This is a genomic window from uncultured Methanobrevibacter sp. (assembly GCF_937898925.1).
Lineage (GTDB): Archaea > Methanobacteriota > Methanobacteria > Methanobacteriales > Methanobacteriaceae > Methanobrevibacter.
Map to the genome: position 1 here is coordinate 1 of NZ_CALDKF010000105.1, position 57,671 is coordinate 57,671.

Genomic DNA, 57,671 nt, shown 5'->3' on the forward strand with positions numbered 1-57,671 from the left:
CATCGTCAGCTTGATGAGCACACGGATATTTTCGACAGCATCGCCGACAGCAGCGGAAATCACTATTCCGCTGTGATGTATGAGGATGAGAAGAACTCGTTCAGCATCCGCATTTATTCGCAAAGCATTTTTCTTGTTGAGTGCCACTTTGGATTCCCAGTTGGTCACGCATGCAATATCCCTTGTCACGGCAACTCATGATGCCTGCAGGTGCGCCGTTGTATCCCGTTGTCAGGATACGCTTGTCCTTGACGATGACTGCGCCAACCTGCCTTCTCAGACATGTGGACCGTTTCGCAGTTAATTCCGCCATCTGCATGAAATATTCATTTTAAATCCTTTATTCCGTATTTTTAGGAAAGAGCATTTACTATAGTGTCAATATTATATTTCATCATTTTTATCACCTGTTAAACTTAATATAGAGGTATTTTTTTATAATTTAAACAGGTTCGACATTATAAGAAAAAATTTTTTTGCCCCAAAAATATATGCGGAGATGACCTCGTTCTTTTTGAATAGAAACAAAAGGAGGAGAAGCCATATTTTTTCTCCCTTAGAATTTTTTTCAAACATAAAAAAAAGGACAGCTTTCTTCAAAATAAGAAAAATCCCAACCACTATCAAAAGAACTAATAACGCCAAATAAACAGTTCCCACCAAAAAAATCGCAAAACTTCTTATAATATTACCAATAATTCCTGTTCCCAAAATACCTATAATTCCCAATAATATTATAATAACACCAACTATTTCATTATTATATTCAAACTTATTTTTATTTTTATCCTTCTTTTGTTTCTTTTTAGCCATCAAATATCACCTTACTATCTTAAATATCTAACTAAATTATATAATATCTCAAACCAATAGTCAACAAAAACAAGTTACTCCCCAATTAACAAGAGAGGATATCAATAGTACATTATAGTCTTGTATCACCAGCAATGATATACACTTTCTAATAAAGCTACACTCAAAAAATGAACCATCAAATTGATAACCCTCAAAAACTTCATCACCTATTAAAATTACTTCATAATAATTCTCTTTCAAATAATGTATAACAAAAATACAAACAAAATTTTCATCAAATTCAGTTATTAATACACTATGCTACCCCACTTAAAAACATCGCGCAACTATAACTCACCCATTATCTGCATTTTTTCATATCAGATAAATTTATTTTTCTTTTCATTGTCCCATTTTTTTGGGATTAAATTTTTTACAAAACTTTTTTCATCTTTATATTTTAAATTAGTTTTTAATTTTTCAGTATTCATTAATAATATTCCATATTTTATGTAAAATAAATTTATTTAAAATTTTGTAAAACGTGTGAATATGGTATTTTTTCAAATATTTTTTATAGAAACATTTATATACTATGTTAATCAACATAATATTACTGTATTATTCAGTATGTATTTTTTAAAACTATGATTTGCAAGCATGGGTTGTTTTGCCGTCGTAGCTCAGTAGGTAGAGCGTTCGGCTGTTAACCGATTGGTCACAGGTTCGAGCCCTGTCGACGGCGCTTTTGGGCCCATAGCTTAGCCAGGTAGAGCGCTCGGCTCATAACCGGGATGTCATGGGTTCGAATCCCATTGGGCCCATTGTATAATCTAGTTTTATTGCATTCGTATTTTTTGCTCCGATGGTGTAGTCCGGCCAATCATTTCGGCCTTTCGAGCCGAAGACTCGGGTTCGAATCCCGGTCGGAGCATTTTTTATATTTGAAAGATATTTGGGAATCTCCTTCCCTCTCTTTGTAGCGGGGGTGTCCGAGCGGCCAAAGGAGACAGGCTTAGGACCTGTTGACGCAGGTCTACCAGGGTTCGAATCCCTGCTCCCGCATATTCTTTAATTTTTTAGTTTTTATTCCTATTATGGTATTCATTTGCCGGGGTAGGGTAGGCGGTCATCCTACGGGACTGTGGATCCTGTGACTCGGGTTCAAATCTCGGCCCCGGCCCCATTTTTTAACTTTTTTTATTATTTCAACTCTTTTTAAACTACTTTTTCATTGACCATTTTAACTTTTTTAAGAAGTTTATTGTTCCAATTCATTTTTTTATTACTTTTCAAATGCTCTAACTGCTTTTATTTATATGTAAAGAAATAAACTAAATATAATTAGGTTACATTTAAAGTGGGTTTTAACATGGCTAAAAAAGGTTCAGCTGAAGAAAGAGATTTAGTTCACAAATTATGGGATAGAGGTTTTGCAGCTATGAGGGCTCCAGCATCTGGAGGCGCTACTAAAAAGCCATTGCCTGATGTTATAGCAGGAAACGGCAAGACATACTTAGCTATTGAAGTAAAGACAACTACTAAAGACAAGATTTACATTGATCATCCTCAAATAGATGCTTTGATAGAGTTTTCAGAGACTTTTGGTGCAGATCCTTATCTTGGTGTTAAATTCAAATACACAAAATGGTTCTTCCTATCACCTGATTTAATTGAAAAAACCAGAAATGGAAATTATAAGGTGGAGAAGAACTACTGTTTGGAAAAGGCATATGAGATTGATGAAATCTGTGGCTTTGACAAGCAAGTCAAATTCTAATATTCCTTACATTCTATTATCATTTTTCTATTTTTCTTTTTTCTATTTTTATAATTTCAAAAATTCTTATTTTATTTTTTATTTCATCAATAAGTTTATATATTATTAAAACATACTTTATAATACTGTATTATTATTTATGCCAAGATAGCTTAGAGGCGAAGCGGTTGGCTGCAGACCAATTACACGGGAGTTCAAATCTCTCTCTTGGCTTTAGGTTAACATATTTCATATGTTAATCTATTAAGTATGGGGTTATGGTGTAACCTGGCATCATCTGGGACTCCAGTTGTCTTTGAAGAAATATACGCGTAACTGAACAGTACTTGTTGTGATGATCAATTGGAGTACTGAGGCAAGAGAAATCCTAGGATCGGGGTTCAAATCCCTGTGACCCCATTTTTACTTAATTTTTACTATTTTTATTAGATTTTTCAATTTTCACATTTTTATAGCTTATTTTAGGTAAATTTTCATAATTTTCATTTTTTGCTTATTTTTTAGTCTATTTTAGGTAAGTTTATTTACTATTTCTTAAAGAATATTTAATAGATTTTAAATTAATTTTTTAAGTGATATTATGGAAAAAATCAATAATGTTTATTGTATTGAAGGTGTAATGGCTGATTCCAATTCATATTTGATTGACAATACCGATTCAGATACTGAATATGATTACATTTTAGTGGATGCTGGAACTGGTCAGAGCAATTCAAACCTATTTTCAAAAATCAAAGAGATAGGAATTGAGCCAGAGGATATAGAATTGATTGTAAACACTCATTGTCACTATGACCATGTTGGTGGAAATGACTTTTTCCCAAATGCAAAAATAGCTATTCATAAGATTGATGCAATTGCACTTAGGGATCCTGAAAGTGAATTGACAGTTTCCTCATTATTCGGTTCAATTGTCAGAAGGCATGATGTTGATATTGAACTTGAAGATGGAGATAAAATAGCTAATTTTGAAGTTATAAACACTCCAGGGCATACCAAAGGAGGAATATCATTATATGATGGCGAGATTCTTATCAGTGGCGATACCATTTTTTCAAATGGTGGAGTAGGCCGTATGGATATTGGTGGGGATCCTAATGACATGAAGGCATCATTAATGCGTTTAAAGGAGTTAGATGTTGAATATTTGCTTCCAGGTCATGGCCCTTGGGTGAAAAATGGAAATCAGCATGTTGAAATGTCTTGCATGATGATGGGAATAAGATAATTATTATTTTATTCCATTTTTTTTATTGCAGAATTAATTAGTTTCAATATATACGAATTAATATCTCATTCATAAAAAAAGGGGATTGGGGATTTAAAATCCGAATAATCCTCCAGCACCCATAAATTTCTTTTCAGCTTTTTCAAAAGCATTTCTTTTTACAAGAATGGAAATCTTGTCCCCGTTGCTTAATATGTCATCAGGTTGTGGAATTTCCAATTCGTGATTATCGTTATTTTTAGAGATGATAATGTAATCCTTTGTTGGAGAGAATTCAGAAACTTTCTTTCCAAATACCTTAGGGTTTTGAATAGTCATATCCAAAATCTCTGCATTACCTGCACCAAATGCCATTAAGTCTGCTACATTTGGTCTTGTAATTACTTTTTCGAGGAATCCTGCTGCAGTTCTTTCAGGACTTATAACCTTATCAATTCCCACTTTCTTAAATGCCTCTTCGTGGTCAGGGTTACTTACTCTAGCAATGATTTTTCCATCAGTGTATTCCTTTACAAGAATACAGGACAGTAAGTTTGATTCATCATTACCAGTAGTTGCTACAAAAACATCCGCCTCTTCAATATTCGCTTCTTCCAATGTTTTTGTATCGGTTCCACTACCGCAAATGACCATTGCATCCAATTCCTCTGAAGCTTGATCACATAAGTCATCATTGCTTTCAATAATTGTTACATCATAACCATGAATGATTAAACGGTCTGCAAGGGAAAGCCCTACACGACCTCCGCCCATAATCACAATATACATAACAAACACCTAAAAACTTTTTTTTCAATGAATAAAAATTACAATAATTTTCTTAAAAATCACTAATATTTATAATCATTAATTTTGTGGTAATTTTCAAAAATTTTTATGAAAATTAACATATTGTTTTAATATCTCAATTTATATTTATAAATCTTTCGTAATGTTAGTTTTTATCTATTAAAACAATAATAAAAGGAGTGTTTTTAAGGTAGATTCTAAAGGGTAAGGGATTGTGATTTTTTATTCACTAGAACCATTTTTCCTAATGTTTTTAATTCTTCTTGTTGGGTTTATTAATCCCGCGATTGTTCTAAATACCACTAGAACTGGTATGATTTCCAATCTTCCAATCCACATCAGGAAAATCAAGGTTAATTTTAAAGGGGTTGGCAATCCTCCAAAGACTATGCCTGTACTTAAACCGTTATTGCTTTGTATGGAGATAACGTCAAATAATGCTGTAAATGGGTCATAGCCATAGAGGGTCATAATGATCCATCCGCATACAAGGAATATCAGGAATGTCACGATATAAGCGGATGCCTCTTTAATCTCCCTTTCATTTATTTTCTTTCCACCAATTTTTGTGCTTACAACCCTTCCTTCAGGTGAAACCAGGTTTGTGATGGTTAAGTTCATTCCTTTAATCACAGTAATGACCCTAATAAGCTTTAAACCCCCTCCAGTGGATCCTGAAGAACCACCGATGAGCATTAAAACCATTAAAACAATAAGGGAAGCACTGCCCCATCTTGCAAGTTCATATGGTGGAACTACATTTGCACCGGTAGTTGTAATTGCAGAAACGATGGTGAACAATTCTTCTATGGGGACCCTTTTATTTGTTACTAAAATAAATGCGCTTGCAATGGCAATCAAGCAAATAAGCAATTGGAACTGAACATCCTTCAAAACAGATTTTCCTCTTGTTTTGACAATCTTATAATGGATGGAAAAGCTTGTTGCACCTAAAATCATTAAAGCCATAGTGATTATGTAAACCAAGCTGTTTTGATAGAATCCAACATTTGCATTTTTAATTGACATTCCTCCAGTGGAAATGCTGGTAAATGTAAGGTTTATTGCATCAAATATTGGAAGGCCTGCTAAAATAAAAAGAACTATTCCTGCAGCGGTATAGATTAAATAAATTTCCAAAGCCTTTCTTAAGGTATTTGCAATGTTCGGCTTGATCTTTTCCTCTCTTGCTTCTGATTTGTATAATCTTGATGCTGCAGTACCTGATCTGATTAGAACTCCGATAAATATAATTACGATTCCCAATCCGCCTATCCATTGTTCCAAACTTCTCAAGAATAAGATAGATTTAGGCAAGATTTCAACGTTTACAAAAAAAGTCATTCCACTACCTGTCCATGCAGACATGTTTTCAAAAAGTGCATCAACAAAATGGATATCTAATGAAAGAGCCATGATTGAAGCTCCAATGAGTGAAGCCCATAGCCATGCAAAGGATGATATCAACATTCCATGCTTTAGTCTAAGCTTGTTGTAATTTGAGAATTTTTTAGTGAAAGCGGTTCCCAAAAGGAATGAGATAAAGCAAGGAATTAAAAAAGCGCTAACTTTAATGTACTCTCCGTAGATTAATGCAACTAGTATAGGGGCTAATAAAACAACACCTAATCCTTGCATAATGTATCCTAAATAATGGAGTACAACCAACAAATCAGCTTTAGTGATATATTTCCTTTTCATACAAATATTGATTATACTTTTGTATATTTAAATATTATTATAGTTTAGTTTTTATATATTCAAACTAAACTGGGTTAAGATGGTTATTTTTCTTTATTTTGTTTTTATACTTACAAACTATACCAAGTTAAATATATAATTTTAAATAAAAGATTTATTAAATATTTTATTGTTAAGATTATTTTTATCATTTAATCTACAATTTTTTAAAATAGTTTTTGATAATTAAAGTAACAGTAGTTGATAAAATGAAAAACAAGAAAGTCTTGATATTCTTATTATTTGGTTTGGTGATAATGGCTGTTATGCTGTACTTCATTGGTATAGATGAGGTCATTGAAGCACTTAAACTATCTAATTTATGGCTTGTCTTATTAGCTATTGTTATACAGATCTTTACTTATTTTTTATACACATGGAGATGGAATATCATCAACAAGACAGCTAATATGGATTTGGGAATAAAAAAATCACTCCCTATGGTTTTAGTTAGCTTGGCTGTAAACAACATCACTCCAAGCGGTCGTGGTGGTGGAGAACCTGTAAGGGCTTATCTTTTAGCAAAAGAGGGGCATTTTAAATTTGAAGACACTTTTGCTACTGTTATTGCAGATAGGGCTTTAGACACATTTCCATTTGTCATACTCGCTATCTTAACAATTATAGGAATAATCTTAACTTTTTCATTGGATATTAAATTGATTGCTTTTTTAGTGATTTGTGTCACTCTAATCACTGCAGCAGTTATTCTATTGATTTATGTTTGCATCAATGAGGCTTTTGGAGTAAAGCTCACTTCATGGATCATTAAAATCGTTCGCAGATTATATAAGAAATTCAATGAAGGTACTGAGCAAAGAATTATTGAGGCAGTTAAAGTCTTCCAAGCTAGAATGAATGCATTGCTTAGAGATAGAACCATCTTATATCATGCTCTCCCATTATCCTTTGTCATTTGGATTTTTGAAATATTGAGGGTTTATGTAGTCTTTTTAGCGTTTGGTGCCAATGTCAGTCCAATCATCATTGGTGAAGTCTTTATTTTAGCATCATTTGTAGGTATGATACCACTTCTTCCTGGTGGTCTCGGTGCAGTAGATGGTATAATGATTCTCTTCTATGCAACCGCAGGTATTACCGCTTCCATAAGTGCAGCGGCAACTGTTGTTGAAAGACTGATTTCATTTTGGATGACAACATTTGTAGGATTGATATTCCTTACAATGTTTGGAACAAGTGTTTTAGATAAGGCATTTGCACTTGCCGGGTCTCGAAACGATGATAAGGAAGATACGAAAGCCATCGAAGAATCATTTAAAGAAGAATCAATCGAGGATAGTGATTCTAATGAAGAAAAAGCACCTCTTGAAGTCTTAGAGGATGAAAAGTTAGAGGAAGAAGCGGTTCTTGAAGTTTTGGATGATGAAGAAAAAGAAGTTTTAGAAGAAAAAGTTCAAAACTAAAAATCAATCAAATAATATAATCAATTAAAAAAAATAAGTTTAAGAGCTAAAAAAATAGCTCTTTTTTTAATAATTTTTCTTTTTTAAATAATTTTTTGAACTATTCAATAGTTCTATTTTTTAAAATAAAATCTTTTTTTTAATTTAATTTGGAATCACAGTAACATTTCCAATATAAGTGCATCCTTTATACTTATCATCGCCGGCAAATGTGAAATTGCCATAGTAGTTATCTTTACCTGCATCTTCCAGGTATTGTGCATTTTCTATAAAGAATTCACCGTTTTCATCCGTTTGCGTAGTCACTAATGTTCCCATTTGATATCCTGGCTTGTGATATGTAATTGTTTTATTAGGCACAGACATTCCATAGGCATCAATCAATGCTCCCTTGAATGCCCCTCCTTCTTGAACTTCAGTATTATTGATTATCATAAAAGTGGATACATCATTATTGAACTGGAACCAGAATACGCCAATGCATATTGCAAAAGCAATTAGCAGAATTAAAAAATAATAGCTTTCTCTTTCCATTTAGACACCTTAATTTTAGTTTTAACATTATAATTTAATTATACTCACATTATAATCATTATTATATTGGAAAATATTTTAAATAAAGTTTACTTTTTATCTAAGAATGTTTACAATCAAATAGGAAACTTTATTTTAATGAATTAATATATAATTAATTATTAGTATAAATTAGATAACTTTAATTTTTTTAAATTAATCTCGAGATTTTAATTTATTCTAATTTTCGATATTTAAATATTTAAATGGTGAAAAAATGGAAATTAACGGTGTAGAAATTAAAGATACTTACGCAGAAGGTTTCGGAATTAAAGTAACTAGAATTTTAGTAACTGCAGCAACTCCAAGACTTGCAAAAATCGCAGCAACTGAAGCAACTGGTTACGGAACTTCTGTAATCGGATGTCCTGCTGAAGCAGGTATTGACTGTTTTGTACCAGCTGAATGCACTCCTGACGGAAGACCTGGTTACGCAATCATGATTTGTCAAGGTGGTAAAAAAGCACTCGACCACGAATTAATGGAAAGAATCGGTATGTGTGTATTAACCGCTCCTACTGCAGCTGCATTCAACTTACTTGAATCTGAAGAAACCTTAAAAACCGGTAACAAACTCAAATTCTTCGGTGACGGTTTCGAAAAAGAATGCTGCATTGACGGCAGAAAAGTACACTCCATTCCAATCATGTCTGGTGACTTCTTAGTGGAATCCGAATTCGGTTACAAAGATGGTGTAGCTGGAGGAAACTTCTTCATTTTAGCTAAAGATGTAATGGCTGGAGTAAAAGCAGCACAATTAGCTGTAAAAGCAATTTCCCATGTACCAGGTACTATTACTCCATTCCCTGGTGGTATGGTTGCTTCCGGTTCTAAAGTAGGATCCAACAAATATTCCAAATTCTTAAACGCATCCACTAACGAAAAAATGTGTGTAACCTTAAAAGACCAAGTAGACTCTGACATCAGACCAGATGCAGACGGTGTATTTGAAATCGTTATTGATGGTGTAGATGAAGAATCTGTTAAAGCAGCTATGAAAGCTGGTATTATGGCAGCTTGTACTGTTGATGGTGTACTTGAAATTAGTGCAGGTAACTTCGATGGTAAGTTAGGTGCTTACATCATGAAATTACACGAATTATTCGAATAATTCTGTAATTCATTAAAATTTAATATAATTAGTACATTAGCTTAAGATGGTGTATTAATATTTTGAGATAATTTTATTATCTCGCTCTTTTTCTTTTTTTATTATTATCTATTTATCTATTTTTTAACAAATTTTGAAATTGATTACAATTATTGAGTAGGAGAATGGACTGATGAAGGAATATTTGCTGGAGACAAAAAGCATTGATTATATGAATCCGCATATTCAAGAAAAGGTTCAGGAATTAAAAGATCAATCATGTGATGATGCAGATTATATTAAAAGAGCTTTTATCTTTGTCAGAGATGAAATTCCACACTCTTGGGATATACAAACAGATATAGTTTCAAGGACAGCCAGTGATGCATTAATAAATAAGACCGGGATATGCTGGATGAAATCATGTCTTCTTGCAGCACTTCTTAGAGCAAATGGAATTCCATCAGGAATCAGTTATCAACTCCTTACAATAGCTGAGGATGATAGTTTAGGCCATATTGTTCATGCCTTGAATGCGGTCTATATTGAAGATTCAAATAAGTGGATTAGGCTTGATGCTCGTGGAAATGTCGGAAATGATGGTGATGAGTTTAGTTTAGAAAAAGATCATTTGGCTTTCTCACCTAGAAGCGAATTTGGAGAAATCGATTATAATGACAACAATCCTGATTTGGATGAAAGACTAGTTAATAAACTTGAAGAAACTGAAAATCTAATGGAAATGAAAATAGATTTTGAGTTTTAATTCATTGAGATTATAAAAAAGGAGTTAAGAGTTTACTCTTTAAATTGTTTAGTAAACTCATTTATTTCATCAAAGCTTAAATTAACCCCTAAAACAATTCCCTCATTTTCAAGCTCTTTAATAGCCATATTTAAAAAGAATTGGTCAGGTCCGGATACCCAATGGGAATGAACCTCATTTACAGTGCTGTAGATAGTCTCCAATGATTCTCGGACATTTTTGTCAGAATTTATTCTTTCAACAAAATTATCCTCTTCACTTTTGTCCAAAACGCCAATTGTTCTTGAAACAGGAGTTCTGATTCCATGGAAATGGTATTCGATATTTTCGAGATGGCAATCGTATTTTCTAAGGATTTCCAATTCATTTCCAATAAAATCGACTCCATGCCTTTCAGTTATGTGGACTAAATTAGGTTGTACCGCTGCGAAGTAAATGTCAGTTCCACCACTTGATTCAGGAGAAATAACCTTATTTGCTCCAGCATGTTTTAATCTGTTAATGCTTTCCTTTTTGCTTGCTCTTGAAACTATCTAGGCATCCTTATACAATTCCCTTGTTGTAAGGACGATAAACAGATTATCAACATCACTTCCAGTTGTAACTATCACCCCTAAGGATTTGTCAATATTAAGTTTTTTAAGGGTCTTGTCTTCAGTGGCATTTCCATTAAGCAAAACCACATTTTCATTTTCTTCCATATCCTCTAATTTCTCTTCATTTTTTTCAATAATAATTACTTTCTGGTTTCTTTTCATTAATTCTTCATAAACTGCGACACCCACTCTTCCAAATCCACATAATATATAGTGATTTTGCATGTCTGCTAATTTCCTTTCCATAATTCTTCCACTCCTCATATCTTGAAGGTTTTGTGTAATTGAACTAATGATAAATGTAAAAATATATGCTAGAATCCCTACTCCTGAGAGAGCTAATGTTACAGAAAAGATTTTTTGCAATGGAGTTATAGGAATGATGTCTCCATATCCCACTGTAGCAAGGGTTATTATAGTATAATATATTGAATCGTTTAGGTTCAACCCCATAATATAAATGGATCCTAATATTCCATATAATAGTATAATAACAATAATGAGCACTGCATAAAGTCCTGTCCTGTCTTTTGTAGAATAATTATATATGATTTTTATGCCCTTCATCATTACTCCTCATTTCAGGTTCCGTTTTTAATTTCTTAAGAAAGTTCTAAATTTTTAATTTTCAGCATTGGTTAATATTTTTCAATTATTGTCCTTATATTTAATTATTAGATTGATTATATAATATAATGTTTATGTAATTTTTATATGCTTGTGAATCTATAAAAATTTTATTTAAATTGATTAAGGTGAAACAATGGATCCAATTGACATGATGACAACAGATTATAATTGTGAGTATTTAGGGCTTTCTCGCTTGTGCTTGATGGAGAATGCAGGAAAATCAATATCTGATGAGGTAGCTACCCTTTCAACTTTCAAGTTTTCAAAGCCGGTTAAGATCATAATATTTACAGGTTCTGGCGGAAACGGCGGAGACGGTTTTGTAGCAGCAAGACATTTGTTGAATAGGGGCTTTGAAGTGGAAGTCTACTGCTTGAATGCTCTAGAAGAGATTAAGTCTGATGATGCACTCACAAACCTTGAAATTCTCATGAATATGGAGCCAAGAGTTTCACGATTATCTGTTGATTTCATTAGGGATTCTACTGATTTGGACAATCTTGATTTTGACTCAAACAGTGAATATATTGTTCTTGATTGTCTTCTTGGAACTGGAATTAAAGGTAAACTTAGAACAAAGGTTAGAAAAACCGTTGAACTAATTAATGAAATAAATGGCTTGACAGTGGCTATTGATGTTCCTTCAGGTTTGGATCCATTGACTGGAGAAATATCAGACATTGCTGTTGAAGCGGATTATACTGTAAGCTTCCATAAAATAAAGACTGGAGTCAAATTGGCTGGTGAGGAAAAGACAGGGGGAGTAATCACCTGTGATATTGGAATTCCTATTGAAGCTGAATTATTTGTTGAAGGTGGAGACTTGCTCAGATTAAAGAACCGGTCTAAAGACTCCCACAAAGGCAATAACGGCAAGGTTTTGATTGTTGGAGGAAGCAAGGATTATTATGGCGCACCTGCAATTTCAGCTAAGGCCGCTATTGCAACAGGTGCAGATTTGACTTATATTTGCACTCCTCAAAACGCTGCTCTTGCCATAAAGGCAATATCTGAAGACTTTATTGTAAAAGAGGCAAAAGGTGATTGCCTGTCTTTGGATGATTTAGATGACATTTTGGAACTTGCCTCAAAAGTTGATGCAGTGTTATTAGGTCCAGGTTCAAGTCAAAATGAGGAAACAGGCAAGCTATTCAATGTATTGGCAATGAAGATTGACAAGCCATTGGTATTGGATGCAGATGCATTGAAATTAGTTGATTTAAGTCTTGTTTCCAAAAAGGAGGACTTGATTGTCACACCTCATTTGTCTGAATTCAAGTCATTCTTTAAAAATGTTTCAAAAGAGGATTTGAATAATCTTGAGAAATTTGTCAAATTGGAAGACAATGAGAATCTTGACTTTAGAAAAGTCAACGATAAAATCGATGCCATTCATAAGATTACAAAAAGTATTGATGGTTCCGTTATATTGAAAGGAAAATATGATTTCATATTTAATGGAAAGAGAATGAAAATCAACAGAACTGGAAATCCTGGAATGACTGTTGGTGGAACTGGAGATGCATTGGCAGGAATTGCCTTAAGCTTACTCTCTCAAGGATTAAGCAGTTTTGATGCAGCGCTTCTTGCTCCATATCTTAATGGAAAAGCTGGAGATTTGGCTTATGAAGCTCAAGGATATGGTTTCGGAGCTCAAGACTTGACACAGTATTTGGGAGCAGTGATGAGTGGTTTAATTGAATAATTAAATCAGATATTTATTTTATCTTGTGATTTTTAATAAGGGATTATTCATTTTTATTTTTAATTTTTTATTTTTATATTATTTTTATATTTTAATTAAGTGATTAAATGACTGATTTAGTAAAGGCTATTTTTAGGAATAGGGCGAATAGATTCATCGCGGAAGTGGAAATTGATGGAGAAATGGTCAGGGCTCACTTGCCTAATACAGGCAGATGCAAGGAGCTATTGATTGATGGCGTGACTGTTTATCTTAAGCCAAGCGATAATCCAAACAGAAAGACAAAGTATTCTCTTCATTTGATTGAAAACAATGGTGCACTTGTTGCCATGTATTCTCAACAGGCTAGCAAGATTGTCATCGATGCCATCTTGAATGGTAAAGTCAGGGAATTGTCAGGATATGATATTGTTGAATCTGAAAAGACTATCGGCAATTCAAGAATTGACATCTATTTGGCCAATTTGGATGATGAAAATAATCCGGTTGATGAGGCCTATGTTGAAGTAAAATCAGTTACATTAATTAAGGATGGAATTGCACAGTTTCCCGATGCCCCTACTGAAAGAGGCAGTAAACACTTGGAAGAGCTTATTTCACTTAAAAAAGAAGGAATCAGGGCAGTCGTATTTTTTTTAATCGAGCATCCTAATGGGAACAGCTTTAGGCCTAATTGGGAAAATGATCCTAAGTTCTCTCATACTTTGAATAAGGCATATGATGAAGGGGTGGAAATTATTGTTTATAAGACAAAAAACACTTTAGAGAATATAGAATTGATTGGAAATTCACTAAAATTTAATTTAGATAAATAAGTGATTTTGATAAATTTTATAATGTAAAAATAGTTAATTTTGCTTGGAATTTAAAAATAACAAAAAATAGTTTAAAGAAAAGCGAGAATAATATGCAAAGGTTTAATTTTTAAAAAAAACATATGTAAAGGGGGTGATATGTAATTGAGTACATATTATTCTCGGATTATTATTTATTTTTTCATATTTATATAGTTTTTGCATATTATAACTAATTTTTAATTTTTTCAATTAAGTGCTTGAAAGATTCAAAAAATAGATTATTAACTTGGTTTATTAAATTTTTCTTAAATTTAAAAAAGAAGGATTTTATTTTGTTTTAAATAGAGATTATTGATTAAATGAGTTTAGTCTTAAAAAAAATGTAAAAAAAGAATTTAAATAGATAAATAAATTACCTATTTAATTTTTGATAGTTAGCAGCTTGGAGACCGTGGTACTTGATCATACCTTCGATTTCTCTTTGGTCGGTTTCCTTGTCTTCAAAGGTGATTTGTTCAATGCTGTGTAAGCTGAAAGGTGATTTTCTGCTTAATGGCTGAATGGAACCTTTGAATAATTTCATTACAACTTCACCGCTAACTCTTCTTTGCATATGGTCGAAAGCTTGGTCGAGGTCTTCTCTTAAGGGCTCTTGCCATAATGCTTCGTAAACTAAATCAGCATATAATGTGCTCATGTAATCTGCAAATCTTAATTCATCTACAGTCAATACCAATTGCTCTAAAGCTCTGTGAGCAGCAATCAATAATTTAGCACCTGGAACTTCGTAGGTTTCTCTACTTTTAAGACCAATCATTCTGTTTTCGATGATGTCTACTCTACCTACACCGTTTTCACCAGCAATTTCATTTGCCTTGTTGATTAAGTCTACAAGTCCCATCATTTCTCCGTTGATAGCTACTGGAACACCTTCCTCAAATTCAATGCTTACTTTTGTAGGGGTGTCTTTAGCGTCTTCAGCAGATTTGGTCCATTCATAGATTTCTTCAGGTGGCTCATTTGCAGGGTCTTCAAGCACATCCCCTTCAATAGCTCTTCCCCAAAGGTTTTCATCAATACTGTAGATTTTATCATAGGATAAGTTAAGGCCGTGCTCTTTTGCATAAGCCACTTCTTCAGTTCTTGTTAAGTTCATTTCTCTGATTGGAGCAATGATTTTAAAGTCAGACATTGATCTGATGATAGCTTCAAATCTGAATTGGTCATTTCCTTTACCGGTACATCCGTGTGCAATTGCAGTTGCACCTTCTTTTTCAGCAATTTCAATGATTTTCATTGCAATTAAAGGTCTTGCAAGTGCAGTGCTTAATGGGTATCCTTCATATTCTGCATTTGCCTTGATTCCTCTTGCAATGTATTCATTAGCAAATTCATCTTTTGCATCAATGATATAGTGTTTGCCGGTATTGATTTTGTCTGCAGAATTTTGGGATTTTTGCAATTCTTCTGCAGGTTGACCAACATCAACACATGCAGTCACTACTTCATAATTATATTCTTCTTCCAATAATTTAACACATACAGTGGTGTCTAATCCTCCACTGAATGCAAGAACGACTTTTTCCATATTATCACTTTTTTATTTAGTAAATTAAATTAAATTTATTTTTAAATTTCATAATTGATATGTAATTCATTATAATTTAAGTTTAAATTATACTTTAACTTTTGTTTTTTATAATATATAGTTTTTAAGTTTAAATAAAATAAAAAATAAATAATTTATTGATTTAGAATACTTATTTTTAAAGATAAAATTAATTGTAAATTCTTTTTTAAAAAGGCGATTTGATGAATGATTTAAATAGAAACGATTTGGAATTGGAGATTATTTCTTCTGAAAGCGGAGGATTCATATCCGCTAACAGAAACATATTCAACAACATTGATTTGTCAGACAATTCAAAATTTATTTTAAATCAAGCCATTAAGGGAACTCCTATGCTTAAGATTGGGGATGGGCCTACTAAAGTCATGCTTGTTGCAGGAGTTCATGGAAATGAACTGGCTCCACAGATTGCTGCTTTGAACTTAATAGATCATATTTATGATTTGAATTTAAATGGAAAGCTTAATGGTACTGTTTATGCCATACCATTTGCATCTCCAAAGAGCACTATGGAAAATTCAAGGTATCTTGATGGTATGGATTTGAATAGGTCTGCTCATTTGCCTCATACCGTTACAAATATCATTCTAAAAAAGGCTAAGGATCTTGAAGTTTCTGCTATAGGTGATTTCCATTCATCTGCACCTAATTCCAATCCTGGAAAAGAGGGAATCTTTTGCACAAAAGTCCCTTGCTCCAAAAGCTATTTCATAGCTGAGCATATTTCCGAAAAGGTGGGTTCTGAAAAGATATTATATCCAAGTGCAGGTGTTCCATTTAAAGGGGCTCTTGAAGATGAAGCGAATTTGATTCAGATTCCTGCAATAACCTGTGAGGTTTTATCCGCTATTGGATATTCAAATGAGAAAATCTGCAAAAGGTCTTACTTGCAGATGAAGGCATTTTTAGAATACTTTGGAATAATTGACTATTTTATTTGAATTCTAATTTTCACAGATTCTCTATTTTAATATATCTAATCTAATTTTCACAGATTCTCTATTTTAATATATCTAATCTAATTTTCACATATCTACTTTTTTTTTTCAATGGTAAACTATTTCTATAATTATTACTTCTCAAATGCTCTCATTTAGTTTATATTAGCTTAAAATCAAATATTCAATAAACATACTTGCATGGAGTGTTATAGAGTATGTTAATTAAATAGGATGTGTTAGTATTTCCTCTTATAAAGGCCATACGATATTTGCATTTATTCTTTCTCTATTCATGTTTTATGATCCTTTGGCTATTGCATTAGCGGTAATCTCAGCAAATATTCCCGACTTTGACCATGAGTTCAAAAGAAACCATGTCATCACAATCATAGCTCTTGGAGCATTGGTTTTATGTTTTTTGTATTTTCTGGGATTGCCTTATTATTTGGGCCTTGTGATCATTTTGCTTGGAGGCATATTTCTGGTTTCAAGCCATAGAGGATTTACCCATTCTATTTTAGGTGCATTTCTCATCACTGTTTTCCTATCACTGTTTCTCTTTTTTGGAATGGGATTGTCTTCCTATGATTTGGACTTCAACAATTCAAGAAACCTTATGATTTTATTGATATTGATAATTGCATTGGCATTGCTGTTTCTTAATAAAAGACTGTCTCCTGTATTTCTAGTGGCTATTGCCGTTTTGGTGGTGGCAGTAAATATGGGATTCATTCCTCCATTGAAGATCAATTTGACATTGCTTGCATTTTCAATATTTTTCGGTTTATGCAGTCATATTGTATTGGACTCTTTCACCCCTTCTGGGGTGAAGGCATTCAGCCCATTTAAAGATAAGGAATACCACAAGAAATTAGGTGTTTTATTGTTTTTGATTTTAATGGGAATGTTTATTTCATTGTTTCCTAACAAGCTATTGTTTTACCTTAATTTTTTAGGTGTTTTTCATTGATTTTTTTAAAAAATCCCCCATCAAGTTTCACTTATTTTTTAATATTTTTTTTATACTTAGTATTACTATTTCTGTTTAGCAGTAAATTTTCATGAAAATTATAAAAAGATTTATAATAAATAATCATGATAAATAATAGTATTTATAATATAATAAAAAAATTAATTTTTTTACTATCATTATATATAATTTATATGGTGCTTTTATTGCATATTTTTCTGCGCAGGATTTTGTCATAAAAGTGTCATGAATATTTATGATAATTTATCATGATTTGTTATGATTTGTTAAAAAATTTTAACTAATTTCGACAAATTTTTGACTTATTGTAAATATTATTATAATTTAAAACATTATGGGGTTATTTTAATGTTTTTAAGTAGAATTTATTATGCGATTGCTTATTTAGTGGTTCTTATTTTAGAGATTATCAAATCTACAATAGATATGGCTTTAAGAGTCTTCAAAACTGATGGATTTGAGCCTATTGTGATTGATATTGATACTGAACTTAAAAGACCAATATCCCAAACAATTTTGGCCAACAGCATTACCTTGACTCCGGGAACATTGTCTGTAGACTTGGATAGTGAAAATCAAGTCATAAAGGTTGCAGTTATTGCTCCAAGAGACGTTAAGGACATCATTCCTTTTGAACCTTATATCAAGGGAATGCTAGAATAATTTCTAAAAATCATTTTTATAATTAATTCTAATTTCTAAAATGATAAAATTGATAATAAGCGATTTAATTTTCAACTTATGTTTATTGTGTAAATTTATAATCATAGAATGTGATGATAATGGATATTTTATTGATTTCTGAGTGTTTTTTAATGGTTGCATTGATTGTATTTCTAATTGCAACATTGAGGATTATTACATATAAATCTATCTCTATGGGACTTATAGGTACTTCTTCATTCACTTTAGCACTTACTTTGCTACTTATAACAGTCGGTACAATATTTAATATCGGATTTTTCAAGGATATTGCTCTAGCATTGCTTCTATTAGGCATTGTTGGAACAATAGCTTATGCAGCAGTTATGAGGAGGGCATAAATGATGTTTGGAATTGATCCTGGTATAATCAATATGATTCAATCAATCTTGCTTGTCATTTCTGCACTTTTGATATTGATTGCAGTAGTAGGTGTTTTAAGAATTGATAGAAACTTAGATAATGTAGTCTACGCTAGAATTCATATTTTAGGTATTGTTGATATTGCAGGAATAATTGCATTCCTTGCTTTAGGCCAACCTTTATTTGCCCTTATTTATTTATTCCTAGCGCCATTATTGGCTCATGCATTAGCTAATGCTTATTTCCATAGTGAAGATACTCTTAATAATCCAGTACTCAATCCAAATCTTGAAGAAGCTTCAAAAGAGGAAGATTATGAAGATGAAAGTGATTTGATTAATGAAGTGATTCTTGAAGATAATTTGGATATGAGTGATGATTCAAGTATTGATGAGAATTTAGATGAAAAAAGTGAGGATGATGGCAATGATTGAATATATAGTGATTTTTGTTGCAGTTGTAAGCGCTATTATCGCACTTTTACAAAATGACTTGCTTAAGGCAGCTATTTTAACTGGCATTTCTGGATTCTGTGTAGCGTTCTTATTCCAGATTTTGCTTGCTCCTGATGTAGCTTTAACCCAAGCTATTGTGGAAGGGGCTATTGTGCCGGTATTTATCGCATTGGCTGTTTTAAAAACCAAAGGTGAGGAGGCATAGTTATGATGGATATTCAATTGGCTTCTTTATTCGCTTCTGGTGCATTTATAATTATTGGACTATTTGCAGCAATCTTCATCGATAATCTAATCAAAAAGATTATTGGTATTGCTTTCATTGAGGAAGGTGTAAACCTATTCCTAATCTGCTTAGGATTTAAAGCAGGCGGAGTCGTGCCTATCTTCTTGCCAGGCATGACTGCAGACTGGTTTGCAGCAAATGCAGCATATCCTTTGCCTCAAGCATTAGTTCTTACAAGTATTGTAATTGGTGCAAGTACTTTAGCAGTGATGTTGGCTTTAGCTATGGTTTTATACAGAAAGCATGGAACCTTAAGCGTATCTGAAATGATGGGGGATGAAAAATGAATTACCTGATTCCTTTAATGGTTGTCATTCCAATATTAGCTGCTTTAATCGTTAACATATTTGGTGGAAAGGACAAAACTGTAAAAGCCATTTCAATTGTAGTGGCTATTGCAATTCCTGTAATTGCAATCATTGCAGCTGTCGGCATCCAATACTTCGGAGGTCACGACCCAGCGCTTCTTGCAAGTTCACTTCCATCAAACTTGATGGGCACTCTTGTAGCAAGCTACAATACAGGTATTGTTTATGTCTTTGAAAATATTGAAAGGATATTCATATTCCTAATGGGCATCGTTGCATTCTTGGCAGTATTGACATACTTCGCTGAGAAAAAGGAAGTGTCTGGCCCTTACTTATACCTTATCTTTATGGGTATAGCATCTGTAACTGCATTGATGCTTTCAAATGATATTTTCAATATGTATGTTTTCTTCGAAATTACAGCTTTAACCCAAGTGGGTATCATTATAGCTTCAAGCACTGAAGATAATTATGAAATCGCTTTGAAATACCTTATTTTAGGTGCAATAGGCGGACCAATTCTATTGTTAGGTATTGGATTCATTCTTGGAACAATAGGTTCAGTGAACATCAACGATATTGTCTTTGCAATAAGCAACAACTATGTAAACCCTTATGCTCCAAGTTTAGTTATCGGTTTTGCCTTGATATTGTTTGGATGGCTATATTCAGCAGGATTGCCTCCATTCCACACTATAAAATCAGCTGTTTACTCAAAAGCAAGACCTAACGGGTCTGCAATATTGCAAGGATTTTCAGTTTTGTGCATGCTTGCATTTGGAATTGCAATGTATAAGATATTCGCATATGTCCCTTACTTCAACACAGCAATAATCGTATTTGCTATTCTTGCAATGGCTTTAAGCATTGCAATGTCTGCAATGGAGGTAGACTTTAGAAGAATGATAGCATTCCTGGCAGTAGGGGAACTTGGTTTCATTGCATTAGGTTTCGGTATAGGAACACAATATTCAATTGCAGCGGCATTGTTCCAGGCAGCAAATGAAATTGTCATAACTGCATTGTTATTTATCGGATTCGGTACCGTGTACTACCTTACAAAAACATCCGATACAAGAAAGTTAGGTGGATTGATTGCAGTTGATTCAAAAATGGCAATAATGGTCTTGCTTGGAGGATTCGCTTTAGCAGGTGTTCCGCCATTCAACGGTTTCCAAAGTAAATTGATGCTTGTGCAAGCTGCATTGGATGCAGGATACACTGAACTTGCAATTCTTGCAATCATTGTAAGCGTAGTGATATTCTTCACATTCGTTAAGGCCTTCCATACAGTATACTTGCAGCCTAAGCCAAAGGACTTGAAGTTTGCTCATGAGAAGATTCCAAAGGCTACTGTATTCTCTGTAGCTGTATTGCTTATAATCTGTTTGGCTTTAGGTATTTTCCCAAATATAGTGACTGATGTATTCATTCCATTTGCAGGAGGATTGATCTAATGGCTTTATATCAAAAATTCCTAGATTCAATAAAAGGACTTAAGTCAAGTTTGTCAAAAGACCCTACAACTATGGACAATGTTTCAGGAGCAATAGCTGCTGAATTCCTGATATTCGTCTCATTGATTCTTGCAGCATTAGTCCTAAGGCATGTCAGCGTAGTCGCTTCAATTGTTGTAGTGCTTTTAGTTGCAGTTTTATTCTTTACAAATATGCCTCTTGCAGGAAAGATAAAATCCGAGCAATCAGATTCCTTGGAAAAAATGACATTCTATGTTGTCATAGTTCTTGGAATTTTAGTTGCAGTAATTTATTGGGGGTTAAGATATGTCTGATAAAATTACTAGTCTCAGATCTTTAATCATGGCATTGGCAGCAATCATTTTTGCATCTACATTATTCGATGCAATATATGGATTCAAGAGCTTGATTCAACCTGGAATAAGTTTGGTTTACAATGCCATTGGAACACAGCTTGCTCCAAACATGGTCACACTGGTCGTATTCGATTGGAGAGCTTTTGATACTTTAGGAGAATCACTGATTCTTGTTACTGCAGTGCTTGTTGTATTGCTTGTATTCGGTAAAGGAAAGATTTTAGACAAGAACATAAATTCTGATATTAATGAAGGAGATGATGAATGATGGCTGAAGGAAAAAAATCTCCAAATTGGAATAAGGATGACAGCAGCCCTATATTGAAGATCATGACTCTTCCAATAGCTATTGTGATTATCGCTTTAGGTATCATGACCATTTTGGGAGGACACATCACTCCTGGTGGTGGTTTCCAAGGTGGAGCTATGATTGCAGGGGCAATCATATTATGTGTCATTGTTTATGGTGTAGACGGCACTCCATTGAAATTATCTCATAGGTTCATTTCCACTTTAGAGTCAATCGGTGCATTGGCTTATGTATTGATTGGTTTGGCAGGACTTGCATTAACTGGCTCATACCTTTACAATGTAGGTGGAAACCTTTATGGACAAGTGCCTCAAGCTATTGCAGCATTATTCTCATATCCGGATTTGACCCATGCAGGAATCGTTCCTTACTTGAACATTGCAGTTGGACTCAAGGTTCTTGTAGGATTAAGCGCAGTGGTAATTGCATTTTCACAATTTAAGAAATTAGCGGAGGAAGAGGAATGAGTATCGCTAATATTGTAATCGGACCGCTTATCATTGCAATCATATTCGGATTTGTTGTAGGTTCAAGGGTTCACTTGAATCTTGACAATAGCTTTAAGTTTACAGCAAGTGGAATTATAGCCCTTATAATTGGCGCTCTCTTAATGTCTTATGGATTAGGACAATTCCCTGTTTATAATGATGTGCCAATTGCAACCACCTTTTTGGGAGCAGTCATTGGCGTATTGATAGGCAGTGCATTACTAGGAGGACGAGCGAAAGGAGATCATTAGATTTTGGGATTATTCCAATTTTTCAATTGGAAATAATGGTCTTACTTATTATTAAGGAGAAGAATCATGTATTTAACAACTAATAAGTGTGATGGACAAGGAGATTGTATAAGAAATTGTCCAAGTGAAGCAATACGCTTTGTTGATAATAAGGCTTTTAGCTGTATGTGTTGTGGTGCTTGTTTCGAAGCTTGTCCAAATCATGCTATATTCAAGAACAAATACGGAGGATATGTGGTAGATAGGGCAAAATGTAATGGTTGTGGTGTTTGTGAATTCACTTGCCCTATAGAAAGCATTCATCTTGATGATGGAATAGTTAAAGGTATCTGTTCACGTTGTGGTGTTTGTGAAGATGTCTGTACTAAAAAGGCAAGAGTGGATACCGATAACCTTGTTCTAGACAAGCAGAAAGTCTTGCTCAATTCATTGAAAATGGTTGCAAACACAGTGGGATTCGGTGCAGGAGTCAAGAAGATTGAGAGCATGAAGCTTCCTGTAAAATCCGACAAGACCGCTGACAGGGTTTGCATCAGCACCGATAGCGAGAAATGTGTGAAATGTGGAAGATGTGCTTACTACTGTCCTACCAGATCAATTGAAGTCATTATACAGGATGAAGGATACTGTGTAGGATGCAAGGTATGTGAAGATGTCTGTCCTACCGGTGCATTGAAAGATGGCGAGTACGATAAGAGCATTTGTACCTTGTGCTTGGCCTGTGTTGAAAACTGTATCAATGATGCATTATGTGTTGATGACTTTAAGATAAAAAGAAGCATTAAGGACGACACCTTGTATTCAAATGCTGAAGGAAGCATTGTAAGTTGCCTTAATTGCGGATTATGTAAAGAGACATTTGACAGTCCAGCACTCATAAGGGATGAAAATGCATTGAGATATGACCCTTCACTTGATGAGGATACTGAAGAGAATAAGGCTAAACGTCTTGAAGCGATTTACAACTGTCCAGTTTCATCATTAACAGAAAGCGAAGACAATAAACTCTTTGGATACTGTGTATCTTGTGGAAAATGTGTAAATGAATGTAAGGAAGAGGCAAGAAGCTTCCAAGTAATCTCTTGGGATGGAGAAGTCAGTGATGACTGCATTTCATGCGGTATATGTGCTGAACTTTGTCCAGAAGATGCTATAACCCTTCAAAGAGGGGCAATCAATGTTGACTTGGATAAATGTATCATGTGTGAAACTTGTGCAATTCACTGTCCTAAGGATGCAATTCCAAAAACAACAAGCGTCAAGTATGAAATCTCTGGAGGATTCAATTACATTGACGATAACTTGTGTGTAAAATGCGGATTATGCAAGGACATTTGTCCAGAGGAAGCTATTTATACAGTTGAAATTTCAAGCGATGAAGTCAATCTCGGAACAAAGAACAAGAATCTTAAATTCGTTGTCGATGACGATAAATGTATTTACTGTGGAGCATGTATGAATATCTGCCCATCTAAGTCATTTATTTTCGAAAGAGAGTTTGAAAGGGTGAATTAGGAGTTTGGTAATTATGAAAGATGTATTGAAGATTATGCTTAATGGAGCTTACACTAATTTCAAAAGAATTCTCTTTGCTGCAGACAGAGTGACTGACATGGAACTCCGTAATGCCATCTTGACAGGAACAGTTGAGCCTGACAAGAAGGTGGATGAGGAAGCATGTATCGGCTGTGGAGGTTGTGCAAATGTATGTCCAACCGGTGCAGTTACAATGAAACCTCTGCAAAACCCTGTAAAGCTTAAGGAAGGATGGGTGAAAACCGAAGTTCCGGAACTTGATCCTTTAAAATGTGTAGTTTGCTATTGGTGTCACGATTTCTGTCCAATCTATTCATTCTTTGAAGAGGCAGGAACCATTCACCCCGGTAATGTCGGTGAGATCAATCTTGACACAAGCGAATTGTTAGAGGAACCTATCAAGATATCCCATGACAAGATTGCATTCATTGCACAATACTTGTCCGACAGGTCATTACTCTCTGAAAATATTGTTCAAGAGGATGAGAAAATTGAAAATGTCGGTGTAGCTCTTGATAAGGTATCCAAGATAAAGGACATTCAAGATAACATTAATGAAAAGTATGAGAAAGATGTTCAACGAAGCGCTGAATTGAATGAAGAGGTTTCAGATGCTAAAATTGATAAAGTTTCTGAAGATGAGGGAGGTGAATAGATGAGTCTTAAAACACTTTCAAGGTCAAAAGCAATCCATATTATGCTTGTTTATACTGGTGGATGCAATGGCTGTGATATTGAAATTGTAAATGCAGTTTTATCTCCTAAATTTGATATAGAGCAATATGGTGTCTTTTTAACATGGAACCCTCGTGAAGCGGACATTCTTGTTGTAACAGGACCAGTCACTCATGACAATAGAAAGCCATTGGAGGATATCTATAATGCCATTCCAAATCCAAAGCTTGTTGTTGCAGCAGGCGCTTGTGCGGTGATGGGTGGTGTCTATAAGAATTGTTACGGAGACATTCCTTCAGAGGAAATCGAAGGGCCTGTTGAAAATGTGATTCCTGTTGATGCTAAGATTCCAGGATGTGCTGTAAGGCCTCAAGATGTATTGGCAGGAGTAGTTGCATCTTTACCGCATTTATTGAATGCGGACTAATAGGTGGATTTAAGAGATTATTTTTATTTATTCATTAAAGGGATGATGAAATGGAAGAAAAGAAAGCTAAAAAGCAGGAAATCATAGAAACTGAGATTCAAATGGGTACAGTTCACCCTGCTGCTTTAGAACCTTATAGGGTTAGATTTTTCGTAGAAGATGAAATCATTAAGGATGCGGAAATCACAATTGGTGTAAACCACAGAGGTATTGAGCGTATTATGGAAGGTCTTCCAGTGGAAAAGGCAAATATGCTTACAGAAAAGATTTGTGGTATCTGTTCAAATGCACATACATGGAACTCTGTAAGAACTGCTGAGAAAGGTCTTGGAGTTGAAGTGCCTGACAGAGCTGTTTATATTCGTGTAATCGTTGGAGAGCTTGAAAGATTGCACAGTCACTTATTGTACTTAGGTCACGGTTGCGAAACCTTGGCTCATGAAACATTCTCCATGAGAGTTTTCTTCATTAGGGAAACCATTATGGAACTTTTGGGAATGATTGGAGGAAACCGTGTCCAATACGGCTGTTCAATCATCGGTGGTGTAAGGCCAAGATGTGAATTGGACGACAATAGAATCCGCAGGATATTGGATGGAATGGACTTGGTTGAAAAGAACGTTGCAGATTTTGCTGACAGATTCGTTCATGATTCAATTGTATTGTCAAGGATTACCGGTACAGGTTACATTCCACAGGAACAGGCTCTTAAGTTAGCGGTAACCGGCCCTACATTACGTGCTACCGGTGTTAAAAGGGACTTAAGAACAGACATGTATGAGTATGATAACTTTGATTATGACATTATCACTCAAGATACCTGTGATGTGAAAGCTCAGCTTCTTATGAGAGTCTTTGAAATATTTGAAGCAATCAAGATCATTCGCCAAGCCATTAGGGACTTGCCTGAAGGAAAGATCACGGACAGGTCTTGGGAAATGGTGGACACTGGCTTGATTGAAAGCTATATTGAAGTTCCAAGGGGAACATTGTATCACTCCTATGCAATTGAAGATGGAAGAGTGCGTCATTCTATAATTAGGACTCCTTCAATGAGTAATATTGGAGCTATGCAATACGCATGCATTGACAACCACATCACTGATGGTCAGTTATGTATTGTACAGTGCGACCCATGCTTTACTTGTTCTGATAGGGCAATAGAGGTTTATGATACAAACAATAACAAGTTGGATAAATCAATTTTGAAATCCAATATTCATTAGATTTAATTATAATTTGGGTCTAATTGATATCCAATATTCATTTAAAATTAAATTATTCAAATTTACGTTTAACGGTTAATTAAAAATTATTATGAGGAAAGAGAAATGGCTTATGAAATATCACTTATTTCAATTTTAGAGGTTATCCTAACACTTATCATAGCTTTGTTCATAGGTGTTTTGATTCCTGGAATTGAAAGGAAATATGTTCAAGCAAGGATTCAACAAAGAATCGGGCCTCCAGTTACAAGTCCTGGGCTATGGGCATCAATAAAGTTCCTGTTTAAGGAGAACATAAAACCTAACTCTCCAGCACCAGGATTATATAAGGCAATGCCTATCTTATGTTTCATTGCAGTGCTCGCAGTATTCTTGGCATTGATGCCTGAGAATTATCAATTCATGGCTTTTGCTAGCTTAATAGCTATTGTTGGATTCTTAAAAGTTGAAGAAATCGCTTATGTTTTAATGGGTTCCTTATCCAAATCAGTAATGAGCATTAACTTAAGGTTCCCAGACCATGCAAAAGGTGCTGAAAGACAAGGATTGCTTGTATCATCCATTGAAGACATCAGTTCAAACAGATCCCTTAGGATGATTATTTTCGGTTCATTCCCATTGTATTTGGCCTTATTCATACCTGCAGCATTATCCAAAAGCATTTACTTAGCTGACATTGTAGCTTATCAGCAAGCTAACGGACCGTTCCTATTCACTTTAGCAGGTATTATCGGAACTGTAGTGTTCTTTATTGGATACATGATTCTATTGAATGAATACCCATTCTCCTACATCAAGGCTAAATCCGATGTAATTGAAGGGCCATATATGGAACTTGCTTCAAAATACAGATCATTTGTTTACTTAACTAGAGGATTCCTGATATTCACTTTAGGTTTAATGTATTGTGTATTGTTCTTAGGTGTTTCACCGGAACTCTTCTCACTTAAATTCATTGTATGCATTATCATATCACTGTTGCTTCCGGTAATTATGGCAATCGTCAGTGCATTCTCTCCAATATTCACCAACAGGCAATTATATCCTACAATATTGGTGACTTCTGCACTTGGAGCTTTGGCTATGGTCATTGCATTATTCTAAATTTTAACGTGGTGATTTTATATGAAATTTGTAATCAGACCTTATCATATCATGAGTCTTGGAGGATACATTGTGGAATATGATTTCCCTTACAGGGATTTGATCATTGTAAATGAGACTCCAGAAGAGATCAAGTTTGAGATTCCAGTATTCGATGGATCTTACATTGAAGAGTATGAAAAGTTAGGTCTTAAGGTTATTCCTGTCAGCGAACATGACAGCTATTTAAATTTATATAAGAAAGCGCATGCTGAATTGGATGCGTTAAAGGCTAAATTGGATTAATTGGGGATAAACTTCATAATTTTCCTCATAAATAGAAGTCTTTAAAAAAAATTTTTATCTCCAATTAACCTTTTTAGCATTTTTAGATTTTTGAAAATATGTCTTGATTATTCAATTTTCAATTAATCTTTTTTGGATTTTTGATAATCTTTAAATAATTGAATATTTTAAGTATTATTAGGTAATATTATGAATAGTATTTCTTTAACAATTACAACTAAAGAAGAGAAAGGAGTTCTCGATGAGATAACCGATATTCTTTCAAGTCATGGAATCAATATATCCTATGTTCATCTATATGTAAATGATGATGTGGGAACATTGAATCTTGAGCTTGATCATGTTGAGAAACTCGATGAATTAATCGAAGACTTAGAGTCTAAGGAATTTATTTTAGATATTGAAATTCATGGTTCCTTAAATGACATTTTCGGTAAAAGGGTTCTTATTTTCGGTGGCGGAGCTCAAGTATCTCAAGTTGCAGTTGGAGCTATTACAGAGGCAGATAGACATAATATACGTGGAGAGCGTATAAGTGTGGATACTATTCCTTTAGTTGGCGAAGAGAATATTGCAGAGGCAGTAGATGCAGTAAACAGATTGCCTCGTGTTGGTGTGCTTGTTCTTGCAGGATCCTTGATGGGTGGTAAGATCACTGAAACTGTAAGAAAGTTAAAGGAAAAGCATGAGGGCTTGATTGTCATCACTTTGAATATGCCTGGAAGTGTAACAGATGAAGCTGATTTGATCGTTACAGATCCAATTCAAGCTGGTGTAATGGCAGTTATGGCAGTTGCAAGCACTGCAGTATTTGATGTAAAAAGATTAGCAAAGAATAATAAGTTCTAATTATTTTTCTTATTCTTCTCTAACATAAGATTTATTAGTCTATTTGACTAATATTATTCTATACTTTTATTTTTGATATTTTATCAGAATTCTTATTTTTTATTATATTTTATTTTATGGATGTGTTTTAAATTACTAGAAAGGAAAAGTTTATGCATGGTTTAAGGTTAGGTATTCCAATCACATTTGGATACATTCCAATGGGAATCGGATATGCCGCTTTAGCTATTAAGGCAGGTCTCACCCCATTTGAGACAGTTTCAATGTCTGTGCTCATTTATGCAGGTGCTGGACAGATCATGATAGCGACCATGTTGGCTCAAGGAGCTACTCTTTTCAATATTGTCTTGACTTCATTTGTGCTTAATTTCAGATATTTTGTAATGAACACATGCATTTACAATAAGGTTGATGACGCTTCCCTTGCTGTTAGAATACCCTCATCACACCTTGCTGTTGATGAAGCATTTGCAATGTTCATGCTAATGGAAGAGTCTTCAATATGGACTTATATTGGTCTTGCAGGAATTGCATGGATATCTTGGATTTTTGGAGCAATCATTGGTGTAATAGTCTTGAATGTGCTTCCTATAATTGTTGCAAACAGTTTCAATATTTCCTTATATGCTTTATTTGTGGCACTATTGGTTCCTGCAGTTAAGGAAAGCAAGGAATTGGCTATTTTAGTTGTAATAACCGCTATCTTAAATGTTGTATTGCAGTTTTTCATTGGAAATTGGTCATTGATTATAGCTATTCTTTTAGGTGCTCTCATTGGAATGTATATAGTTGATGATGATACTGTTTTAGGGGATGCCTATAAGACAGCTGATGAGAATTGCAGTAATAAGGAGGTACAACAATGAATATTACTTTACTCATTATTCTCTGTGCACTTGTTACCTTCATTCCAAGGGTAATTCCAGCAATCTTTATGGAAAGATTGAATTTCTCTCCTAAATTCGAGAAATTCTTGAATCTGATTCCATACACTGCACTTGCTGCACTTATTTGTCCGGGAGTATTGACTGTAGACCCTAACTTATGGTACATAGGTCTAATTGGAGCGGTAATTGCAGGTGGACTCGCATGGAAAAAGGTACCTCTTGGAGCTATTGTTATTTTAACTGTGATTGTTTTAGTTGCAGTTTACTTAATTGTACCCTTTTTCCCAGTTTTAATTTAATTCTTTTATTTTTTTTAAACAATTCTTTTTTTACTTTTTTAATTTAATTCCATTTTTTAGCTATTGTCACATAGTTCCTTATATTCACAGTTTTCACATTTCTTTAAATTGGTCTTTACTGTAGGTATTTCACCGTTTTCAACTATCTTGTTCACACTGGTCAAGACTTTAAAAAAGCTTTTTCTTGCATCTGTATCTATTATTACAGCTCTTCGATCAGCTATTTTCAAGTAATCAATGTATGCCACTGTAACATATGTGTTGAATTCCTGTTCTATTAGAAGCGCATTAGCTATTGCTTCCATGAAATCACCATCCCAAACTCCATTTATTGGAGGATTTGATGATTTTAGTGATATTGGGAAGTAATTTCCCTTTTCTACTTCAATCTTATCGATAACTCCAATTAGATCTAAACCGATATCTCTTATTAGATAGTTATACATGCTGATTGGGAAAAACAGGTTTTGGATTTCACTTCCATCCTTATCAAGAACCTTCATTGATTGTGATACTTTTAGAGAAAGTATTTTGATATTTAGGTTTATTTCATTGATTAGTTCTTTTTTTAGTTCCTTTAGATTATCGTTCTCATCATCTTTCTTTTCTTCATCAATGAATTCTATATCCTCATCCTTTTTTAAATTGCTTTCATCTATTTCCTCTTTATCATTTATCTCTTCTATAATTTCAAATGTTGTTTTAACCTGATTGCTTATTCCAATTGAAAGTCTCTTTTCTATCTCATTCTCATCCATATCCTTCTTAATGTGTCTTAAGTTTTTATGAAGAATGTCTTGTATGTCTATTCTAAGATCCTTTAATGTTTTTGAGATAAAATAATCCTCTTCCACATCTTCATCAATATTGCTTTGGAAATACAATTTCAAAGGACAAAACATATAACTTTTGATTGTAGATACACTTATCATATTTTTAACTCCATATTATTTCTGTGGATTAGTCTTTGTTTTTCATATAATAAATAATATGCAGTTATTTTTGATTATAATTTGTTAAAAATAGTTTATTTTATTAAATAATTATAATTTTTTATTTTTATTGGAATTTAAGAGTTTTAAATCAATTTTTATATTAGGTTGTAAAATTGATTTTAGCTTGTAATTTTTCATACATTTTAATTATAAAAACGATTGATTAAAATGATGGTTGTTAACTGAACACTATTAATTTTAATTCGTTTTTTAAAAATAGTTTAATTTATATTAAAATTATAAAAATAGTTTTGAATGTAGATAGATAAATTTAATTAAAAATAGTAAATAATAAAAAAATAAAAAAGAAATCCAGTTAAACTGGACTTTCTCTTAATTTTGGATAGAAAAGTGCACTGGTATGTGAGGAAATATTCCAAAAATAGAACTGGTGTCAGTAATTTTATTGATGAATAGAAAAAAGTTTCAAAAGAGCAAGAAAGATAAGCTTCATAAATATTCAATATAATAACCACTCTTCATATATCCGAACTGCATCTGAATTGTAGTCCTCTCGGTTTGATTGCAATCGTACAATATCCCTACAGTTGTGCACTTGTTTGACATACAATACTAGAACATCATGAAGGATTGATGAAATCTATGGAAGAAGTTTTAAAAGATTTCTGCGTGTCATACCTGTTATTCACAACATCCAAGAATATTGGACATCGTAGGGGGTATTGGAAGATTAAAGCTTGAAAACGAGATAGACAAGATGGTTGGGCTACCAATTATTAATGGAAGAATTTGTACAGTCTACGTTCTAGACAATAGGATTAGAAATGTACCCGTTTATTTTTTTGACATTAATTATATAACTTCTAAAAATAAAAAGGCAAGGTTGTAAAAATGAAAATAAAAAAATGTTTGTGAATCTATGGGACAATCAAATGGACATAGGAAGTACAAATTCTCACAGGAGTACATAGACATTCAAAAAGAGATGAAGAGGATAGGATTAAGGAAATAAATATAGTTTATATTTTTTTTATTATCCAATCAAAAATTTTATATTCTTTTTGATATATAATATAATTATTATTAAATTATATAGGTTGTAAAAATGGTAAAGGGAATAAAAAAAATAAGTTTTCTTGTACTACTAGTATTAATTACTTGTTTATGTTTGGGTTGTGTTTCTGCTACAGAAGATTCAGATTTAACAGTTTCAAGTATAGATGATAATCTAATTGACACTATAAGTGAAGAAAACTTAATTAATGAGGAAAGCACTTCTGAAGATGTTTTTTATTCTTCAGAAAATTCATATAATGAGGATTCTGATTCAAATTATATAATTGATTCTGAAAATCCTAATGAAGATTGTGAAAGTGAAATAAATTCTGAAAAAACACTTGGCGCAAGTAATACACAATCCGTTTCAACTTTTGATCAGTTAGAAGAAGCAATATCAAATGGAGGAAATATTACTTTAGCAAGCAATATTAATTTTGGTACTAATTACATAAATATAACAGTTGCTGGTACAGTATTAGATGGTAATAATAAACTCATTACTGGATCTTCTTCAACTAAATCTTGCATTTATGTTTCTGCTAGAGATGTAACTATAAAAAATATAAAAATTCAAAAAAATAAGGCAGGTGCCATATATTGGAATGGTAACAATGGAGTTTTAACCGGAAGCACATTTAATAACAACAGTGCAGAACATAATGGAGGGGCTGTTTTTTGGAATGGTGCAAATGGAAAAATGAATAGTTGCACATTCAATGGTAATAATGTTAATCTCACATATAATTATGATAATTTGGCTCAAGGTGGTGCTGTTTATTGGAATGGTTCTAATGGAAATATGAGTAAGTGTAAATTTGTAAGCAATTATGTATATTCTAATTTATCAAATGTTAAGGTTTATGGTGGTGCTGTTTTTTGGAATGGAGTTAAAGGTATAATATCTAATGGTACCTTTAATAATAATTATGTTCAAGTCATAACCAATACATCTAATTCAACTGCAGGGGCAGTTTATTGGAAAGGAAATAATGGTAGAATTGAAAATTATACTTTTTCTGGAAATACTAGATCATATGTAATCAGAACTTCTAGATATTCATCCAATAGTTCTGTTTATTGGGACGAAGGTGCAGTGAATGGTACTTTTGGTGTAGTAATAAATCAAACTTTTAATGAAATAACTTTGTCTCATATTTCAAATCTTAAAAACATTACTAACATAACTATAAATGGCACCTCTTTCAAAGCAGGCTATAAAGGCGCTTTTGACATAAGCAATCTGACAAAAGTAGGGGAATATATATTGACATCCCAATATTCAACTTCTGATTTTTATAATCTATTAATTAATCAAAAGTTTTCAATAACTGAAAATGTCAATATAATCCCAAAAAACATTTCTTATGGTAATAATGCATCAATTACTCTGAAATTTAGAGAAAAGATTAATAAAACAGTTTACACATATCTTAACAGCAACATATATTCCGTAAATGTAATTAATGGTACTGGTACTTTATCAGTTCCTCTATTAGATGTTGGAACTTACAATATTAAAGTAAGCGGATATACTCACAATAATAAATCATTTGTAGTTTCCACATCAAATATAACTGTCTCTCCTAGGAATATTACATTTGGTTCTGTAGAGACTATTCAAATTTCAACCACTGATAAAAATATACCTTATTTAGTTTTATTAGTTAATAATGTGAAGTATAATGTGTCCATGTATCAAGGATCAGGTTCTATAAATATTTTCAATTTAACTCCAAATAAGTATTCCATTACCTTTGAAAATATTAACTATCCTAATTATCAGGTCATAGGACCTACTTCATTTGTAGTTTCTAAAGCAAACCCTAATCTATATCTTTATTCAATTGACAATCAGACTTATGGTGAAAAAACTGTCGTTAAATTTAAAATGAATTCAACTATCAATGATAGTGTCACAGTTAAAATAGGTAATGATACTTTTGATGCAATAGTTAAAGATGGGATTTGCGATTTCATCGTTCCAAAAATATTAAATGTAGGAAATTATACTGCATATGTTAATTTTTTAGGAAATGAATATTTTAATAGTTCTAGTAAATCTACTATATTTAACATAACTAAAGATACTCTATCCATATCATTTGATAAATCTAATATTGTATATTTAGATAAGGTTAATATTATTCTTTCTAAAAAGATTAATGGAACTGTTAGTTTTTTAATTAATGGTGCAACATATATTATTAAAATTACTGACGGTAAAGGTGCTTTACCTTCCTTTAATGCTGGACAATATAACATTATTGTGTCTGATGCAACAAATTATACTGTAAATTATCTTAACGATAAATTAACAATATCTCCTCAAAATTATAACTTTATTGAAAGCGTATTCACTGTTAATAAAATTAACACAAAAGTTAGTTTTGTTATAGAATATGATAAGAATTATGATATAATTAATGTATGGTTGTCAGATGCAAAAAATAATAAATTAAGCAGTAGATGGGTTTATGTGACTGATGAAAGAGATGGATGGTCTCATAAGCTATACACTGGTTTTGATGGTAGCGATTATAAAAACATCACAAAACTTATTATGGGAAACCACCCAATCACTGTAAGATATGATGGAGATGAGAATCATAATAGTGTTTCAACAACCTTTGAAGTCACAGTAAATAAGCTTAAGACAATTATGGTTGATAATAAACTTACTTATTATGTAGGAGTTAAAAACAAGTATTTAAAAATAACTCTAAAAGATCAAAATCAAAAGATCATTAAAAATCAGAAAGTAACACTTACAGTAAACAAAAAATCTTACACTGCTACTACTGATAAAAATGGTGTGGCTACATTTAAGAACTTCAATATTCAAAAAGCAGGAACTTATAAAGCTACAGTAAAATATGCTGGAATTTACAATTATTATGGAACTTCCTTGAGCACAAAAATTGTAGTTTATAAAAAAGCTTCTACTTTGACTGTTCCTAAGAAGACCTTCAAAAAAGCAGTTAAAACCAAAAAAATAACTGTTACCTTAAAGTCTGGAAAAACAGTTCTTAAAAAGAAAGTAATTAAAGTCACTGTAAATAAAAAAACATATAAGGTTAAAACTAACAATAAAGGAGTTGCTACTGTAAAACTTAAATTAACCAAAAAAGGAACTTATACAGTTGTAACTAAGTTTGCAGGAGACAGTACTTATAAAGCAGCTACTCGAAAATCTAAAGTAGTAATTAAATAGTCATTTTATGGCTATTTTTTATTTTTTTATAATTTTTCTATTTCTAATTTTTCTGCTATGTTAGTTGGAAGGAAACGAAGGAAATCTTGTAAAGTGATTCTCTCAATTAAACATAGGAGAAATATTCTATTTTTTTTTACTTGTGATATATACATAAAGAAGCTAAAAATATAACATGGATGAAGTATTCTGTAAATTAATTGTGGGCACGAATAAAATACATGTAAAGATAGCAAATATTATTTAAAAATATTAAAAAATAAAATTAAGATAAGTGTACTGGTATCATAACAAAACTATTTTTTTTAAAAAATTTAAAAAAACAAAAAAAATAAAATTAATACTTATGAGTTGATAAGTATTAAAAATCATTAATTTCTTGTATGGTCCACAATCGGACTTTCTCTTAACTTAATATACTCATTTAAAGATTCTCTAGTAGTTCCAACAAGAATTCTATACTTTTCAAACTCTCCGTTCTTAAGCACTTTTTCTATTTTTCCTCTTGCAACCACTTCTTCGCCGTCTATGACTTCTCCAGCATAGGTGTGGGTAAGTGAAGCTAACTCTGATATTTCAATATCTGGTCCTTCTAGGATTTCAACATCTTCTATTGTGTATACTGCAGGATTGTCAAAAGCTCCTAATGCACTCTTTATTGTGCAGTTTACTTTCGCAAATCCTTCTGGTTCGTATACGGTATCTCCCCAGGTTCCTTCAATCTCATCATAGTTTCTAGTAGCTAGGATGTCGAATAATGTTTCTCTAATGAGTCCTCTATTGCTTTTACGTTCTTCATACCAAGCGAACTCCTCTTTAGTTAGGCTGTCGTCTTTTATTCTCTTATCATATACAAAGTCCCAGAAATCATCATTGATTCTGTTAAGTGTGATTGATTTGTCTAATTCCTCTATGAAAACAGCTTTGTCCTTGTTATCCTTGTATGCCTTGATTGCATTTCTATGGTTTTCAAGGCCGTAGACTACAAAGTCAAGGTCTGAAGTTCCTGCCTTTTGAAGTCCTGGCAAGATTGATCCTGAGATTCCAAGGTCATCATAGCTGATTCCTGCTACATAATGGAAAAAGTCTGATAAGTCAAATAATTTGCTTAAGAGCTCTTCTTTATAGTCAAGCTCTTCACCATTTGCCACTTTAGTGTTGATTTCGTCATAATAAGTTTCTCTAAGACCTTTCAATCTTTCTTCAGGTTTTATGATTCTTTCAACCTTATCTATAGGAACTCCCATCATTTCAACGTTTGTAACGTCACAGAAGTATAAGTAATCTGGGTGATTTTCTCTTAAATATGCATAAGCTTCTTCAGATCCAACTTTGGAATATCTGATTCCATCCTTTTCCCTGTCTCCATTCTCATCTGGAATGTATCTTAAAAAGCAGATAATCCTATCTTCAGGGTGAATGTAATTGGTTGAAGCAAATAATAATCCATCTGTACTTATAATAAAGTCTCTTGTCCTAACAGTTTTTTCGATTTTATCCATTTTAATCACAATTTTGATTTAATAAGCATTATTTATAATATACTATTTACTATATTCTCTTATTATTAATTAAGTTTTATATTTTTATTTTTTCTATTTTTATGAACTCATTTTTCAATAGTTTTTAATTTAATAAAAATAAAATAGGTAATTTTTTGAGCTAAAATTTCAATAGTTTTTTAGGTATATAAAAATTAAATCGATAATAATATTAACTATCAAAACCTAACTAATATTGTAGTTAGTTCTATGTCATTTTTTCAAATTTTGTATTTGAATTTCTAGAAAGCTTTTAGCAATAAAAAGCTTGAATGAAGGAAATAATGGCATACGTGAACTTCCAACAAATCCATAATTTCAAAAATAGATTATGAATCGTTAATTATTGTAACGGCTTAATTATAGACTTTATTTCCATATTATTAAATTGGATGTGAATCTAAAAGTTTTTTAGACTCTTATGAATCTAACAGTAAGCAATTGGATTTGTCATCTGGTTAATAATATTTCCCAGAGTTCTATAACTTGATTGTTATGATATGATTTGTAATTTAGACCTGGAAGAATTATTAAATCCGGAGGTGTCGTAATGAAAGACAAAAACACTAAAAACTTGAGAAAATCTATGAATCGTGGTTCTGTAGAACATGAAACAAAAGTAGCTGATAATGAGGGCGAAATCATGACTCTTGCTAAAAAAGATGTCATTAGCATTCCTCCAACCAAGACCATTAAGGAAGCTGCTGAAATGATGATAGAACATGGATTCAGAAGATTACCAGTAACCCATCCTGGCTCAAATAAACTTTTGGGTATTGTAACTGCTATGGATATTCTTGACTTCCTTGGTGGAGGAAGCAAATTTGATATAATAGAAAAGAAACATGATGACAACTTCTTGGCAGCAATCAATGATCATGTAAAAGAGATTATGACAAGAGATGTTATTTCTATCAGTCCTAAATATTCTATTAGAGAAAGTGTGGATGTAATGACCAAAAACGGCATTGGATCCTTGCCTATTGTAGATAAAGAAGAAAAGTTAGTGGGAATAGTCACTGAAAGAGATTTCGCATTAGCGCTTGCAGGCTCATTGACCAATGAAACTGTAGGTGACATCATGATTAAGGATGTTATCACTACCACTCCTGGAACTCCTATTGAAAGCTGTTCCAAAATCATGGTAAGAAACAACTTAAGAAGAATTCCTGTTGTTGAAGAAGAGAAATTAATAGGAATTGTTACTTCAACCGATATCTTAAGATTCTTCGGTGATAAAGAAATGTTTGCTTCTATGACCTCTAATAGTGGTTTAGATGTTTTAAAAAGAAAAATTTCTGAAATCATTAAACCAAACATATTAGTAACTGAATCTACTGTTAGATTAGGGGACTTATGTGAATTATTAGCTGAAAAGAACATTGGTGGTGTTCCTGTAGTTGATGATAATCAACTTGTAGGAATTGTCACTGAAAGAGATATTTTAAATACAGTTCTTAAAGAATAATTAGATTTTATTTCTATTTGGATTATTAAGCAATTCCTAAAAAATAATTAGATTTTATTTCTATTGGATTATTTAGCAATTCCTTAAAAATAATCCATTTATTTCTTTAAGATTATGTGATTGCTCTTCTTATGAAGACCAATCAGGTAGCTATTGTTGAACTTTTAAGAGATAGCTATTGGTAGGTTAGTTTATATCTTTGATTAGATACGCTATAGATTATTTAAATCCAAATCGAATCAATTCATTTGGATTCTTTCTAATAGCTATTTCATTGGATTTTATCGTTGGTGTTATTATGAAAATCAAAAATATAATGTCTGAAAATGTGGTATCTATTGATAAGAATTTAAACATATGTGATTGTCTAAGGATGATGTATAAGGATAACTTATCTAGAATACCAGTCACCAGTACCAATGAAAATAAAAAAGTTTTAGTCGGAATTATCTCAGAAAAAGATATAGCTAATAAGTTAGGCTCCGCTAAATATGGTAATATGGCTCCTTCACATTTCCATGTATCTACTGTAATGGTCAAAGACTTGATTACAGTTGATGAGGATGATGATGTGACTGAAGTGGCAAAAATCTTGATTGAAAAGAACATTGGTGCCATTCCAGTTTTATCTGATGGTGAAATGGTTGGAATCGTAACTAAATCTGATTTCATATATTTATGCAAAGCAAAAGCATATGAAAAGATTTCAGTTAAGGATATTATGACAACAGATATTATTTCAATATCTGCAGATGATCGTTTAGTTCATGCAAGAAAAGTTATAATGGACTCAGGTGTCGGACGTTTATTACTCACTGAAGACAATGAACTTGCAGGAATTATTACTTCAAAAGACATTGCAAAAGCATTTGTTTCATTCAGGAAACACACTCCTGACAAGTATCAAGCTTCTCAGATCAAGGAGTTGATTGCAGGAGATTACATGTCCCCAAATGTGGAAACAATCTCACAATATGCAACAATTCCACAGCTTGCTGATGCAATGTTGGAAACTGGTTATAATGGTTACCCTGTAGTTGATGATGAAGATCAAATTATAGGAATAGTAACTCAATCAGATTTGCTAAAATTGATTTATGAAATTGAAACTCAATAGGGACTATTTCAAGGTTGATTTTAGTTTTAAGCATAAGATTTTCTTATGCTTTATTTTTCTTTTTTTCTATTTTTCATGCTTTTTAATCATTTTCATCGAATTTTAATACTATTTTTCTAATTTACTTGATTTATTTAAGTTATTTTTACCCATTGCTTTTTATACTATGATTAATATATAAGAAATAGGAATAAAGAATAAGTATTTTCAGGAGATTTTTTATGATAAAGGATAAAGTTGCATTTTTAGGACCTCAAGGAACATTCTCTCACGAAGCTGCTTCATTGGTCAGTGACAATTTGATTTCCTACTGTTCAATACAGCAGGTGATGGGTGCAGTTGAAAGTGGGGAATGCGTATGTGGCATTGTGCCAATTGAAAATTCAATAGAAGGTCCAGTTAGCTTGACTTTAGATTCATTGATTCATAATTTTGACTTGAAGATTAAAAATGAGATTGTCATTCCAATCAACCATAACCTATTGGCTGCTAAGGAAATGACTGTAGATGAAGTGGAAAATGTTTATTCACATTCACAGGCATTAGGTCAATGCCAGCCTTATTTGGAAAGGCATGGAATCACTGCACATTATACCTTAAGCACTGCAGCAGCAGCTAAAAGGGTTGCAGAAACCGGTGAGGATGCAGCTATTGGAACATTGAAGGCAGCGGAATTGTATGGATTGAAGGTTATTGACACAAACATTCAAGAGAATTTCAACAACGAAACCCGTTTTGTTGTTTTGGACAATGAGGATTCTCCGATAACTGGAAATGACAAGACTTCAATTTCATTTTCATTGTTTGAGGATAGGCCAGGGGGGCTTTACGAACTTTTAGCTCTCTTTGCTGAGAATGATGTCAACTTGACTAAAATTGAATCCAGACCTTCTAAAGAGGGATTAGGTCATTACATCTTTTTCATAGACCTTGAAGGACATAGGTTGGATGATGATATCGCGCATATTCTAAAACATTTGGAGGATAACACTTCATTCTTTAAGATTTTAGGATCTTATCCTATATTCAGTGAAGATTTATTCAAATAATCTTCTATAAAATCTATTTTTTCATTAGAATTTTTTTTCAAACTTCAATAATTTCTAAAACTCTATTTTTATTCATTCAAATTTTTTTAAACTTCAATAATTCTACAATATTTTTTCTAATTTTTTAACTTTTCATTTAGTATAATTTATTAAATATAAAATTCATATATTAATAATATATAAATATATAAAAATGATAAAAGTTTGATATTTTTAATATATAGTATTAATTTATTCAATCGATATTAGGAGGAGAAGTATGAATCCAGATAGGAAAAAGCTTATGCAGATTTTACATAATCTTGAAAGGGATTATGAAGCTGGTTTGATTTCTGAAGAGAAATACCTTTATTTGTCTGACCAGTATAGGCATAAGATTGAAACTATTGAAGTTAGTGATAGAATTCGTGCGATGCAAGGAAAAGAAGAAACTCCTTCCTCAATCAAGCCAAGATATGATGATTCTCAAAAGTATCGGGAAGAAAAGGAAAAGCTAGTTCGCAAGTATATCCATAATCCTGAAACTTATACAGTATCAAAAAAAGAAGAGGAGTCTTCAAGTACCAGTCCATGGTATATTGCATTGGCAGTTGTATTTTTGCTTGTAGCATTTGGTGCAGGAATAACTTTTGGAATGTCCAGCATCGGTTTAGGTGGTGATGTTGGAGACATGCTATCTACCGGTGCAACTATTAATGACACTGCTTTTCCTGAAGTTAAGGTAAACAAGTCCCTCAGTTACAATTATACAAAATCTTACTCAAATACCACCTCATATGGTTCTTCAGATGATTCAAGTTCATCTTCAAGCAGCGACTCTGGTTCTTCCAGTTCATCAAGTTCTGGTAGCAGTTCTAGTGGAGATTATTCTGGTGGAAGTTCATCCAGTGGTGGTTCTTCTGGTGGAAGTTCTGATAGTGGTTCTGGAGGTGGCTCTTCCAGTGGAGGATCTTCTGGTGGTTCATCTGGCGGAGGTTCTTCCGGCGGTGGTTCTTCTGGTGGTAGTTCTGGAGGAACTGAAGAGTAAGTTTATAGATGGTGCTATTATTATTTTTTTGGAGATATAGTATGAAAAAAATTATTGGTATCGGATTAGTGTTAATTTTATTGATTGTAGGTGTTTCATTTTTTATAAATAATCCTATCAACACAGGTAATGGAGATGAGCTTTCACAGCAATCAGTGGATTATTCTGAAAATGGAATATCATTATCAATGCCTGGGAATTGGGTTTCTGCAAAATCCAACTCTAATGATACAGTTTTAGCTGTTGCAGACCCTGATGCTAAGGATTCTGCAGGTTTTAATAGTATTAATGTGAATATTCAAAAGAAATCAAATGCAAGATCTTTACAATCTGAATTCACTTCCAATTACAATACATTGGCCCGTAATTCTGATTTTAACATTTTGTTTATGGGTAATGTTTCCTTTAATGATCAAGCTGCTATGGAAGCGGATTACACTTCTGTAGTAAACAATCAAACTAAACAGCACAAGGCTATTTGGATTCCAAAAGGGTCTGACATTTATGTTATCTTGTGTTCTGCTCCGGAATCTGAATTCGAAAATATGGTCGGTACTTTTGATTTCATTATCAACAGTGTTAAATTATAATAGTGGTTTTTATAAATAAAATTCACTATTTTTATTTTTTTAGATTATTTATTATACAAGACTTTTAGATATTATTGTTACAATTTAGATTATTTATTATATTTAGATTATTTATTGCAAGATTTTAATTATTGAAGTGATTTTATGGAAATTGTTTTATGTGTTACTGGCAGTATTGCAGCAACCGAAACCATTAAGTTAGCAAGGGAATTTAGAAGACAAGGCCATTCTGTCAAGGCATTCATGACTAAAGAGGCTACTAAAATTATTCACCCTAATTCTTTGGAGTTTGCCACTGGCCAGGAAGTCGTCTTGGAATTGACTGGAAAGATAGAGCATGTGAAGTATTCTCAACAAGATTTGATTTTAGTTGCTCCAGCTACTGCAAATACCATTTCCAAATTTGCATATAAGATTTCTGACAATCCTGTAAATACCCTTTTGATAACTGCTCAAGGTCATGACACTCCTATTGTCTTTGTTCCTTCAATGCATGATTCAATGTATGATGCAGTAAGCGAAAATGTGGAAAAGTTAAAGGAAGAAGGTATTAAGTTTGTCAATCCTCGCATTGATGAAGGAAAAGCCAAATTCCCAGCTATTGAAGACATTGTCCTTGAATCTGTAAGAGCTGTCAATTTGGATAGGGTAAACAAGGGCATTGCAGGTGGTGTAGTGTCTAATATTGCAGGAAAAAACATATTGATCAGTTTAGGTGGAACATTTGAGGAAATTGACCCTATAAGGGGAATTTCCAATAGGTCCTCTGGTAGGATGGGTTTGGAATTGGCTAAGGAAGCATTCGTTAGAGGAGCTAATTTGACTATTTTAGCTGCACATCATGAAGTTTCAATTCCAAAGGCATTCAATGTGATTGATGCAGAATCAACTACTTTGATGAATGAGAAGATAGATGAGTTGATTCCTGATTTTGATGTTTTCATAGCTACTGCAGCTGTTTCTGATTTTACTCCAATCAGCAAGGAAGATTCTAAAATCTCTTCATCCTATAACTTGTCATTGGAATTTGAGCCTGTTGCAAAAATCATCCAAAGAATCAAGAAGATCAATGAAAATATCTTTTTGGTTGGATTCAAGGCGGAATACAACATTTCAGAAGAGAAAATGATTGAGTGTGCTAAGACTCAAATGCAAGAAGCAGGAACTGATTTGGTTGTAGCGAATGATGTTGCAAATGCAGGATGCGGATTTGGATCTGAAACCAATGAGGTAATTCTTGTAAGTGATGAAATCAAGAAGGTTTCATTGAATTCCAAAAAAGAGATTTCCAAATCCATATTTGATGAGATTTCTAAAAAATTGAATTGATTTCAGACTTTAAAAGTTTGATTCAATTTTTTCTTTTTTTATTGCTATTTTTATTTTAATTTTTTATTTTCCAATCCTTTTTTTGGGATGATCTTATTCTCATTATTTTTTAGTTCGTTATATAATTTTTTTCTTATATTTTTCCTTATTTTTCTATATAAATTTTAAATATTTTCTTTTAGTTTTATTAATACTTACATTTTCCCCATATTTAGATAATAATTAAAAAAAGTATTACTTTTTTACAAAAATTAGTAGTTCTTTCTTATTTTTAAAAATAAAGAAAAATTAGAAATATTTTTTAAAATTTTAATAAAATTTTGTTAAAAAAGAGTTAAAAATAGTTTATTTTACAAAAAAAGTTCAATCCTCTAAGCTATTTAATTATGGAGTGTTTTTTATGAGTGAATTAACCTAGAGGATATTTTTATGAACTCTTTTTTTATTGCATTAGCAAATATATATTTGTAATATTCTTATATAAAAAGCTTTCAGTAGTAATACTTTTTTGAGATTGTTCGTAGTTATACTAAATTCGTATTTCTTCTTAAAATTACTAATAATTATGTTATTTTATTCTTAGATTAATTTTTAAAATTGAATTAGTTTTATTTCTGATTTTCAGTAAATTTTAATCTATTTTTTTTAAAAATTCTAATGTATATTACTCTTTTGAAATCAAATTTTTTGATAAAAGTAATACTTATAAAATAAGGGTTTTTTGAGCTTTAAATTTATATTAGTAATCTATAATTACTTGAATTATTCTTATTAAAAATGTATGTTTTATTTTTTTGATAATTATCTATATTTCATGATGAAATATATTATATAAAAAGCTTACTTTTTATTTTATAATTTAAATAATAAAATGGTGGTTTTAGATTAAAATAAGAGTTATGTATGGTTTTTGAAAAATGATTTTTTTCAAAAATGATTATATGTTGTTTTAAAAAGATTTCTCCACAAGAAAAGCTATATGGTCCTTTTCATAAGGTTCTAATTTAATCTTTTCCAAAATGGAATAACCATTCTCTTTTATTTTTTTAGCTTCATCCTTGAATATTTTTTTAGGCTTTTGAATAACATCAATGCTTCTTGCTTTTATTGTAATGAGTCCTTGCCCATCTTCCTTAAGGAATAAATCCATGTTATCCATGAAGAGTTCGCTCTGTTTTTCCTGTGCAACATCACAGTAAACCAAGTCCACCTTTTCAACTTTGTTCAAGTAATATTTCGGTTTGGTTGCATCTGCAAGGAGCGGCATGATATTGTTTCTCTTTTGGGATAATCTGACCAGCTTTTTCATGCTGACTGGTGAAAATTCCACAGCATAAATCAATCCCTCATCGCAAATGTCAGAAATGTGTGAAACAGTTGTTCCTGTTGAAGCGCCTAAGTATAATACTTTAGAATCGTTGTTTAATTCAATTCCTTCCAATCCATTCAATAATGCTGCAGCTAATTTGGATCTTCTTGGATTCCAGATTCTGTACTCTTCATCTCCATCTTGAATGAGTCTTTCATCATAGACTCTAATCCCTGGACTTAAGTTTCTGGTAGCTATTTCACCATCTTTGTAAAATATGTTCATTTTTTCACATCTTTATATGAATTTATAATTATTAGGAATTTTAGATTTTAGATTTCAGAATTTAAGATTTTAGAATTTTAGAAATTAGGATTTATAATCACATAGTTAAATGATTATTTTCTTCGTTTCTTTTTATTCTTCTTGTTTTTCTTGTTTCCTTTGTATTTCTTGCTTTTTCCTTTCCCTTTGTCTTTCTCTGCCTTTCTTTCCCTTGCCCTTTTTTGGCTTGTCTTTTTAGGGAATGGATTTTCCTTTTCTATTTGTTCAACTTTCTTGAGATAATCCTCTGCAATGCTTGGATCATACTCTCCAGAGAATACATCCTTTCTTACAGCAAGTGTAATCTTCAATGCAAGGTTTCTAGCTATCTTTCCTCTGTTCCACCATTTAGCTCCACGAACACTTGGGTGTTGGAATATCAACCCATGCTTTGGAGGACGTTCTCCAGTTTTCAAATGTCTGAATATTGCCTTTTCAGCACCCATTATCTGAATAACACTTGCAGGATAGGTTGCTAATCTTTTTATGCTTCCAATGTGTGCAATTAATTTGGCACCTAATGTGGATCCTAATAAGTCTCTTAAGTTAGGAGCAATGGCTTCCATTTTAGAATCGATATAAGTTTCAAGTTCCTTTCTTGACTTTTGAAGTGAATAGATTGATTCTGCAAAGCTCTTCAACATCATCAAGTCTTCTTCTTCAATGTCAGCACCAGCACTTTCCTCAATCTCTCCACTGAAATGCTCCATGAAGTTTTCCAAAATGTCTTCCCTATTCTCGCTTTCAGCTATTAGCTTTATGTAAGTTTCATTATTGCTTATAGTATCCATTTCTGGGAAATAGATTGTGTACCAGTCACGAATGCGTTCAACTAGTTTGCTGATTGATTCATCAATGTCGTCTACAGAGTTTATTGCCTGAATCAATAGCTTGTCGGCTTCCTGTGAAGACTTTTTGATTTTATGGATTGCTAGCTTTTCATAGATTTGAGTGATTTCATCTTGACTTTTTGAAAATCCAATTTCTTCAAAGACATTGTCAATATTGCTTCTTAAGTGTTCTCCACCTTTGTTTGGAGTTTTCACTTCAATATTTTCATAATTTTCAAGTTCCTTGTATTGGGATTTCCTTTTTGTGGTTTCTATAATTATCTTATCCTCTTCGATTGATTCCAACTTTATTCCATTAATGAGTTCAATCTCTTCATCTAAAATCTCATTTTCCTCTATCTTGATGAGATTTGAAACCACTTCATCTTCTGTAAAAAGCTTATAATCAGCAATTTGAAGATCTTCATCAAATGCAATAAATCCTGCAATACATTGTGTTATATAAAATTCCATAATCTTATTTTAATTTTTTTATCTAATATATTTTACATTATTTTAGATAATTTTTCTCAATTTCTGACTAATTTTTTACTAAATTTTCGTTAATTTTCCACACGAAAACTAAATAATTATATATCATATAGTTTCCATATATTAAAATAGTATAAAATTATATTATATTATTAAAATAATTATATTGAATTATTAAAATATTATATAAGAGAAATTAGTTATGCTTATCATTCATGTTTTTATTGGAGGTTATTCATGTTAAAAACTAAATTATGTGGTGTCAGGTTAAGAAATCCATTGATGCTTGCTGCAGGTGTATTGGGAAGCCATGCATCTTCCCTTAATTGGATTTTAAAATCTGGTGCTGGTGCAGTTGTATCCAAATCATTTTCAAAGGAACCTAATGACGGCTATAAGAATCCAACTACAGTTGCTGTAGAAGGAGGAATCATTAATGCAATTGGACTTTCAAGTCCGGGAGTTGAAGCTTTCATCGATGAATTGGAAAAGGTTGACCGCATAAAGGGAAAATCAATCGCTTCAATTTATGGTGCAACTCCTGATGAGTTTGCATATGTTGCAGGAAAGGTAGAGGATTTGGTTGATATGATTGAATTGAATGTATCATGTCCTCATGCAATGGAAGGTTACGGAGCTTCCATCGGCCAAAATCCGGAATTGACTAGAAATGTTGTAAAGGCAGTTAAAGATGCTGTTGATGTGCCTATTCTTGCAAAATTGACTCCAAATGTAACTGACATTTCTGAAATTGCAGTTGCAGCTGAAGAAGGTGGAGCAGATGGATTGACATTGATCAATTCATTAGGTCCTGGAATGAAAATAGATATTGTAACTGGAAATCCAATACTTGCAAATAAGTTCGGTGGAATGAGCGGGCCTGCAATTAAGCCAATAGCTGTTCGTTGCGTTTATGATGCATTTGCCGCAACTGACATTCCAATTGTTGGTGTTGGGGGAATACGCAATTATGCTGATGTAATAGAGTTCCTCTATGCAGGTGCAAGCGCTGTTCAAATTGGTACTTCAATCATGTATGAAGGTCCTGAAATATTCGGAAGGATTACAAGCGACTTGGAAGAGTTTATAGAGGAAAGTGAATTTGATTCAATTAATGATATGGTGGGCTTTGCTCATAAGGAGCCATAGTTCAAGTGGGTGATAGAATGAATGTACCTCAAGTTATAGAGATAAAAAAGATTATTGAAGAGACTCCTACAATCAAGACTTTTATTTTTGATTGGACTATGGTTGGTGAAAACATTCCTACTCCTGGACAGTTTGTCATGGTCTGGAATTTCAAGGACGAAAAGCCAATGTCCATTTCATACATCGATGTAGGTAAGGGAGAACTTGGAATAACCGTTAAGAAGGTTGGAGAGTTCACTGAAGACTTGCATACCTTAAAGGAAGGTGACAAGTTAGGTCTTAGAGGACCATATGGAAATGGCTTCGACACTGATTTGAAAGGAATGAGAGTCTTAGCTATTGGTGGTGGAGTCGGAATGGCTCCTATAGCATCATTTACTGAAGCGGCATTGAAAAATAAGGCTCAAGTGGATGTTGTTTGTGCTGCACAGACCAAGGATGAGCTATTGTTCGATGAACGTTTAAAATCAAAAGGTGCTAAAGTATATACTTGCACTGATGACGGTTCATGCGGTTTCAAAGGATTTGCAACCCATAGGGTATTGCAATTGATTGAACACAAGGAATATGATTGGGCTGTTGTATGCGGTCCTGAAGTCATGATGAGACCATTGTATGGTAGTTTAGAATCCAATATGATTGAAGGTGAATACTCTATGGAACGTTATATGAAATGTGCTATAGGTGTTTGCGGTCAATGCTGTGTAGACAATACCGGATGGAGAATATGTGCTGAAGGACCTGTTTTCTCATCTGATCAGGTTTCTGAAATCGTTGAGTTCGGTAAATTCCATAGAACTGCATCTGGAATGAAAGAGTATTTCTAAATCATTTAACGTTTCAATATTATTTAATTTAAAAAAATATTAGCAATAATTTATTTAATGATAACATGTTTAATCTTAGTGAAAGCAAATATGGTCTGCATATAGTGATTATAATAATTTTCTTATTATTGTCATTATTTACAGTCATGCCGGTTTTGAATATGATTTTGCTTGGAGCAATGATTGCTTATGGTATCAAACCAGTTGCCAATAGGATTCAATCAAAAATCAAGATCACTTCAATTTCTATATTCCTGGCGATAATAGTGGTAATCATTCCATTGATACTATTGTTCATATACGTATTTTGGGAAACAGCAGTTTTTGCGGATATGTTTTTCGCTTCCCATAATCTTTCTGTAAGTTCAGGAATTGATTTGAATTTGGCTATTAACACATTTGTCCAAGCATTGCCTGTGGAACTTCAAGGATTTATTAAACCTTACTTAGGGCTATTGACTAGCGGAGTGCATGAAGCCTTAACTTACATATTCAATTATGCCATAAGGTTCATAAGGAAGTTTTCAGATGTGCTGGTTCAATTGTTTGTCCTGATCTGTTCCATTTATTATTTCACTCGTGATGGCGATAAGGTTATGGAATATATTTTCGTATTCATTCCAAAAGAGCATAGGTCTTTCTTTGAGAGAACCTTGGATGATGTTGCAAATGTTCTAAAATCCATCTTCTATGGTCATTTCTTGACAGCTATTGTTATAGGTCTTATGGGTGGTGTAGGCTATTATTTCTTAGGATATAAGTTTGCATTGTTTTTAGGAATCGTTACAGGCATTGCACAGCTGGTTCCTATCTTCGGTCCATGGATAGTTTATTGGGCATTGGCAATCTATGCATTCTTTGTTGCTGGAGACATAGCTCAAGGAATCCTTACAATATTATGGGGATTCGTATTAAGCTTGAGCGATATGTACATTCGTCCAATGCTTGCAAGCAATTATGCTGACATGCCTTCCTTAATCCTTTTGGTTGGATTTATGGCAGGACCTTATGTATTTGGAATTGTTGGTTTCATATTGGGCCCTTTGATTTTGGGAATTGCATATGCGGTTATCAAGTCCTTTAAGGAAGAGTTGGAAAAGGATAAATTAGAGATAGAGAAATTGGAAAATAATGAATCTGATAATTATTGATTATTATAAAAAAATTTGGTGGATAGGATGGTAAAAAGAAACATTGTTCTTTTAGACATTGATTATATCACTCATGATGAAAAGCCAGTCATGAGATTATTCGGTAAGGTAAAGGGAGAGAAATCCAATGACTTGATTGCATTAGATGACAGTTTCGTTCCTTATTTGTATATCTTGCCTGTAGATGATATTGATAAATGCATAAATGATTTAAAAGAGCTTGAAAAGGAAGAGGAACTGGAGTTTACAAAACTTGAAAAAGTCCTTAAGAAGGATTTTCAGGTTCCTACTGAATTCATTAAACTCAGCTTTAACCATCCTCAAGATGTGCCTAAATACAGAGACAAGATTTGGGATTTGGACTCTGTAAAACAGCTTAGGGAACATGACATTCCATTCTATAGAAGATACTTAATTGACAATGGATTGGTTCCTATGGCTGAATTGGAGTTAGAGGGAGAACTTATTGACTCATTTGAAACCATAGGCAGTGATGACGATTCCCTTGAAATCCTTAAATTGAGTGAATCTCCTAAAACTGCAAATACCGATTTCCAACAGTTCAGGATGATGAGCTTTGACTTGGAAGTTAGAAACCCTCATGGAATGCCTAATCCTAATGAGGATGAAATCATCATGATTGGAATTGACAGCAATGTAGGAGTTAGAAAAGTCATTTCAACTAAAGGGGATGAGTTTGAACATGATCCTGAAATGTACTTTATAGAAAAGGTTGACTCTGAAAAGGAAATGATTGAATCCTTCATTAAAACTGTTAAGGAAAACAATATTGACATTATCATAGGATATAACTCTGATGTATTTGACTTCCCATACCTTAAGGATAGGGCAAAGCTTTGGGGCCTTGACTTGGATTTAGGTGTTGATGGATCAAGCATCAAGTTCATTAGAAGAGGTTTCAACAATGCGGCTACATTCAAAGGGCTTCTTCATGTTGACTTGTATTTGGTTATGAGAAGATACATGTCACTTGACAGATACACTTTAGAGAGAGTATACTTTGAGTTCTTTGGCGAGGAAAAGATAGATGTTCCTGGAGACAGAATCTATGAATTCTGGGACAATGGAGGAAGGGAACTTAAGAACCTGTTCAAGTATTCCTTGGATGATGTTGTATCCACCTTGAAGATTGCTCAGGAAACATTGCCTTTGAATTTGGAATTGACTCGTATCGTTGGTCAGCCTTTTGTTGATGTAACCCGTATGGCAACCGGTCAGCAAGCGGAATGGTATTTGGTTAGAAAAGCTTATGAGGTTGATGAGGTTGTGCCGAATAAGCCAAACATGACTATGAAAAACATCAAGGAAAGGGGAAGCAATTCTGGAGGTTATGTTAAAGAGCCAGAAATCGGATTGCATGAGAATTTGGTTCAGTTCGACTTCAAGAGCCTGTACCCTACATTGATCATTTCAAAAAACATTTCTCCAGATGTTTTGGTTAAGGATAATGTTTCATATAATGCAAAATTTGAAGACTTTGAAACAGGTTATGATGATATAGATAGTCTAAGAGAAGAGGAACTCTCTTCTGAAATCGATAATGATGAAGAGTATTACATCTCACCAGAACACTTCTTCAAGTTCAAGAAAGAACCTCAAGGATTCATTCCTTCAGCTTTAGAGGATATTCTAAATGAAAGGTTTGCTGTTAAGAATAGGATGAAAGCAACAGATGATCCAATCCTGAAGAAGAGTTTGGATGTTCAGCAGCAAGCGTTGAAACGTTTGGCAAATACAATGTATGGAGTTTATGGATTCTTGAGATTCCGTTGGTATTCATTTGAATGTGCTCAATCAATTACTGCTTGGGGACGTCAGCATATTAAAAAGGCAATGAAGGAAGCGGAAGATTATGGTTTCAAGGCTATTTATGCAGATACTGATGGTTTCTATGCTAAGTATGTGCCTGAAATGAAAAAGGAATAAAATTTAAAATTTTATTAAACTTATCTAAAAAAATAAAAAATCACATTTATTGAAAAATTAATTATAATTATTTGAAGGAAGTATGATTATGGAAGAGAAGATTGCTTTGGCAGCATGCAGTGGAATGAGTCCTAATGGATTGGTTGCAAGAGTTGCAGTTCATGACTTAGCTATTGATGATGTGGAAATTTTATCAATTTGTATGGGTTCAACTTCTGCAAATGTCACAGGATTTAAAAGAATGCTTGACAAATACCCTATTTTAGCTATTAATGGGTGTGAAGGAAATTGTGTTGGTAAAATACTAGAGCAAAAGGGCATTGAAATTGTGGATGAGCTTAATGTTGGAGACATTTTAGCTGAAACCGAACATAAGGCAAATGATGCTGCAAGATTGGATGAAGAAGGGGAAATCTGCGTTTCAATAGTGAAGGAAGTTATTGAAAATAAAATCAAGGAAATTGAATTGGATTAATTTTTATAATTTTATTTGATTTTAGTTATCTATTAATTTAATTTTAGATAATTTTCTTATTTATTTCCCAATATTTCTTTTAGGTGATTTTATGGTAAAGCCAGTCAAGGTTCATGATAATAATTTATGGGATAAGTTTGTCAGTGATAGTGAGCAATATTTTGCAGTCTTAAGTCCCGGAACCAAAGTCGCATTCTTTGTTGGTGAGACTGATAAGAATTTCCTGCTCATTGAAAGAACAGAAGGAGCTATTGATTCAAAGTTCAATGTAAACAGTTCACTTAATATGATGGAAACAGATTTGTTCTTCACAATTGCTGAAGATGATGCATCTGAACTTTTGGATGATGCAAGCAAACTTTCAAATTTCATTAAGGAAGGAAAGTTAGGAATCTTCTGTCTGGTCGATGATGTGGTCATGGCAGAAAAAGGTCTCGATACATTATTGAATGACTTAGGATTTGCACCATCTTGTGCAATTTAATTTTTTTAATTTTTTATTTTAAAATTCACTTTCTATTTTTTTTAAAAAAATTTTTTTTAATAATATTTTTAAATTTTTATTTTTCAATTTTTCTAAACATTTTTTTAATAATTTTTGAAATTTTAATTTTTCATTTTTTCAAAAATTTCAATTTCTATTTTTCAAAAAATAATTTTTTCATTTTTTCACTATTTTGTCATTTCTCATCTGTGTGATGTAGATTATCAATTATCAAAATTTATAATGGGATTCATACTTTCAGTATTTTAAAAATATGATTAATTATTTTAATACTTTTTAATATAAACTATATTTTAATGAACTTTTATTATTAAAATTTTCATAGTTCATTGAAAGTTAAAATTTTAGTCTTATTTTCATAAAACTTTTTAAAAAAAGCAGCGAAAAATGAAATTTGAATTTTAATTTTTTTCAAAAATAATTCAATTATAGAAATTTATAAAATTTGTAAATTGTAAAATTAGGATCAGAAAAAAAATAAGATTAATAAAAATTAGTAAAAAAATTAAAATAGTAAAATAAAAGTAGAAAAGTAAAATAGTAAAATAGTAAAAAAGAAAAAAGTTAGATTTATTCAGTTAAGTAACTGTCTAAATCTATATTTTCAGCATCACAGATTTCTTTTAAGGTTTCATAGAGTTTTTCATCTATTTCTAAACCATTTTCTTCATTTTCAGCAATTCTTTTTACTTCGAGATCTCCAGGAATGAAAGTGTTTCCGGATTCTCTGATTTCTGTGACGAATTCTTCAACTTGCTCTTTGAATGCATCAATTGAAACGAATTTTGCAGGATTGATTGCAACAAACAAGTCACCTTTGTTGCAGTCTTCCTTATAGTCTCCTGCAGTACCGGTTACGTTGGTACCAAATGCAGCGTTTACTAAAGGTCCTGTCATTATTTCAATCATAAAGCTTAAAGCGTATCCTTTTACTCCACCAAATGGAAGGATAGAGCCTTCTAATGCAGCTTCAGGATCAGTGGTTGGATTTCCATCCTTGTCAATTGCAGTGTTTGGAGGAATTTCCTCACCTTTTCTTTTTGCTTCTAATAATTTTCCTCTTGCGCTTACAGAAGTTGCCATATCAACAGCAATATAAGTTTCGGAAGGGATACCAATAGCTATTGGGTTAGTTCCGAGAATAGCTTTCTTACCACCTAATGGTGCTACTCCAGGTTCAGTGTTACAAATTACAATACCAATCATGTCATTTCTAATAGCTAAGTCAGAATAATAACCGGTTATTCCAAAGTGGTTAGAATTGAAGGTACCTACTGCAGCGATACCGGTTTCCTTTGCCTTATTGATTGCCATCATCATTGCTTCATGTGCAATGTATTGTCCGAATAAGCTTTTTCCATCAATGAGTGCAATGGAATCCTCATCTTTGACAATTTCATAATCTCCTTTGGTTTCAATAAAACCGTTATTGATTCCTCTGATGTATTGTGGGAATCTTCCAAGTCCATGTGAAGTGAAACCTTTTAAATCAGAGTCTAAAGTTGCTTCGGTAATGATTTTTGCATGATATTCTTGAACTCCAATGTTGATTAAGATTTCATTTACAAGTTTTCTTTCATTTTCAACACTAATTCTCATATTTTCCCTCCTAAATGATTGGCATTTGTTGAAATATCTTTGTAATATTGATTGTTTTTTAAATTATTTTTTAAAATTATTATTGGAATTTTATGTATTTTTTTGAATTGGAATTAGTATTCAATTACAGTTCCTTCAAATGTTTTTACAGTAATCTTTTCTTCAGCAGTAACTGTTCCTACAATTTGTGCTTCAATGTTTTCATTCAATGCTTCTACAACAGCATCTGCTTCTTCTGGGCTTGCAATTACACAGAATCCTACACCCATATTGAAAACCTTATACATTTCCTCTAAAGGAACTCCTTGCTGGTAGATTAATTTAAATATGTCTTGTGGTTCTGGGTAATCTGTAATGTCAAAACCGATTCCTTTTTTAAGTCTTGAAAGGTTGTTTACTCCACCACCAGTCATATGAGCAAGACCTTTGATGTTGAAATCATGTTTTAAAAGTTCAACGATTGCTTTAACATACAATTGGGTTGGTTTCAATAACTCTTCTCCGATAGTGGTTTCACCGTTAGGCATTTTATCGTTAACGTCGAATCCACCTTCTTCAAAGATTGCTCTTCTAGCTAAGCTTAAACCGTTACTGTGAATACCGCTACTTCTAAGGCCGATTAATACATCTCCTTCTTGGATATCTGCACCAGTTATGATTTTATCCTTGTCTACAAAACCGATACCTGTTCCTGCTAAGTCAAAGTCCTTTACAATACCTGGAAGTGAAGCGGTTTCTCCACCAATAATTGCAATTTGTGATTCTTTTGCCCCTTGGACAAGACCGTCTGCAATTTCTTCAGCTACTTTTGGGTCTGGTTCTTCAACTGCTAAGTAGTCAACTAATGCAATAGGTTCCGCACCTACACAAAGGATATCGTTAACTACCATTGCAATCATGTCAATTCCAACAGTATCATATTTTTCCATCATTTTTGCAACTAATATTTTACTTCCTACACCATCAGTACTCATTGCAATAGCCTTATCGCCAAGTTCGACCAATGCTGCAAAGTGTCCGCTGTCAGTAATAATATTTCTGTATTCTAATGTTGGTTGTAATTTTGAAGCTAATTTTGAAACGGTTAATGCTTCAAGGTCAATGTCAACACCAGATTCTGAATAAGTAACCATAAAATTCACCTAATAATAATTATAAAATTTTTTTATTTTTTAAAAAGTTTTTATTTAAATTTTTATTTAAATAGGCTATTATTAACAATTAAATAATAACTAACATTTTAATATTTGTTTTAGCTATTATTTATATTATATTAATTATTTTAGAATAATCAATGATAATTTTGAATTAAAAATTAAAAAAAATAAATTTCAGTTTTAAATATAAAATATTTAAAAAAATATTTTAAAATAAAAAAAATCTTAAAATAACAATTATTTTAAGATAATAAATATTTGAAAATATTTAAAATTATTGAAGTCTGGTTGCTTCAAGGATAAGTGGAGTTTTAGTCTCTACCTTATAACTTCTGTGAATGCTTGAAGCCAAGTCAACAGTTTTATATGGGTCTCCGTGACAAGTGATGATCTTATCAGGTCTTGGATGCAATCTTTTTGCAAATTCCATCAATTGTCTTCTGTTGGAGTGACCACTGAATCCTTCAATGGTTTTGACATCCATTTTAACATTGTAGATTCTCTTTTTACCAGTTTCATCTTCCAATGGTATTTCCTTGTGTCCTTTTTGGATCTTTCTACCAAGGGATCCTTCAGATTGGTAACCTACGAAAATGATGGAATTGTTCTTGTCTTCACATAACCATTTGAAGTACTCTACAGAGTTTCCACCAGTCATCATACCTGATGTTGAAAGGATAATTGAAGGCTCTCCTTCAACGATTTGTTTTCTTTCAGCATTGTTTTGAACCTTATTGAATGATTCTGAAATGAATGGGTTTCTTCCCATATGGAAGATTTGGTCTCTTAAGTCTTTGCTTAAGTACTCAGGTCTTGCAGTGTGCACTGCAGTAGCTTCCCAAATCATACCGTCAAGATGGATTGGCACTTCATCAACCATTCCATGACGCATGTACTCTTCAAGCACAATCATCAATTCTTGTGCTCTTCCTACTGCAAATACAGGAACCAAGACTTTTCCGCCACGTTTTAAGGTTTTGTAGATGGTCTTCATTAATTCTTTTTCTGCATTGTTTCTTGATGGGGTTACATCTTCATGTCCACCATATGTACTTTCCATAATGCAGCTTTCCACTCTAGGGAATCTTGTGGTTGCAGGTTCCAAGAGTCTGCTTCTTTCATATTTGAAGTCTCCAGTGTAAAGCAAGTTATGTGCACCGTCACCAATGTGGAAGTGACACATAGCAGAACCTAAAATATGGCCTGCATTATGCAATGTCAATTTGATGTCTGGAGATATGTCAGTTACAACTCCATAGTCAAGAGTGATTGTGTGCTTGATCATCTTTTGCACATGCTTTACATTGAAAGGAAGTGGGTTGTTTTCCCTATGTGCAATGTCAATGTAATCCAATTGCAACAAAGTCATCAGGTCTCTTGTTGCAGAGGTACAGTATACAGGACCTTCGTATCCGTAATGGTAAAGGTAAGGGATGAATCCACAGTGGTCCAAGTGAGCGTGAGATACTACAACAGCATCAAGATCTTGAATTGAAAATTCAGGAACTCCGAGCATTGGGAATGAACTTTTTTCATCTTGCCCTGCTACGTTTACTCCACAATCAAGCAATACTCTACTGTTTGGAGTTTGAAGTAACATGCAGGAACGTCCTACCTCTTTAAATCCTCCCATAGCGGTTAATCTGGTCCAATCGTTATCATATTTTCCGCCTTGGTGGATTCTTGCACCTAAAGTCTGTAAGATTTTCTTTCTTTCCTTACTGTTGTGCATCAAGGTATTTCTGATTCTGTCGATAATTTCAGATCTGATTGGAGGACTTCTTAAAATCTTTGGAGCCCATCCGGTTTTTCTAACGATTTCTCTTGAGGTCACTCCATATTTTCCAATTACAAGTCCAGGTTTGGTAGCTTCTATAACCACTTCGTTGGTAACTTCATCAAAAGTGATGTTGCTGATTTCAGCATCTTCTGGAACGATCTCTTCGACTTTTTGAATAGTTTCTTCGTATGGTAATAAAACTGATTTGTCTGATCTGATTATGATTCTTTTTCTAAGTTCTTTGGCCAAGTTTCTGATTAAGTCCCCATTGTCTGCTACAATGTCTGGGTTTTTTGTATATATAACAACCTCAGGACCTTCAAATTCAATATTGGCTAATTGAACTTCATCAGGTAGTTTTTTTGTAATTTTTTGTTTGATTTCTTCTAAAACGTTTGAAGCCATATTATCACTTCGAAAAATAGACGTATAAAATTAGCATATGGTATAAAATCAATATTTTTTTCGTTTTAATTTCTTTAAATTTTTTCTAAATTCCTTATGGAACTCTCAATTATAAAAATATTCGTTAAGTAAATTTTGGTTAATTTTTAAATAAGCCGTTTAAAATTCAATAATTAAACCGATTAACTAATCAGTAAATCCTAAAATTGTCTAATATAAATTATATAAATGTCAAACTTAGGATTTAAAATTAAATTAAAAGTTAAGAATATTGATTTTAATCTACGATATCAATATTCTTAGGGATTAAATAAACAGCTTCTGTGTCATAAAAAAGATGTTTACTTAATTTATTGCATATACTATCTATACTGTAATATGTAAAATTAGTTGTAAAATAAAGTTAAAAAATAAATAATTCGTATATATTTTTTAGCTATTAATTTTTTCAATAATAGATTCAACTTCTTCTTTTTCTAACATTTTGTATCCATCTTTAGTAACTTCAGCTACTAAGAAGCCATTTCCAGAGTAAGTGTCTCTTTCTGTAGCAGCTTTGATAGCTCTTAAAGCTAATTCCTTAGCTTCTTCTACAGTGATGTCTTCGTGGAATC

At 32.7% G+C, this 57,671-nt stretch carries 56 protein-coding genes, 7 tRNA genes and 1 pseudogene (1 of these 64 running past the window's edge); 48 read left to right on the top strand and 16 right to left on the bottom strand.

Annotation, left to right across the window (positions count from 1 at the left end; genetic code table 11):
* Nucleotides 1–211: 211 nt before the first annotated feature.
* Together Q0409_RS10400 and Q0409_RS08220 are read right to left on the bottom strand one after the other, a co-directional pair.
* Nucleotides 212–319, bottom strand: a pseudogene (locus Q0409_RS10400) (cytidine deaminase); the annotation flags it as partial.
* Nucleotides 320–435: 116 nt separating this feature from the next.
* The gene (locus Q0409_RS08220; RefSeq protein ID WP_298536939.1) at nt 436–813 is read right to left on the bottom strand and encodes a hypothetical protein; all 378 of its coding nucleotides are present in this window, start codon (nt 811–813) and stop codon (nt 436–438) included.
* 654 nt (nt 814–1,467) lie between these two features.
* Here Q0409_RS08220 and Q0409_RS08225 point away from each other — a divergent pair.
* The 9 genes from Q0409_RS08225 to Q0409_RS08265 all read left to right on the top strand — a co-directional run bounded on the left by Q0409_RS08225 (nt 1,468) and on the right by Q0409_RS08265 (nt 3,803).
* Nucleotides 1,468–1,540: transfer RNA gene (locus Q0409_RS08225), tRNA-Asn, on the top strand.
* A gap of 5 nt (nt 1,541–1,545) precedes the next feature.
* A tRNA-Ile gene (locus tag Q0409_RS08230) sits at nt 1,546–1,619 on the top strand.
* Nucleotides 1,620–1,654: 35 nt separating this feature from the next.
* A tRNA-Glu gene (locus tag Q0409_RS08235) sits at nt 1,655–1,729 on the top strand.
* Nucleotides 1,730–1,777: 48 nt separating this feature from the next.
* Nucleotides 1,778–1,860 (top strand) — tRNA-Leu (locus tag Q0409_RS08240).
* Nucleotides 1,861–1,905: 45 nt separating this feature from the next.
* Nucleotides 1,906–1,981 (top strand) — tRNA-His (locus Q0409_RS08245).
* Between the two features lie 186 nt (nt 1,982–2,167).
* On the top strand, nt 2,168–2,575 hold the full coding sequence (gene hjc, locus Q0409_RS08250; RefSeq protein WP_298536942.1) for a Holliday junction resolvase Hjc: 408 nt from the start codon (nt 2,168–2,170) through the stop codon (nt 2,573–2,575).
* 141 nt (nt 2,576–2,716) lie between these two features.
* A tRNA-Cys gene (locus Q0409_RS08255) sits at nt 2,717–2,788 on the top strand.
* A 38-nt stretch (nt 2,789–2,826) separates the two neighbouring features.
* Nucleotides 2,827–2,974, top strand: a tRNA-Trp gene (locus Q0409_RS08260).
* Between the two features lie 220 nt (nt 2,975–3,194).
* Nucleotides 3,195–3,803, top strand: a complete 609-nt coding sequence (locus tag Q0409_RS08265) for an MBL fold metallo-hydrolase (RefSeq protein WP_298537197.1) — start codon at nt 3,195–3,197, stop codon at nt 3,801–3,803.
* Nucleotides 3,804–3,896: 93 nt separating this feature from the next.
* Here Q0409_RS08265 and Q0409_RS08270 read toward each other — a convergent pair whose 3' ends face one another.
* Entirely contained in the window at nt 3,897–4,571 is a 675-nt protein-coding gene (locus Q0409_RS08270) for a TrkA family potassium uptake protein (protein WP_298536945.1), read from the bottom strand.
* 243 nt (nt 4,572–4,814) lie between these two features.
* Entirely contained in the window at nt 4,815–6,293 is a 1,479-nt protein-coding gene (locus Q0409_RS08275) for a TrkH family potassium uptake protein (RefSeq protein ID WP_298536948.1), read from the bottom strand.
* 248 nt (nt 6,294–6,541) lie between these two features.
* Here Q0409_RS08275 and Q0409_RS08280 point away from each other — a divergent pair, with 248 nt between their 5' ends.
* On the top strand, nt 6,542–7,756 hold the full coding sequence (locus Q0409_RS08280) for a UPF0104 family protein (protein WP_298536951.1): 1,215 nt from the start codon (nt 6,542–6,544) through the stop codon (nt 7,754–7,756).
* A gap of 144 nt (nt 7,757–7,900) precedes the next feature.
* Here Q0409_RS08280 and Q0409_RS08285 read toward each other — a convergent pair whose 3' ends face one another.
* The gene (locus Q0409_RS08285) at nt 7,901–8,290 is read right to left on the bottom strand and encodes a hypothetical protein (protein ID WP_298536954.1); all 390 of its coding nucleotides are present in this window, start codon (nt 8,288–8,290) and stop codon (nt 7,901–7,903) included.
* A 256-nt stretch (nt 8,291–8,546) separates the two neighbouring features.
* Here Q0409_RS08285 and fhcD point away from each other — a divergent pair, with 256 nt between their 5' ends.
* Together fhcD and Q0409_RS08295 are read left to right on the top strand one after the other, a co-directional pair.
* Nucleotides 8,547–9,440, top strand: coding sequence for a formylmethanofuran--tetrahydromethanopterin N-formyltransferase (fhcD, locus tag Q0409_RS08290; protein ID WP_295608497.1), 894 nt, complete (start codon nt 8,547–8,549; stop codon nt 9,438–9,440).
* A gap of 172 nt (nt 9,441–9,612) precedes the next feature.
* The gene (locus tag Q0409_RS08295; RefSeq protein ID WP_298536957.1) at nt 9,613–10,185 is read left to right on the top strand and encodes a transglutaminase family protein; all 573 of its coding nucleotides are present in this window, start codon (nt 9,613–9,615) and stop codon (nt 10,183–10,185) included.
* A gap of 32 nt (nt 10,186–10,217) precedes the next feature.
* On the opposite strand, the gene Q0409_RS08300 is transcribed toward Q0409_RS08295, so the two are convergent.
* Both Q0409_RS08300 and Q0409_RS08305 read right to left on the bottom strand, forming a co-directional pair.
* Nucleotides 10,218–10,652: a 3H domain-containing protein gene (locus Q0409_RS08300; protein ID WP_366940110.1), complete on the bottom strand. Its 435-nt coding sequence runs from the start codon at nt 10,650–10,652 to the stop codon at nt 10,218–10,220.
* Nucleotides 10,653–10,718: 66 nt separating this feature from the next.
* Nucleotides 10,719–11,351, bottom strand: a complete 633-nt coding sequence (locus Q0409_RS08305) for an NAD-binding protein (protein WP_366940105.1) — start codon at nt 11,349–11,351, stop codon at nt 10,719–10,721.
* A 193-nt stretch (nt 11,352–11,544) separates the two neighbouring features.
* On the opposite strand from Q0409_RS08305, the gene Q0409_RS08310 reads away from it, so the two are divergent.
* Nucleotides 11,545–13,116, top strand: coding sequence for an NAD(P)H-hydrate dehydratase (locus Q0409_RS08310; protein ID WP_298536962.1), 1,572 nt, complete (start codon nt 11,545–11,547; stop codon nt 13,114–13,116).
* A gap of 107 nt (nt 13,117–13,223) precedes the next feature.
* Nucleotides 13,224–13,931 (top strand): DNA/RNA nuclease SfsA, encoded by a 708-nt coding sequence (gene sfsA, locus Q0409_RS08315; RefSeq protein WP_298536965.1) that lies wholly within the window; start codon nt 13,224–13,226, stop codon nt 13,929–13,931.
* A 394-nt stretch (nt 13,932–14,325) separates the two neighbouring features.
* Here sfsA and Q0409_RS08320 read toward each other — a convergent pair whose 3' ends face one another.
* A complete protein-coding gene (locus tag Q0409_RS08320) occupies nt 14,326–15,501 on the bottom strand; it encodes an argininosuccinate synthase (protein WP_296855665.1) in 1,176 nt (391 codons plus the stop codon).
* Nucleotides 15,502–15,725: 224 nt separating this feature from the next.
* On the opposite strand from Q0409_RS08320, the gene Q0409_RS08325 reads away from it, so the two are divergent.
* From Q0409_RS08325 to Q0409_RS08425, 21 genes are all read left to right on the top strand, one after another.
* A complete protein-coding gene (locus Q0409_RS08325; protein ID WP_298536968.1) occupies nt 15,726–16,484 on the top strand; it encodes a succinylglutamate desuccinylase/aspartoacylase family protein in 759 nt (252 codons plus the stop codon).
* A 292-nt stretch (nt 16,485–16,776) separates the two neighbouring features.
* Nucleotides 16,777–17,454 (top strand): metal-dependent hydrolase, encoded by a 678-nt coding sequence (locus Q0409_RS08330; protein WP_366940106.1) that lies wholly within the window; start codon nt 16,777–16,779, stop codon nt 17,452–17,454.
* 369 nt (nt 17,455–17,823) lie between these two features.
* Nucleotides 17,824–18,138 (top strand): Na+/H+ antiporter subunit E, encoded by a 315-nt coding sequence (locus Q0409_RS08335; protein ID WP_292786605.1) that lies wholly within the window; start codon nt 17,824–17,826, stop codon nt 18,136–18,138.
* Nucleotides 18,139–18,290: 152 nt separating this feature from the next.
* A complete protein-coding gene (locus Q0409_RS08340; protein ID WP_366940107.1) occupies nt 18,291–18,518 on the top strand; it encodes a monovalent cation/H+ antiporter complex subunit F in 228 nt (75 codons plus the stop codon).
* Nucleotides 18,519–18,974, top strand: coding sequence for a cation:proton antiporter (locus Q0409_RS08345; RefSeq protein ID WP_298536976.1), 456 nt, complete (start codon nt 18,519–18,521; stop codon nt 18,972–18,974).
* Nucleotides 18,958–19,200, top strand: a complete 243-nt coding sequence (locus Q0409_RS08350) for a DUF4040 domain-containing protein (protein WP_298537201.1) — start codon at nt 18,958–18,960, stop codon at nt 19,198–19,200. The genes Q0409_RS08345 and Q0409_RS08350 overlap by 17 nt, the downstream gene beginning before the upstream one ends.
* A 2-nt stretch (nt 19,201–19,202) precedes the next feature.
* A complete protein-coding gene (locus tag Q0409_RS08355) occupies nt 19,203–19,568 on the top strand; it encodes a cation:proton antiporter subunit C (RefSeq protein ID WP_298536979.1) in 366 nt (121 codons plus the stop codon).
* A complete protein-coding gene (gene ehbF, locus Q0409_RS08360) occupies nt 19,565–21,046 on the top strand; it encodes an energy conserving hydrogenase EhbF (protein ID WP_298536982.1) in 1,482 nt (493 codons plus the stop codon). Before Q0409_RS08355 ends, ehbF begins: the two co-directional genes overlap by 4 nt.
* On the top strand, nt 21,046–21,381 hold the full coding sequence (locus Q0409_RS08365; protein ID WP_298536985.1) for an energy-converting hydrogenase B subunit G EhbG: 336 nt from the start codon (nt 21,046–21,048) through the stop codon (nt 21,379–21,381). Before ehbF ends, Q0409_RS08365 begins: the two co-directional genes overlap by 1 nt.
* A complete protein-coding gene (locus Q0409_RS08370) occupies nt 21,374–21,691 on the top strand; it encodes an EhbH (RefSeq protein WP_298536988.1) in 318 nt (105 codons plus the stop codon). The genes Q0409_RS08365 and Q0409_RS08370 overlap by 8 nt, the downstream gene beginning before the upstream one ends.
* Nucleotides 21,691–22,200 carry an MnhB domain-containing protein gene (locus tag Q0409_RS08375; protein ID WP_298536991.1) on the top strand — a complete coding sequence of 170 codons (510 nt, stop codon included), beginning with the start codon at nt 21,691–21,693 and terminating at the stop codon, nt 22,198–22,200. The genes Q0409_RS08370 and Q0409_RS08375 overlap by 1 nt, the downstream gene beginning before the upstream one ends.
* Entirely contained in the window at nt 22,197–22,472 is a 276-nt protein-coding gene (locus Q0409_RS08380) for an energy-converting hydrogenase B subunit J (protein ID WP_298536994.1), read from the top strand. Before Q0409_RS08375 ends, Q0409_RS08380 begins: the two co-directional genes overlap by 4 nt.
* Before the next feature lie 66 nt (nt 22,473–22,538).
* A complete protein-coding gene (locus Q0409_RS08385) occupies nt 22,539–23,987 on the top strand; it encodes a 4Fe-4S binding protein (protein ID WP_298536996.1) in 1,449 nt (482 codons plus the stop codon).
* A gap of 13 nt (nt 23,988–24,000) precedes the next feature.
* A complete protein-coding gene (locus Q0409_RS08390; protein WP_298537202.1) occupies nt 24,001–24,663 on the top strand; it encodes a 4Fe-4S binding protein in 663 nt (220 codons plus the stop codon).
* On the top strand, nt 24,664–25,110 hold the full coding sequence (locus Q0409_RS08395; RefSeq protein WP_292786582.1) for an NADH-quinone oxidoreductase subunit B family protein: 447 nt from the start codon (nt 24,664–24,666) through the stop codon (nt 25,108–25,110).
* 50 nt (nt 25,111–25,160) lie between these two features.
* Nucleotides 25,161–26,336, top strand: coding sequence for a nickel-dependent hydrogenase large subunit (locus tag Q0409_RS08400; RefSeq protein WP_298537000.1), 1,176 nt, complete (start codon nt 25,161–25,163; stop codon nt 26,334–26,336).
* Nucleotides 26,337–26,441: 105 nt separating this feature from the next.
* The gene (locus tag Q0409_RS08405; protein WP_298537003.1) at nt 26,442–27,440 is read left to right on the top strand and encodes a respiratory chain complex I subunit 1 family protein; all 999 of its coding nucleotides are present in this window, start codon (nt 26,442–26,444) and stop codon (nt 27,438–27,440) included.
* A 21-nt stretch (nt 27,441–27,461) separates the two neighbouring features.
* Nucleotides 27,462–27,725, top strand: a complete 264-nt coding sequence (gene ehbP / locus Q0409_RS08410) for an energy-converting hydrogenase B subunit EhbP (protein ID WP_298537006.1) — start codon at nt 27,462–27,464, stop codon at nt 27,723–27,725.
* 189 nt (nt 27,726–27,914) lie between these two features.
* Nucleotides 27,915–28,574: a DUF5612 domain-containing protein gene (locus Q0409_RS08415; protein WP_298537009.1), complete on the top strand. Its 660-nt coding sequence runs from the start codon at nt 27,915–27,917 to the stop codon at nt 28,572–28,574.
* Nucleotides 28,575–28,726: 152 nt separating this feature from the next.
* Nucleotides 28,727–29,440 (top strand): AzlC family ABC transporter permease, encoded by a 714-nt coding sequence (locus tag Q0409_RS08420; protein WP_298537013.1) that lies wholly within the window; start codon nt 28,727–28,729, stop codon nt 29,438–29,440.
* Complete coding sequence (locus Q0409_RS08425) at nt 29,437–29,760, top strand: AzlD domain-containing protein (RefSeq protein ID WP_295605946.1); 324 nt, start codon at nt 29,437–29,439, stop codon at nt 29,758–29,760. Before Q0409_RS08420 ends, Q0409_RS08425 begins: the two co-directional genes overlap by 4 nt.
* A gap of 56 nt (nt 29,761–29,816) precedes the next feature.
* On the opposite strand, the gene Q0409_RS08430 is transcribed toward Q0409_RS08425, so the two are convergent.
* Nucleotides 29,817–30,692: a Dna2/Cas4 domain-containing protein gene (locus Q0409_RS08430; protein WP_298537016.1), complete on the bottom strand. Its 876-nt coding sequence runs from the start codon at nt 30,690–30,692 to the stop codon at nt 29,817–29,819.
* 1,129 nt (nt 30,693–31,821) lie between these two features.
* On the opposite strand from Q0409_RS08430, the gene Q0409_RS08435 reads away from it, so the two are divergent.
* Complete coding sequence (locus Q0409_RS08435; protein ID WP_298537020.1) at nt 31,822–34,986, top strand: hypothetical protein; 3,165 nt, start codon at nt 31,822–31,824, stop codon at nt 34,984–34,986.
* Between the two features lie 371 nt (nt 34,987–35,357).
* On the opposite strand, the gene Q0409_RS08440 is transcribed toward Q0409_RS08435, so the two are convergent.
* Complete coding sequence (locus Q0409_RS08440; RefSeq protein ID WP_298537024.1) at nt 35,358–36,488, bottom strand: DNA polymerase subunit beta; 1,131 nt, start codon at nt 36,486–36,488, stop codon at nt 35,358–35,360.
* 589 nt (nt 36,489–37,077) lie between these two features.
* Between Q0409_RS08440 and Q0409_RS08445 the strand changes: the two genes are divergently transcribed.
* The 6 genes from Q0409_RS08445 to coaBC all read left to right on the top strand — a co-directional run bounded on the left by Q0409_RS08445 (nt 37,078) and on the right by coaBC (nt 43,107).
* Nucleotides 37,078–37,995: a CBS domain-containing protein gene (locus Q0409_RS08445; RefSeq protein WP_298537027.1), complete on the top strand. Its 918-nt coding sequence runs from the start codon at nt 37,078–37,080 to the stop codon at nt 37,993–37,995.
* Between the two features lie 298 nt (nt 37,996–38,293).
* On the top strand, nt 38,294–39,112 hold the full coding sequence (locus Q0409_RS08450; RefSeq protein WP_298537029.1) for an HPP family protein: 819 nt from the start codon (nt 38,294–38,296) through the stop codon (nt 39,110–39,112).
* Between the two features lie 224 nt (nt 39,113–39,336).
* Entirely contained in the window at nt 39,337–40,161 is an 825-nt protein-coding gene (pheA, locus tag Q0409_RS08455) for a prephenate dehydratase (protein ID WP_298537203.1), read from the top strand.
* A gap of 259 nt (nt 40,162–40,420) precedes the next feature.
* Nucleotides 40,421–41,188, top strand: coding sequence for a hypothetical protein (locus tag Q0409_RS08460; RefSeq protein WP_298537032.1), 768 nt, complete (start codon nt 40,421–40,423; stop codon nt 41,186–41,188).
* A gap of 41 nt (nt 41,189–41,229) precedes the next feature.
* Nucleotides 41,230–41,778, top strand: coding sequence for a PsbP-related protein (locus tag Q0409_RS08465; RefSeq protein WP_298537035.1), 549 nt, complete (start codon nt 41,230–41,232; stop codon nt 41,776–41,778).
* 144 nt (nt 41,779–41,922) lie between these two features.
* The gene (coaBC, locus tag Q0409_RS08470; RefSeq protein ID WP_298537038.1) at nt 41,923–43,107 is read left to right on the top strand and encodes a bifunctional phosphopantothenoylcysteine decarboxylase/phosphopantothenate--cysteine ligase CoaBC; all 1,185 of its coding nucleotides are present in this window, start codon (nt 41,923–41,925) and stop codon (nt 43,105–43,107) included.
* A 949-nt stretch (nt 43,108–44,056) separates the two neighbouring features.
* Here coaBC and Q0409_RS08475 read toward each other — a convergent pair.
* Together Q0409_RS08475 and Q0409_RS08480 are read right to left on the bottom strand one after the other, a co-directional pair.
* Entirely contained in the window at nt 44,057–44,701 is a 645-nt protein-coding gene (locus Q0409_RS08475; RefSeq protein WP_298537041.1) for a fibrillarin-like rRNA/tRNA 2'-O-methyltransferase, read from the bottom strand.
* 113 nt (nt 44,702–44,814) lie between these two features.
* Nucleotides 44,815–46,044: an NOP5/NOP56 family protein gene (locus tag Q0409_RS08480; RefSeq protein ID WP_298537044.1), complete on the bottom strand. Its 1,230-nt coding sequence runs from the start codon at nt 46,042–46,044 to the stop codon at nt 44,815–44,817.
* Between the two features lie 255 nt (nt 46,045–46,299).
* Between Q0409_RS08480 and Q0409_RS08485 the strand changes: the two genes are divergently transcribed.
* The 6 genes from Q0409_RS08485 to Q0409_RS08510 all read left to right on the top strand — a co-directional run bounded on the left by Q0409_RS08485 (nt 46,300) and on the right by Q0409_RS08510 (nt 52,095).
* On the top strand, nt 46,300–47,211 hold the full coding sequence (locus tag Q0409_RS08485; RefSeq protein ID WP_298537047.1) for a dihydroorotate dehydrogenase: 912 nt from the start codon (nt 46,300–46,302) through the stop codon (nt 47,209–47,211).
* A gap of 17 nt (nt 47,212–47,228) precedes the next feature.
* Nucleotides 47,229–48,038, top strand: a complete 810-nt coding sequence (locus tag Q0409_RS08490; protein WP_298537049.1) for a dihydroorotate dehydrogenase electron transfer subunit — start codon at nt 47,229–47,231, stop codon at nt 48,036–48,038.
* A 65-nt stretch (nt 48,039–48,103) separates the two neighbouring features.
* On the top strand, nt 48,104–49,189 hold the full coding sequence (locus Q0409_RS08495; RefSeq protein WP_298537052.1) for an AI-2E family transporter: 1,086 nt from the start codon (nt 48,104–48,106) through the stop codon (nt 49,187–49,189).
* Nucleotides 49,190–49,216: 27 nt separating this feature from the next.
* Nucleotides 49,217–51,136 carry a DNA-directed DNA polymerase gene (locus Q0409_RS08500; protein WP_298537055.1) on the top strand — a complete coding sequence of 640 codons (1,920 nt, stop codon included), beginning with the start codon at nt 49,217–49,219 and terminating at the stop codon, nt 51,134–51,136.
* 88 nt (nt 51,137–51,224) lie between these two features.
* On the top strand, nt 51,225–51,611 hold the full coding sequence (locus tag Q0409_RS08505; RefSeq protein ID WP_298537057.1) for a putative zinc-binding protein: 387 nt from the start codon (nt 51,225–51,227) through the stop codon (nt 51,609–51,611).
* Nucleotides 51,612–51,702: 91 nt separating this feature from the next.
* On the top strand, nt 51,703–52,095 hold the full coding sequence (locus tag Q0409_RS08510; protein ID WP_298537059.1) for a hypothetical protein: 393 nt from the start codon (nt 51,703–51,705) through the stop codon (nt 52,093–52,095).
* 591 nt (nt 52,096–52,686) lie between these two features.
* Here the strand turns inward: Q0409_RS08510 and comC are convergent.
* From comC to psmB, 4 genes are all read right to left on the bottom strand, one after another.
* Nucleotides 52,687–53,715 carry an L-sulfolactate dehydrogenase gene (gene comC, locus Q0409_RS08515; protein WP_298537062.1) on the bottom strand — a complete coding sequence of 343 codons (1,029 nt, stop codon included), beginning with the start codon at nt 53,713–53,715 and terminating at the stop codon, nt 52,687–52,689.
* 113 nt (nt 53,716–53,828) lie between these two features.
* Nucleotides 53,829–54,848 carry a phosphoribosylformylglycinamidine cyclo-ligase gene (gene purM / locus Q0409_RS08520; RefSeq protein WP_298537065.1) on the bottom strand — a complete coding sequence of 340 codons (1,020 nt, stop codon included), beginning with the start codon at nt 54,846–54,848 and terminating at the stop codon, nt 53,829–53,831.
* A 298-nt stretch (nt 54,849–55,146) separates the two neighbouring features.
* The gene (locus Q0409_RS08525; RefSeq protein WP_298537068.1) at nt 55,147–57,057 is read right to left on the bottom strand and encodes a beta-CASP ribonuclease aCPSF1; all 1,911 of its coding nucleotides are present in this window, start codon (nt 57,055–57,057) and stop codon (nt 55,147–55,149) included.
* 432 nt (nt 57,058–57,489) lie between these two features.
* A protein-coding gene (gene psmB, locus Q0409_RS08530) for an archaeal proteasome endopeptidase complex subunit beta (RefSeq protein ID WP_292788011.1) crosses the window boundary here: on the bottom strand, nt 57,490–57,671 show its final stretch. The gene runs 442 nt beyond the window's last position; 182 of the gene's 624 nt are visible here — the last part of the coding sequence; its start codon lies beyond the right edge, outside the window; it ends in the stop codon at nt 57,490–57,492.

Bases quoted from the DNA above. Each gene is read 5' to 3' on its own strand.
- Q0409_RS08350 (WP_298537201.1), top strand. From the start codon at position 18,958: ATGATGGCAATGATTGAATATATAGTGATTTTTGTTGCAGTTGTAAGC.
- Q0409_RS08390 (WP_298537202.1), top strand. From the start codon at position 24,001: ATGAAAGATGTATTGAAGATTATGCTTAATGGAGCTTACACTAATTTC.
- Q0409_RS08490 (WP_298537049.1), top strand. From the start codon at position 47,229: ATGAATGTACCTCAAGTTATAGAGATAAAAAAGATTATTGAAGAGACT.
- Q0409_RS08460 (WP_298537032.1), top strand. From the start codon at position 40,421: ATGAATCCAGATAGGAAAAAGCTTATGCAGATTTTACATAATCTTGAA.
- Q0409_RS08340 (WP_366940107.1), top strand. From the start codon at position 18,291: ATGGTTGCATTGATTGTATTTCTAATTGCAACATTGAGGATTATTACA.
- purM (WP_298537065.1), bottom strand. From the start codon at position 54,848: ATGGTTACTTATTCAGAATCTGGTGTTGACATTGACCTTGAAGCATTA.
- ehbF (WP_298536982.1), top strand. From the start codon at position 19,565: ATGAATTACCTGATTCCTTTAATGGTTGTCATTCCAATATTAGCTGCT.
- coaBC (WP_298537038.1), top strand. From the start codon at position 41,923: ATGGAAATTGTTTTATGTGTTACTGGCAGTATTGCAGCAACCGAAACC.
- Q0409_RS08405 (WP_298537003.1), top strand. From the start codon at position 26,442: ATGGCTTATGAAATATCACTTATTTCAATTTTAGAGGTTATCCTAACA.
- Q0409_RS08370 (WP_298536988.1), top strand. From the start codon at position 21,374: ATGTCTGATAAAATTACTAGTCTCAGATCTTTAATCATGGCATTGGCA.
- Q0409_RS08280 (WP_298536951.1), top strand. From the start codon at position 6,542: ATGAAAAACAAGAAAGTCTTGATATTCTTATTATTTGGTTTGGTGATA.
- Q0409_RS08380 (WP_298536994.1), top strand. From the start codon at position 22,197: ATGAGTATCGCTAATATTGTAATCGGACCGCTTATCATTGCAATCATA.
- Q0409_RS08475 (WP_298537041.1), bottom strand. From the start codon at position 44,701: ATGAACATATTTTACAAAGATGGTGAAATAGCTACCAGAAACTTAAGT.
- Q0409_RS08335 (WP_292786605.1), top strand. From the start codon at position 17,824: ATGTTTTTAAGTAGAATTTATTATGCGATTGCTTATTTAGTGGTTCTT.
- Q0409_RS08485 (WP_298537047.1), top strand. From the start codon at position 46,300: ATGTTAAAAACTAAATTATGTGGTGTCAGGTTAAGAAATCCATTGATG.
- comC (WP_298537062.1), bottom strand. From the start codon at position 53,715: ATGAGAATTAGTGTTGAAAATGAAAGAAAACTTGTAAATGAAATCTTA.
- Q0409_RS08445 (WP_298537027.1), top strand. From the start codon at position 37,078: ATGAAAGACAAAAACACTAAAAACTTGAGAAAATCTATGAATCGTGGT.
- Q0409_RS08415 (WP_298537009.1), top strand. From the start codon at position 27,915: ATGAATAGTATTTCTTTAACAATTACAACTAAAGAAGAGAAAGGAGTT.
- Q0409_RS08330 (WP_366940106.1), top strand. From the start codon at position 16,777: ATGTTTTATGATCCTTTGGCTATTGCATTAGCGGTAATCTCAGCAAAT.
- Q0409_RS08510 (WP_298537059.1), top strand. From the start codon at position 51,703: ATGGTAAAGCCAGTCAAGGTTCATGATAATAATTTATGGGATAAGTTT.
- Q0409_RS08505 (WP_298537057.1), top strand. From the start codon at position 51,225: ATGGAAGAGAAGATTGCTTTGGCAGCATGCAGTGGAATGAGTCCTAAT.
- Q0409_RS08265 (WP_298537197.1), top strand. From the start codon at position 3,195: ATGGCTGATTCCAATTCATATTTGATTGACAATACCGATTCAGATACT.
- Q0409_RS08270 (WP_298536945.1), bottom strand. From the start codon at position 4,571: ATGTATATTGTGATTATGGGCGGAGGTCGTGTAGGGCTTTCCCTTGCA.
- Q0409_RS08525 (WP_298537068.1), bottom strand. From the start codon at position 57,057: ATGGCTTCAAACGTTTTAGAAGAAATCAAACAAAAAATTACAAAAAAA.
- Q0409_RS08220 (WP_298536939.1), bottom strand. From the start codon at position 813: ATGGCTAAAAAGAAACAAAAGAAGGATAAAAATAAAAATAAGTTTGAA.
- Q0409_RS08420 (WP_298537013.1), top strand. From the start codon at position 28,727: ATGCATGGTTTAAGGTTAGGTATTCCAATCACATTTGGATACATTCCA.
- Q0409_RS08425 (WP_295605946.1), top strand. From the start codon at position 29,437: ATGAATATTACTTTACTCATTATTCTCTGTGCACTTGTTACCTTCATT.
- Q0409_RS08355 (WP_298536979.1), top strand. From the start codon at position 19,203: ATGATGGATATTCAATTGGCTTCTTTATTCGCTTCTGGTGCATTTATA.
- Q0409_RS08305 (WP_366940105.1), bottom strand. From the start codon at position 11,351: ATGATGAAGGGCATAAAAATCATATATAATTATTCTACAAAAGACAGG.
- Q0409_RS08310 (WP_298536962.1), top strand. From the start codon at position 11,545: ATGGATCCAATTGACATGATGACAACAGATTATAATTGTGAGTATTTA.
- Q0409_RS08375 (WP_298536991.1), top strand. From the start codon at position 21,691: ATGGCTGAAGGAAAAAAATCTCCAAATTGGAATAAGGATGACAGCAGC.
- Q0409_RS08325 (WP_298536968.1), top strand. From the start codon at position 15,726: ATGAATGATTTAAATAGAAACGATTTGGAATTGGAGATTATTTCTTCT.
- hjc (WP_298536942.1), top strand. From the start codon at position 2,168: ATGGCTAAAAAAGGTTCAGCTGAAGAAAGAGATTTAGTTCACAAATTA.
- ehbP (WP_298537006.1), top strand. From the start codon at position 27,462: ATGAAATTTGTAATCAGACCTTATCATATCATGAGTCTTGGAGGATAC.
- Q0409_RS08295 (WP_298536957.1), top strand. From the start codon at position 9,613: ATGAAGGAATATTTGCTGGAGACAAAAAGCATTGATTATATGAATCCG.
- Q0409_RS08440 (WP_298537024.1), bottom strand. From the start codon at position 36,488: ATGGATAAAATCGAAAAAACTGTTAGGACAAGAGACTTTATTATAAGT.
- Q0409_RS08285 (WP_298536954.1), bottom strand. From the start codon at position 8,290: ATGGAAAGAGAAAGCTATTATTTTTTAATTCTGCTAATTGCTTTTGCA.
- Q0409_RS08400 (WP_298537000.1), top strand. From the start codon at position 25,161: ATGGAAGAAAAGAAAGCTAAAAAGCAGGAAATCATAGAAACTGAGATT.
- Q0409_RS08480 (WP_298537044.1), bottom strand. From the start codon at position 46,044: ATGGAATTTTATATAACACAATGTATTGCAGGATTTATTGCATTTGAT.
- Q0409_RS08365 (WP_298536985.1), top strand. From the start codon at position 21,046: ATGGCTTTATATCAAAAATTCCTAGATTCAATAAAAGGACTTAAGTCA.
- Q0409_RS08465 (WP_298537035.1), top strand. From the start codon at position 41,230: ATGAAAAAAATTATTGGTATCGGATTAGTGTTAATTTTATTGATTGTA.
- Q0409_RS08430 (WP_298537016.1), bottom strand. From the start codon at position 30,692: ATGATAAGTGTATCTACAATCAAAAGTTATATGTTTTGTCCTTTGAAA.
- Q0409_RS08385 (WP_298536996.1), top strand. From the start codon at position 22,539: ATGTATTTAACAACTAATAAGTGTGATGGACAAGGAGATTGTATAAGA.
- sfsA (WP_298536965.1), top strand. From the start codon at position 13,224: ATGACTGATTTAGTAAAGGCTATTTTTAGGAATAGGGCGAATAGATTC.
- Q0409_RS08450 (WP_298537029.1), top strand. From the start codon at position 38,294: ATGAAAATCAAAAATATAATGTCTGAAAATGTGGTATCTATTGATAAG.
- Q0409_RS08395 (WP_292786582.1), top strand. From the start codon at position 24,664: ATGAGTCTTAAAACACTTTCAAGGTCAAAAGCAATCCATATTATGCTT.
- Q0409_RS08495 (WP_298537052.1), top strand. From the start codon at position 48,104: ATGTTTAATCTTAGTGAAAGCAAATATGGTCTGCATATAGTGATTATA.
- Q0409_RS08500 (WP_298537055.1), top strand. From the start codon at position 49,217: ATGGTAAAAAGAAACATTGTTCTTTTAGACATTGATTATATCACTCAT.
- fhcD (WP_295608497.1), top strand. From the start codon at position 8,547: ATGGAAATTAACGGTGTAGAAATTAAAGATACTTACGCAGAAGGTTTC.
- Q0409_RS08345 (WP_298536976.1), top strand. From the start codon at position 18,519: ATGATGTTTGGAATTGATCCTGGTATAATCAATATGATTCAATCAATC.
- Q0409_RS08320 (WP_296855665.1), bottom strand. From the start codon at position 15,501: ATGGAAAAAGTCGTTCTTGCATTCAGTGGAGGATTAGACACCACTGTA.
- Q0409_RS08435 (WP_298537020.1), top strand. From the start codon at position 31,822: ATGGTAAAGGGAATAAAAAAAATAAGTTTTCTTGTACTACTAGTATTA.
- Q0409_RS08275 (WP_298536948.1), bottom strand. From the start codon at position 6,293: ATGAAAAGGAAATATATCACTAAAGCTGATTTGTTGGTTGTACTCCAT.